Annotated in this window: 52 protein-coding genes (1 of these 52 running past the window's edge); 34 read left to right on the top strand and 18 right to left on the bottom strand. The window is 38.5% G+C overall.

Features of this window, described 5'->3' with window-relative positions; translation table 11 throughout:
- Nucleotides 1-463: the end of an InlB B-repeat-containing protein gene (locus tag ABH968_RS22710; protein WP_370047697.1), read on the top strand. 1841 nt of this gene lie to the left of the window's left edge; only the last 463 of its 2304 coding nucleotides appear in the window; the start codon falls outside the window, past its left edge; it ends in the stop codon at nucleotides 461-463.
- A 496-nt stretch (nucleotides 464-959) separates the two neighbouring features.
- On the opposite strand, the gene helD is transcribed toward ABH968_RS22710, so the two are convergent.
- Nucleotides 960-3197: an RNA polymerase recycling motor HelD gene (gene helD, locus ABH968_RS22705; protein WP_370047695.1), complete on the bottom strand. Its 2238-nt coding sequence runs from the start codon at nucleotides 3195-3197 to the stop codon at nucleotides 960-962.
- 171 nt (nucleotides 3198-3368) lie between these two features.
- On the opposite strand from helD, the gene ABH968_RS22700 reads away from it, so the two are divergent.
- Nucleotides 3369-4088 (top strand): glycerophosphodiester phosphodiesterase, encoded by a 720-nt coding sequence (locus ABH968_RS22700; RefSeq protein ID WP_370047693.1) that lies wholly within the window; start codon nucleotides 3369-3371, stop codon nucleotides 4086-4088.
- Here the strand turns inward: ABH968_RS22700 and ABH968_RS22695 are convergent.
- Both ABH968_RS22695 and ABH968_RS22690 read right to left on the bottom strand, forming a co-directional pair.
- Nucleotides 4078-4533, bottom strand: coding sequence for a four helix bundle protein (locus tag ABH968_RS22695; RefSeq protein ID WP_370047691.1), 456 nt, complete (start codon nucleotides 4531-4533; stop codon nucleotides 4078-4080). The genes ABH968_RS22700 and ABH968_RS22695 overlap by 11 nt on opposite strands.
- A 134-nt stretch (nucleotides 4534-4667) precedes the next feature.
- Complete coding sequence (locus ABH968_RS22690) at nucleotides 4668-5690, bottom strand: DUF2804 domain-containing protein (RefSeq protein WP_370047690.1); 1023 nt, start codon at nucleotides 5688-5690, stop codon at nucleotides 4668-4670.
- 183 nt (nucleotides 5691-5873) lie between these two features.
- On the opposite strand from ABH968_RS22690, the gene ABH968_RS22685 reads away from it, so the two are divergent.
- Both ABH968_RS22685 and ABH968_RS22680 read left to right on the top strand, forming a co-directional pair.
- Nucleotides 5874-6368 carry an amidase domain-containing protein gene (locus tag ABH968_RS22685; protein WP_370047688.1) on the top strand — a complete coding sequence of 165 codons (495 nt, stop codon included), beginning with the start codon at nucleotides 5874-5876 and terminating at the stop codon, nucleotides 6366-6368.
- A 323-nt stretch (nucleotides 6369-6691) separates the two neighbouring features.
- Nucleotides 6692-7264, top strand: coding sequence for a nitroreductase family protein (locus tag ABH968_RS22680; protein WP_370047687.1), 573 nt, complete (start codon nucleotides 6692-6694; stop codon nucleotides 7262-7264).
- A gap of 303 nt (nucleotides 7265-7567) precedes the next feature.
- On the opposite strand, the gene ABH968_RS22675 is transcribed toward ABH968_RS22680, so the two are convergent.
- The 3 genes from ABH968_RS22675 to ABH968_RS22665 form a co-directional block, all read right to left on the bottom strand.
- Nucleotides 7568-8950, bottom strand: a complete 1383-nt coding sequence (locus tag ABH968_RS22675; protein ID WP_370047685.1) for a dipeptidase — start codon at nucleotides 8948-8950, stop codon at nucleotides 7568-7570.
- Between the two features lie 272 nt (nucleotides 8951-9222).
- Nucleotides 9223-9849, bottom strand: a complete 627-nt coding sequence (locus tag ABH968_RS22670) for a nitroreductase family protein (RefSeq protein ID WP_370047683.1) — start codon at nucleotides 9847-9849, stop codon at nucleotides 9223-9225.
- A 28-nt stretch (nucleotides 9850-9877) separates the two neighbouring features.
- Nucleotides 9878-10282: an Ohr family peroxiredoxin gene (locus ABH968_RS22665; RefSeq protein ID WP_370047682.1), complete on the bottom strand. Its 405-nt coding sequence runs from the start codon at nucleotides 10280-10282 to the stop codon at nucleotides 9878-9880.
- Between the two features lie 152 nt (nucleotides 10283-10434).
- Here ABH968_RS22665 and ABH968_RS22660 point away from each other — a divergent pair, with 152 nt between their 5' ends.
- The 3 genes from ABH968_RS22660 to ABH968_RS22650 all read left to right on the top strand — a co-directional run bounded on the left by ABH968_RS22660 (nucleotide 10435) and on the right by ABH968_RS22650 (nucleotide 12664).
- The gene (locus ABH968_RS22660; RefSeq protein WP_370047680.1) at nucleotides 10435-10881 is read left to right on the top strand and encodes a MarR family winged helix-turn-helix transcriptional regulator; all 447 of its coding nucleotides are present in this window, start codon (nucleotides 10435-10437) and stop codon (nucleotides 10879-10881) included.
- 272 nt (nucleotides 10882-11153) lie between these two features.
- On the top strand, nucleotides 11154-12011 hold the full coding sequence (locus ABH968_RS22655) for a M23 family metallopeptidase (RefSeq protein ID WP_370047678.1): 858 nt from the start codon (nucleotides 11154-11156) through the stop codon (nucleotides 12009-12011).
- Nucleotides 12012-12118: 107 nt separating this feature from the next.
- On the top strand, nucleotides 12119-12664 hold the full coding sequence (locus tag ABH968_RS22650; RefSeq protein ID WP_370047676.1) for an NADPH-dependent FMN reductase: 546 nt from the start codon (nucleotides 12119-12121) through the stop codon (nucleotides 12662-12664).
- 396 nt (nucleotides 12665-13060) lie between these two features.
- Here ABH968_RS22650 and ABH968_RS22645 read toward each other — a convergent pair whose 3' ends face one another.
- The 6 genes from ABH968_RS22645 to ABH968_RS22620 all read right to left on the bottom strand — a co-directional run bounded on the left by ABH968_RS22645 (nucleotide 13061) and on the right by ABH968_RS22620 (nucleotide 17952).
- Complete coding sequence (locus ABH968_RS22645; RefSeq protein WP_370047674.1) at nucleotides 13061-13705, bottom strand: methyltransferase family protein; 645 nt, start codon at nucleotides 13703-13705, stop codon at nucleotides 13061-13063.
- Complete coding sequence (locus ABH968_RS22640) at nucleotides 13706-14521, bottom strand: MerR family transcriptional regulator (protein WP_370047672.1); 816 nt, start codon at nucleotides 14519-14521, stop codon at nucleotides 13706-13708.
- Between the two features lie 337 nt (nucleotides 14522-14858).
- Nucleotides 14859-15191 carry a helix-turn-helix domain-containing protein gene (locus tag ABH968_RS22635; protein WP_370047671.1) on the bottom strand — a complete coding sequence of 111 codons (333 nt, stop codon included), beginning with the start codon at nucleotides 15189-15191 and terminating at the stop codon, nucleotides 14859-14861.
- A gap of 150 nt (nucleotides 15192-15341) precedes the next feature.
- A complete protein-coding gene (locus ABH968_RS22630) occupies nucleotides 15342-16211 on the bottom strand; it encodes a DMT family transporter (RefSeq protein WP_370047669.1) in 870 nt (289 codons plus the stop codon).
- A gap of 226 nt (nucleotides 16212-16437) precedes the next feature.
- Entirely contained in the window at nucleotides 16438-17181 is a 744-nt protein-coding gene (locus tag ABH968_RS22625) for an SDR family NAD(P)-dependent oxidoreductase (RefSeq protein ID WP_370047667.1), read from the bottom strand.
- A 15-nt stretch (nucleotides 17182-17196) separates the two neighbouring features.
- Nucleotides 17197-17952: an SDR family NAD(P)-dependent oxidoreductase gene (locus ABH968_RS22620; RefSeq protein ID WP_370047666.1), complete on the bottom strand. Its 756-nt coding sequence runs from the start codon at nucleotides 17950-17952 to the stop codon at nucleotides 17197-17199.
- A 156-nt stretch (nucleotides 17953-18108) separates the two neighbouring features.
- Between ABH968_RS22620 and ABH968_RS22615 the strand changes: the two genes are divergently transcribed.
- Together ABH968_RS22615 and ABH968_RS22610 are read left to right on the top strand one after the other, a co-directional pair.
- Complete coding sequence (locus ABH968_RS22615) at nucleotides 18109-19230, top strand: LuxR C-terminal-related transcriptional regulator (protein WP_370047664.1); 1122 nt, start codon at nucleotides 18109-18111, stop codon at nucleotides 19228-19230.
- Nucleotides 19231-19509: 279 nt separating this feature from the next.
- Nucleotides 19510-20058 carry an RNA polymerase sigma factor gene (locus tag ABH968_RS22610; protein ID WP_370047662.1) on the top strand — a complete coding sequence of 183 codons (549 nt, stop codon included), beginning with the start codon at nucleotides 19510-19512 and terminating at the stop codon, nucleotides 20056-20058.
- Nucleotides 20059-20429: 371 nt separating this feature from the next.
- On the opposite strand, the gene ABH968_RS22605 is transcribed toward ABH968_RS22610, so the two are convergent.
- The 6 genes from ABH968_RS22605 to ABH968_RS22580 form a co-directional block, all read right to left on the bottom strand.
- On the bottom strand, nucleotides 20430-20783 hold the full coding sequence (locus tag ABH968_RS22605; RefSeq protein ID WP_370047660.1) for a hypothetical protein: 354 nt from the start codon (nucleotides 20781-20783) through the stop codon (nucleotides 20430-20432).
- A gap of 228 nt (nucleotides 20784-21011) precedes the next feature.
- The gene (locus tag ABH968_RS22600) at nucleotides 21012-21455 is read right to left on the bottom strand and encodes a MarR family winged helix-turn-helix transcriptional regulator (protein ID WP_370047658.1); all 444 of its coding nucleotides are present in this window, start codon (nucleotides 21453-21455) and stop codon (nucleotides 21012-21014) included.
- 23 nt (nucleotides 21456-21478) lie between these two features.
- Nucleotides 21479-21883, bottom strand: coding sequence for a transcriptional regulator Spx (gene spx / locus ABH968_RS22595; protein WP_370047656.1), 405 nt, complete (start codon nucleotides 21881-21883; stop codon nucleotides 21479-21481).
- Between the two features lie 733 nt (nucleotides 21884-22616).
- The gene (locus tag ABH968_RS22590; protein WP_370047654.1) at nucleotides 22617-24182 is read right to left on the bottom strand and encodes an ABC-F family ATP-binding cassette domain-containing protein; all 1566 of its coding nucleotides are present in this window, start codon (nucleotides 24180-24182) and stop codon (nucleotides 22617-22619) included.
- Nucleotides 24183-24239: 57 nt separating this feature from the next.
- Nucleotides 24240-24425, bottom strand: a complete 186-nt coding sequence (locus tag ABH968_RS22585; RefSeq protein WP_370047652.1) for an SE1832 family protein — start codon at nucleotides 24423-24425, stop codon at nucleotides 24240-24242.
- A 193-nt stretch (nucleotides 24426-24618) separates the two neighbouring features.
- A complete protein-coding gene (locus ABH968_RS22580; protein ID WP_370047651.1) occupies nucleotides 24619-25665 on the bottom strand; it encodes a PseG/SpsG family protein in 1047 nt (348 codons plus the stop codon).
- Between the two features lie 276 nt (nucleotides 25666-25941).
- Between ABH968_RS22580 and ABH968_RS22575 the strand changes: the two genes are divergently transcribed.
- From ABH968_RS22575 to ABH968_RS22455, 25 genes are all read left to right on the top strand, one after another.
- Nucleotides 25942-26787: an NAD(P)H-binding protein gene (locus tag ABH968_RS22575; RefSeq protein WP_370047649.1), complete on the top strand. Its 846-nt coding sequence runs from the start codon at nucleotides 25942-25944 to the stop codon at nucleotides 26785-26787.
- Nucleotides 26788-27469: 682 nt separating this feature from the next.
- Nucleotides 27470-28024: an NADPH-dependent FMN reductase gene (locus ABH968_RS22570; protein WP_370047647.1), complete on the top strand. Its 555-nt coding sequence runs from the start codon at nucleotides 27470-27472 to the stop codon at nucleotides 28022-28024.
- A 121-nt stretch (nucleotides 28025-28145) separates the two neighbouring features.
- Complete coding sequence (locus ABH968_RS22565) at nucleotides 28146-31928, top strand: DEAD/DEAH box helicase (RefSeq protein WP_370047646.1); 3783 nt, start codon at nucleotides 28146-28148, stop codon at nucleotides 31926-31928.
- Nucleotide 31929: 1 nt separating this feature from the next.
- Entirely contained in the window at nucleotides 31930-32688 is a 759-nt protein-coding gene (locus ABH968_RS22560; RefSeq protein WP_370047644.1) for a hypothetical protein, read from the top strand.
- 293 nt (nucleotides 32689-32981) lie between these two features.
- Complete coding sequence (locus ABH968_RS22555; RefSeq protein ID WP_370047642.1) at nucleotides 32982-34055, top strand: glycosyltransferase; 1074 nt, start codon at nucleotides 32982-32984, stop codon at nucleotides 34053-34055.
- 625 nt (nucleotides 34056-34680) lie between these two features.
- The gene (locus ABH968_RS22550) at nucleotides 34681-36873 is read left to right on the top strand and encodes a DNA topoisomerase III (protein WP_370047640.1); all 2193 of its coding nucleotides are present in this window, start codon (nucleotides 34681-34683) and stop codon (nucleotides 36871-36873) included.
- Between the two features lie 173 nt (nucleotides 36874-37046).
- A complete protein-coding gene (locus ABH968_RS22545; RefSeq protein WP_370047638.1) occupies nucleotides 37047-37913 on the top strand; it encodes a MurR/RpiR family transcriptional regulator in 867 nt (288 codons plus the stop codon).
- A 5-nt stretch (nucleotides 37914-37918) separates the two neighbouring features.
- Complete coding sequence (locus tag ABH968_RS22540) at nucleotides 37919-39034, top strand: M20 peptidase aminoacylase family protein (protein WP_370047636.1); 1116 nt, start codon at nucleotides 37919-37921, stop codon at nucleotides 39032-39034.
- Between the two features lie 53 nt (nucleotides 39035-39087).
- Nucleotides 39088-39927: a GNAT family N-acetyltransferase gene (locus tag ABH968_RS22535; RefSeq protein WP_370047634.1), complete on the top strand. Its 840-nt coding sequence runs from the start codon at nucleotides 39088-39090 to the stop codon at nucleotides 39925-39927.
- Nucleotides 39902-41008, top strand: coding sequence for an o-succinylbenzoate synthase (gene menC / locus ABH968_RS22530; RefSeq protein WP_370047633.1), 1107 nt, complete (start codon nucleotides 39902-39904; stop codon nucleotides 41006-41008). Before ABH968_RS22535 ends, menC begins: the two co-directional genes overlap by 26 nt.
- A gap of 76 nt (nucleotides 41009-41084) precedes the next feature.
- Nucleotides 41085-42137, top strand: coding sequence for a YkvI family membrane protein (locus ABH968_RS22525; RefSeq protein WP_370047631.1), 1053 nt, complete (start codon nucleotides 41085-41087; stop codon nucleotides 42135-42137).
- A 446-nt stretch (nucleotides 42138-42583) separates the two neighbouring features.
- A complete protein-coding gene (locus ABH968_RS22520; RefSeq protein WP_370047701.1) occupies nucleotides 42584-43213 on the top strand; it encodes a TetR/AcrR family transcriptional regulator in 630 nt (209 codons plus the stop codon).
- Between the two features lie 294 nt (nucleotides 43214-43507).
- The gene (locus ABH968_RS22515) at nucleotides 43508-44650 is read left to right on the top strand and encodes an acyl-CoA dehydrogenase (protein ID WP_370047629.1); all 1143 of its coding nucleotides are present in this window, start codon (nucleotides 43508-43510) and stop codon (nucleotides 44648-44650) included.
- A gap of 45 nt (nucleotides 44651-44695) precedes the next feature.
- Nucleotides 44696-46330, top strand: coding sequence for an AMP-binding protein (locus tag ABH968_RS22510; RefSeq protein WP_370047627.1), 1635 nt, complete (start codon nucleotides 44696-44698; stop codon nucleotides 46328-46330).
- Between the two features lie 16 nt (nucleotides 46331-46346).
- Nucleotides 46347-47705 (top strand): acetyl-CoA carboxylase biotin carboxylase subunit, encoded by a 1359-nt coding sequence (locus tag ABH968_RS22505; protein WP_370047625.1) that lies wholly within the window; start codon nucleotides 46347-46349, stop codon nucleotides 47703-47705.
- A 240-nt stretch (nucleotides 47706-47945) separates the two neighbouring features.
- A complete protein-coding gene (locus ABH968_RS22500; protein WP_370047699.1) occupies nucleotides 47946-48158 on the top strand; it encodes an acetyl-CoA carboxylase biotin carboxyl carrier protein subunit in 213 nt (70 codons plus the stop codon).
- 12 nt (nucleotides 48159-48170) lie between these two features.
- Nucleotides 48171-49088 (top strand): hydroxymethylglutaryl-CoA lyase, encoded by a 918-nt coding sequence (locus tag ABH968_RS22495; RefSeq protein ID WP_370047623.1) that lies wholly within the window; start codon nucleotides 48171-48173, stop codon nucleotides 49086-49088.
- Nucleotides 49085-49867, top strand: a complete 783-nt coding sequence (locus ABH968_RS22490) for an enoyl-CoA hydratase (RefSeq protein WP_370047622.1) — start codon at nucleotides 49085-49087, stop codon at nucleotides 49865-49867. The genes ABH968_RS22495 and ABH968_RS22490 overlap by 4 nt, the downstream gene beginning before the upstream one ends.
- Before the next feature lie 353 nt (nucleotides 49868-50220).
- Nucleotides 50221-51759: an acyl-CoA carboxylase subunit beta gene (locus tag ABH968_RS22485; RefSeq protein WP_370047620.1), complete on the top strand. Its 1539-nt coding sequence runs from the start codon at nucleotides 50221-50223 to the stop codon at nucleotides 51757-51759.
- Nucleotides 51760-52022: 263 nt separating this feature from the next.
- Nucleotides 52023-52586, top strand: a complete 564-nt coding sequence (locus ABH968_RS22480; protein WP_370047618.1) for a VanZ family protein — start codon at nucleotides 52023-52025, stop codon at nucleotides 52584-52586.
- 327 nt (nucleotides 52587-52913) lie between these two features.
- Nucleotides 52914-53645, top strand: a complete 732-nt coding sequence (locus ABH968_RS22475; protein ID WP_370047617.1) for a hypothetical protein — start codon at nucleotides 52914-52916, stop codon at nucleotides 53643-53645.
- 24 nt (nucleotides 53646-53669) lie between these two features.
- Nucleotides 53670-54164 carry a Cys-tRNA(Pro) deacylase gene (gene ybaK, locus ABH968_RS22470; protein ID WP_370047615.1) on the top strand — a complete coding sequence of 165 codons (495 nt, stop codon included), beginning with the start codon at nucleotides 53670-53672 and terminating at the stop codon, nucleotides 54162-54164.
- A 319-nt stretch (nucleotides 54165-54483) separates the two neighbouring features.
- Nucleotides 54484-55119, top strand: coding sequence for a YczE/YyaS/YitT family protein (locus tag ABH968_RS22465; RefSeq protein WP_370047614.1), 636 nt, complete (start codon nucleotides 54484-54486; stop codon nucleotides 55117-55119).
- 100 nt (nucleotides 55120-55219) lie between these two features.
- Nucleotides 55220-56296, top strand: coding sequence for a nucleotide kinase (locus tag ABH968_RS22460; RefSeq protein ID WP_370047612.1), 1077 nt, complete (start codon nucleotides 55220-55222; stop codon nucleotides 56294-56296).
- 59 nt (nucleotides 56297-56355) lie between these two features.
- A complete protein-coding gene (locus ABH968_RS22455) occupies nucleotides 56356-57555 on the top strand; it encodes a glycine C-acetyltransferase (protein ID WP_370047610.1) in 1200 nt (399 codons plus the stop codon).
- Nucleotides 57556-57671: the final 116 nt, after the last annotated feature.

Genomic DNA, 57671 nt, shown 5'->3' with positions numbered 1-57671 from the left:
TGCGAATCGATGCATTATTAAAGGCTATCCAGATGGCACTTTCCGACCAAATGATATGATTCAACGTCAACACGTGGTGCTTATGATTGACCGTGCATTACAATTAACACCAATTCGAGAAGCTAAATCATTTACGGATGTACCTAAAAGCCATCCGTATTATGAACAAATCACACGACTACAACGAGCAGGTATCGTGGATGGTTCAAACGGAGCATTTCGACCAAACGCTTATATAACACGTGCCCAAATGGCGAAAATGATGGTACTTGCATTTGGCTTAACGCCAGGAGGCAATAGCACGTTCAAAGATGTCGATCCATCACATTGGGCGAGTGGATATATTGCTGCTCTAGCGGATCATAACATTACGCTAGGCGATGAAAACGGCAATTTTAGACCGAATGAAAACTTAACACGCGCACAATTTACAGCGTTTATGTATCGAGCACTTGGTTTATAAAACGTGAAAAAGAGGGATGTATCGTATATTCGATACATCTCACTTTTGATTTTTTGATAAATGAAAAGAAAAATAGGTTCTACATTAATTATTAGCGAATAAACTGAGGAGTCGCAGGAACAATTGGGTCAGCTATTGGGAGTCTTTCTATCATAAATTTGTAACTATCTTCATATAGTATTAGTAAGCCTATGAAAGGAGTCGTTATCATGCGCATGCCGGCACTACCTAAAAAGAAGTCTCCTCCAAGGGAAGCACCAAGGTCATGGTGGAAAGTTGTGAAAGCGTACTTATCCAGAGGGAGGTTTTACCGTATACCGCCTCGGAATTGATAAATGAGCATTCAATGTTCGATGCAAAAAAGTCGCCTTAATAGCGACTTTTTTATCTTCTTTCAGCAGATGCTTTTTGTAACGTAAGTGGAACGTCAGTTACAAATGATTTTTGTAGCGAAAGCAAAGCGGCAGCTACAATTACACCAAGGTAAAATTGATTATTACATCTGTTCATTTTCTAATAGAAATGTATCTTTTGTTGGGCCGATTAAATAAAGCTCATGCATGGCTCGAGTGAGCGCCACATAAAGTAGCTTGCGATCAACCTTCGTATCGTAGAAAGGTGTATCGAAGGCAGCTACTATAACTGCATCAAATTCAAGACCCTTTGCTAAATGACTCGGAACAACGAGCAATAATTCCTGATTGATGGACTCATTTTCAGTTAGGAGCTGAGAAGCAATTTTTTTGTCTTTTAATGCTTGCTGCATTGTAATCGCCTCTGCAGTCGTTTTACAAATTAAAGCAACGGAATGATGTCCATTGGCTCGAATGGCTTCAAAAATTTCTTTTATTTGCATAGAATCAAATGATTGAGCCTGTATATAGGTAGGTACATTGCCATGACGAACTACTGGCTCTACTAATGGAAGCTGTTCATCCATTTGTGCTAAAATCTTGTTCGCAACTTCCATAATCTCAATTGTTGTTCGATAGCTTTTTTGAAGTGTTCTAAAGCTTGCTCTAGGAAATAGATTTTGGACAGGTTCCCAGGCAGTAAGAGAACGATAGCTGTGAATTCCTTGTGCTAAATCACCAACCATCGTAAACATATCTGTTTCAAGCCCTGTTTTTAAAGCAGCAAGCTGAAATAAACTATAGTCCTGTACTTCATCGATAAAAACAACTCTCATTTTCCATTCATCTGGAATGCCCTTTATACGAGCTTGTAAATAATAAAGTGCAGCTAAATCTTCAAGCACCCATTGTTCTTTAGCGTGTGCCTGTAAAAATTGCTGTTGCTCAATGTAATGCCATTCCGGTGCAAGCTCTGTTAAAAGCTCAGCATTAGTTAGAAGAGTACGATAGAGAGTCTTGATGTTATGTTTAGAAAAGCGGCGCATATAAACTGTTGCAGTTGATTTTGCCTCTTTTTCAATGGCAGGAATGCGTTCATCACGCTCATCAATAAACTTCGTGACAACACGACGTCGTTTGTCATCATCACGAAATCCATCAAGTGCTCTGCCAAGTGCTTCATCATATTTTTTATGAAGCGTATTTAAAATAGCCTGTTTCTTTTGACGCGCATGGCTTGCTAGCACTTTTTTAATATGTGCTAGTCGTTTTTCAATCGGCATATAAGAAAATTCATATAAAAATAGCTTCTTTAAATGGGAGGCGCGCATAATGCAATATTTTTCAATGAAAACATCCTCGAATTGGTTGGCGATTTCCTGCTCGATTTTTTTAACGTATCGTTCTATTACATCACGGTAATAAAGAGAGCCCTTCATTTCAGATATCCAAGAAGCTGCCTGTTGGGGTTCTCCTGCAACAAGCGATTCTAACTGCTCATTTGGGTTTTGTAGTTTCAGTTTTAGCTTAGTCGCAGCTAGAACGTAATCGGTAAAGGTTGTTTGACAAATTTTATCGACACCAAGCTCTGGTAAAACATCACCAATATAATCGATAAATAACTTATTCGGTGCTAAAATCATGAGCTGCTCAGGGTTAAAATGCTCGCCCATTGTGTAGAGGAAGTAAGATATTCGGTGTAGGGCAATGGTTGTTTTTCCACTACCAGCAGCACCCTGTACGATAATAGGCTGACGAAGATGTGCTCGTATAATTTCGTTTTGCTCCTTTTGAATGGTGGAGACGATTTCTGTCAAACGCACATCTGCTTTGCCAGCCAATGCTTCTTGCAGTAATTCATCATTGGTTGTTAAATCAATATCCCGTATATCAAGCAATTCACCATCTTTGATTTTATATTGTCGCTTGGCAAATAGGTGTCCCTTATGGATTTCTCCACGAACATCATATTCCATATCCCCAAGGCGGCCATCATAATAAACGTTCGCTACCGGTGAACGCCAATCGACGATAATAGGCTCATGAGTTTCTCGATGAAACAAAGAAGTTTTTCCGATATAAAGAAACTCTTCAGGATCTCCTGTCTTTTGAAAATGAATTCGGGCAAAGTATGGCTTTTTTTGAATGGCCTCTAAGCCTTCCTTTTGGTTTCGGGCCATTTCAAAGAAACGAGCATTTGCTAAGATATTAATATAGCCCAAACTTGAATCTAAATAATCAAGATCAGCCATCGACTTACGAATATTTTCCTGAGCAGATTGCAAACCTCTTTGTGATTCATTTAAAATTTGCTGCATGTAATTTTTAGTGGAAGCTAGCCGTTCCACTTCAGCCTGAAAATCTGGATGTTGTGCAGTCATTTTTAGCACCTCCTAAGTACTTGCATTTTCAAGTAGATTATCATACTACTATATATAATATTTACCATCAAGTGAAATTGTATTAGGCTTATTAAGGGAGAAGGAAAATCGAAATTTAATGGCCCGCCTGCTAACGAGTGGAGAGGTGGGCGAAACAGGAGGTTATCAGATTTGGATATTTTTGCCCATAGAGGCGTTTCGGTACATTACCCAGAAAATACTATGGCTGCTTTTGTGGCCGCATCAAAACTACCGATTACAGGGATTGAACTAGATGTTCATTTAACAGCGGATAGGGAGTTAGTCGTTATTCATGATGAAACGATCGATCGCACTTCTAACGGCTCTGGCTTCGTAAAGGATTATACGCTACAAGAGCTTCGTGCATATGATTTTGGTTCATGGCTTTCTTCTGAATTTGAGGGTGAAATCATTCCAACTCTAGGAGACATTTTAGAGTTGTTCGCAGGCACAAATCATCGCATTAATATTGAGCTCAAAACAGATATATTTCCATATGACGGGATAGAAGCGCTTGTTATTAGGGAAGTAGCTGCATATCAAATGACAGAGAGAGTAATTATTTCCTCCTTTAATCATGAATCTATTCAGATCGTCGCACAAAGGGCACCGTATATCGAAAAAGCGGCGCTGTTTGCGGAAATTTTAGTTGATTTTAATGGCTATACAGCTCAAATCCCGGCAGATGCTATACATGTCAGCTTATCTACAGCGTTTCGAAGATCGATACAAGAAGCTCTAAATGAAGGAGCGATTGTACGTGTGTATACAGTTAATGATGTCGCGCACGCAAAACAATTACAGCAGCTCGGTGTACAGGCAATATTTACAGATGACCCGGAAAAGATAGTGTCTGCATTTATAGGATAGAATGGCTGGAGCGGGGGATAGGGACAGAGTGGCGGAAAGAAGAGCCAAGGTGATGGAAAGAATCGTCGAAGCGACGGATAGAGAAGCCAAAATCGTAGATAGACCCGTCAAAGCGACGGAAAGAAGAGCCGAAGCGACAGATAGAAAGGCCAGAGCGACAGATAGAAAGGCCAAAGCGACGGAAAGAAGGGCAAAGGTGACGGATAGAAATCAAAGCGACGGAAAGAAGAGCCGAAGCGACAGATAGAAAGGCCAGAGCGACGGAAAGAAGAGCCAAGGAGACGGATAGAAAGGCAGAGCGACAGAAAGAATCGACAAAGCGATGGATAGAGAAGCCGAAGTCGTGGATAGAACCGTCAAAATCGTGGATATAACAGCCAAAATCGTGGATAGAACCGCCAAAGTGACGGATAGCCCCGCCAAAATCTTGGATAGCCCCTGCCAAAGCGGCAGATAGCTCCATCAAATCCACGGATACCCGTTATGCACGGACTTTTTCGGATTTAACGCGCTGAGGATGAGAGAATCAGTGCGTTAAATCCAAGTATGAGAAGAATATAGCAATATAATTTTCTGTTCCTACCACTTGACGCGATTTTCTTCGATGCTGCCTAGCATTTGCTTGATTACAAGTGTTTCGCCATTGTCTAGTAATACGGAGCCGTCGTAATAGCCAAACATTTGATGTACTTCAGATTTTATGAGACCAGCTTTTGTGACGGATACACGCTCGAAGAATGGGGAGAATGTTAATGAAACTTGGTTAGTAAATTTAGTTTTAATTTTCCAACGTTGCATTAAATCCTCTTGATTATAATTGAACAGTACATCCTCATGTATTTTTGTCATTTTTCCTTCAACGAAAACAGCATTTTCGGTCATTCCAGTTCCGTCTGTCCATTTACCACCTAAATTGAGTCCGATTCGTCTACCTCGAACTCGTTGTGAGGCCATGCCCCAATTCCATGTGGATGTGCGCGGCCAAACGCCACGACTGTATTCTAGTACAGAGAAGTTTTCCTCAGGAGAAAATGCGAAACGGCGATTACCAATTGTCACAAATCCAGAAGTAGGAAGTATATGATGCTTACCTGTAAATTGGAATGTTTTACGGTTCCAAGGGATGACTACATTCAATGATTCATCTGTAGGCGGATGCTGAATAACAAACTTTGCACGTAAAACATCTCCATCGAAGTCTGGGATTGAAACTGATAGATGTGTTTCATTTTGTACATATGTCATATCAATCATCATGTCGCTATTTTTGAAGGATACTGAATCTAGCACCTGTGTAGGCATTTTTAATTTTCCGCCTAATGGAATTGTAATTGTTTTTTCAAAGTAGCGCTGTGTTTCATATTCAAGGAAATAGACGAAGCAGACCGCTGCGTAGTCTAGATGGCTAATAGTAGCTGAGAAGATGATTTCATCGCCGTAGACACACCAATAATTCCATTTCTTTTTGCGCATGATATGGCCACTCAAATTGCTGTTTATGAGAGGTTTACGAGCAAATCCGATGGCAGCTGGATTTAAATTACCTTTTTTATCGCATAAAAGAGTAGGTTGTATAATTTCTTTCTCAGCATGCTGCTTCAATTTCAACATCCCTTCTGATTCATAAAGTAAAAATCTATAATTCCTTACCCTTATTGTAGCAAAAACAATCTTAAAATTGGCAAAGTTAGTACCAATTAAGACCACATTCGACATTTTTATGAATAAGGACCTAACTAATAGAAATACCTCTTTATACATATGTTGAACATAAGGAGGAGGAGTGTGGCAAAAATGTATAACAGACAGGCCGCTGTACAGTATGCGAACTTGTGGTGGAACAGACGTAATCCAGCATTTCCGAATTTTACTGTTGATTGTACGAACTATATATCTCAATGTTTACTTGCCGGAGGAGCACCAATGCGAGGTGCTCCAAACAGAGGGAAGGGTTGGTGGGTTCAACATGGAAATTGGAGCTTTAGCTGGTCTGTTGCACATTCCCTTAGATGGTATTTGGAAGGCTCTACAACTGGGTTGAAGGGTAGGCGTGTGCAATCTGCCGAGGAGCTAGATCTTGGAGATATCATTTTTTTAGATTTTCAAGGGGATGGAAGGATTGATCATTCCGTAATCGTGACAAGTATTCAAAATGGTATTCCATATGTTAACGCACACACTTCAGATAGTAATAATCGACCGTATTTTTATGAAGATTCAACGGCCTATACGCCAAGCATGACTTATTATTTCATTCATATAGAAGATAGTTTCGCTTAAGGTGATAGTAGTGTTAAAGCTCATCATTTTATGATAATGTGAAGGATAGAAGATATCAATTTCGCCTTGGCGTAATTGCGTCCGGATTTTGAATTGTGCCTGCACAATTCATTCCTTTCAAAATCCGTGACATCCGCCGGAGGCTTTATCTTCATTCAGTAGGTGTTTGGACACCCAAAAAAAGGAACTATATCTGAATTTATCTCACCACCTTCAGAGGAGGGAGTCTTCTGTAACTGTCGCTTCGCTTTCGTTACAAAAACATTTTGCTGAATGAAGATAAATCTTAATTATTGTATTGTTATAGAAGGAGATAAGAGTATATGAGTGAACAATTTTTGTCTGTTAGGGATGCGATCATTGAGCGTCGTTCTATTAAAAAATTTAATGGCCAGCCGGTAGATCGTGAGGATTTAATGGCCATTATTGACGATGCAGTATGGGCACCGAATCATGGGAATCGAGAGCCTTGGCGTTTAGTCGCTGCATGTGGTAAGGAGTTAGCTGCTCTTCATAATTTATTGCGTGATCTAGCGATACCGAAATGGCAGGAGCTTTCAAGTGAAGACTTAGCGAAGCAAATGACGAAATTCACTTTACCGGGTGGCTATGCTTTTGTCATCGTTCCAGAGGATGCTCGACAAAAAGAGCGCTTAGAAGATTTCGGAGCGGCAAGTATTTTTATTCAAAATATTCAATTGCTAGCTTGGGATAAAGGAATCGGCTCATGCTGGAAAACACCTGGCTTCCTAGATAATCCGAAATTCCGTGAAGCCTTAAAGGTTCAGCCGGGTGAGCGCGTAATCGCGATGCTACAAGTTGGCTATTTTGATGAAGTACCAAAAGGGAAAGAACGCAAAAAATCAGCAGATATCGTTTCGATTTTTGGAGAATAGCAAAAACAAGATCCCCTCGTTAAAATGACGAGGGGATCTGTTTAACTTCTTTCAGCAAAAGTCTCCCACCTCTATAGGAGCGGTGAGATGAATGCGGGCTTAATTTACTTTTCAGCGGGTGTACAAACATCCGCTGAAATAAGTTAATGCCTCCGGCGGATGTCACGGAAATCGGAAAGGAGTTCATAAAGGATGTTAGCCTAAAATCATCGCATCCATGCGATAACGGCTAACTGACCTGCATCTTGCAGGCCTAAGCACAAAGCCGATTCCGGACGCAATTATGCCGAGGCATAATTGATATTACTTTTGTAATTCAGCTACTTCAAATAAATAATCGCTTAAAACACGTAATCCTTTATCGAAGTTTTCTAAATGGAAGTGTTCATTTGGTGCATGGAAGTTTTCACTTGATAAGCCGAAGCCCATTAGCACTACTGGCAATTCTAAAATTTCATCAAAAGCAGCCACGATAGGGATTGATCCTCCTCCACGTGTGTAAGCAGTTGGCACGTTATATACTTTTTCGTATGAGCGACCAGCAGCTTGGATAAGTGGATGATCAAATGGTGTTAAGAATGGACGACCTTTATCGAATTCAGAGATTGTAACCTCAACGCCAGTTGGTTTATGTTTTTCAATATGTGCTTTTAATAGTGCCACAATTTCATCAGGCTCTTGATTTGGCACAAGACGGCATGTGATTTTTGCGCCAGCCTCAGCAGGAAGCACTGTTTTAATGCCTTCGCCAGAGAAGCCACCAAACACACCATTGACTTCTAATGTTGGGCGTGCCCAAGTACGTTCTAAATAGGAATAACCAGCTTCACCGAATAATTCCTTCACGCCAACTTCTTCCTTCACGGATTCTTCATCAAAACCAAGCGCACGATAAGCTTCGCGTTCCTCTTCAGATAATGGTAAAACTTTATCGTAGAAGCCCTCCACTTGAATTGTGCCATGCTCATCACGGAAGGATGCTAAAATGTCAGCTAATGCATGAATAGCGTTTTGGACACCGCCACCGTAAAGACCAGAGTGAAGGTCACCTTTTGCACCACGAACATCAATTTGAACCCCGGTTAAGCCACGTAATCCATAGCATACAGCAGGCTTACCAGGACCATATAAACCTGTATCAGAAATCAAAATTAAGTCTGCAGCTAGTTTCTCTTTATGTTCTTCAACATAGGCAGGAAGGTTAGGACTACCAATCTCTTCTTCACCTTCATAGATGAATTTCACGTTCACTGGTAAAGTGCCAGTTGTCGCAAATAATGCTTCAATCATTTTCAAGTGCATAAACACTTGTCCTTTATCGTCACTAGCACCGCGAGCAAACAATTTGTTGTCACGAATCGTAGGGTTGAATGGCTCTGTTTCCCATAAATTTAATGGGTCAACAGGCTGTACATCATAATGACCATAAAATAGAATAGTTGGTTTATCCTCTGCGTGTAACCAATCAGCATAAACAACAGGGTGACCTGCAGTTTGCGTAATAGAAATGTTCTCAAGATTTAGCTTTTTAAAAGCGTTCGCTAGCCACTCTGCGGCATTTTGTATATCTCCCTTATGCTCAGATAAAGAACTAATACTTGGAATACGTAAAAATTCATTTAATTCATGTAAGTGTGCTTCGCGATGTTCTGTGAAATACGCATCTAACTGCTGTACATTTGTCATCTAGCATCCCTCTTTTCAAATATTTCGATAATAGAAATAGTATAGCATAATGTGGTTGGGGAATCTTGTTATAGCAATAGTTTCAGACGTTTTTATTATTGATTAGCCCCACAGAATATCGAAACAGAGAGATGTACCTTTTCCAATCACAGACCATTTCTTGCTGGATGCTTGTCACATGCTTTCATCACTGTTCTTTTCTATTTATAAAAAAGCAATGTCCTCCAAATGCATTCAAGGACATTGCCAAAATCGATCGTACAACCGATGAATTATTTATTGAAGCGTACAAGGCGCTCAATCGGAAGACGTGAAGAGCCATAAGCTGGTCCAGCTGCCTCGCCAATCGCTAGTAATAAAATAGGCACTTCGTTCGATGGTAACTCCATATATTCAGCAAATTTTGATTTGTCGAAGCCACCCATTGCGACTGTATCATAGCCCATTTCCTTAGCTAACAGCATAATTTGCATTGAAATTAAACCTGCATCAAAGTGAACGATATTTAGTAGCGCCTCTTTTGGAAGCGCACCATACATTGCTAGTGAGTCCTGTGCAAGCTTACTTGCAATTTCTTCAGGCATATAGCCTAGCTCAACATTTTCTGCATAAATTTCCTCTGCATTTAGATACATTTTTGTATCTCCAATGACAGCGATAATGGCAGATGCTGTTTCGATTTGTTCTTGATTAAATGAAAAAATATTAATGTTTTTTTGGATTTCTTTATCATCGATGACGATAAAGCGCCATGGCTGCATATTACTTGAAGATGGGGATGAAGTTGCATTTTGTAACAGTTGCATAATCGTTTCACGAGAAATTGTTGCGTTAGCATTGTATTTACGAACCGATTTACGCTCGTGCATAATTTGTTTTACTGGTGTAGTTGTTGTCATATTATTTCCCTCTTTTACTATATATTAATTAAATCGCTTTAATTGTTACGTTGATATTGCCCATTGTCGCTTTTGAATATGGACAAACGGTATGTGTAAACTCTAATAATTGTTGTGCTTCTTCAATTGATAAGCCTTCAATATGTCCTTCAATGTCAACAGCAAGCACGTAGTCAAATGCAGCTTGCTCCATTAGTTTAACCGTCGCTTTAATTGTTGATGCCCCTTGAATTTTCTTTTGACGTTTAATTAAATCTAGTGCGCTGTTAAAGCAAGCGCTATAACCTGCTGCAAATAGTTGTTCTGGGTTTGTAACATCCTCTAATTTCGAGCCAGGTGGTGCAATATTTAATGATAACGATTGATCCTCTGAATACGATTTACCATTACGGCCACCGTCATTAATCATTGTTGTTGTATATAATTCTTTCATTAGATAAAACTCCTATTCTGTGGCGCCAATCAATTAGATTGTACACAATTTAATTTTACAAAATCGATTGTACACAATTTAATTGTGTTTGACAAGTGGAAACTTTATTTTTAATATTAAAAGTATCAAAAGTACTTAAAGAGGGGATTCCTATGCCGAATCATTTAGATAATCAACTTTGCTTTTTATTGTATGCGACTTCAAAGGAAATCATTCGACAATATACGATGCTATTAAAGCCATACGATTTAACTTATACAGGCTATATCGCCATACTAGCCCTAGAGGACGATGAGCAAATTACGGTGAAGGAATTGGGGCAACGTTTATTTTTAGATTCTGGTACATTAACACCAGTACTAAAAAAGTTAGAGGTAACAGGCTACGTCCGTCGTGAGCGTTCCAAGGAAGACGAGCGACAAATGAAAATCTATTTAACAAAAGCAGGAATTGAAGTACGCCAAAAGCTACCTGAAGTGTCACGTCAAGTAATGAAGCAAACGAACATTTCAGAGCAGCAGTATATGCAGCTAAAAAACGTCCTTCAAGATATTTTACAAAGCGACTTGCCAATGAAGGATGAAAAGCTAGGAAAATAAACTGATTTATGAGTCTCTCCCTGAACTAATGGATCAATGCACACAGGATTCAGCCACAAAATAATCAAATTGTATTATTTGGTATCGCCAACTATCAAGTTGGCGATTTTCTATAATAAAAACAGGTGTTATTGTGCATCCAAATGAGGGGATCGCCAAACTAGGAATATACTAGATATATATATATTGTAAAAAAATACTGAAACTTTTCATGATTAAACCTCGTATATATAATTAAATGTCTTATTTATACATTAATGGGGGTTGTTATTGTGGAGAAGTTCAGTAGTCCAGAAGAAGTCATAGATATTTGGTTAAGCGAAGGATACGAAAAAGTTTATAATGCTACATCAAAAGACTTTCAGAAGATGGTCACTTTAGAACAATTCATTGAGCTAAGCACATTTTTTAATAATGGTGTTCAAAATTATCAATTAGAAACAAAGACGATATTACAAAATTTAACACAATATGTATGGTTAGACGATAAACGCGAGAAAGCGGTTGTAGTTTCCTTTGATCAATTTAATCAAATACATGGTTTTTATTTAAAGCCTTTTACTGCTTATCCAAAAACGGACCAACAATATACAAAAAATAAATACATAATGCCAATTAGAGATGAGTGGTTTGTTTTTTGGGGTGGTACGAATGAATTTGTAAATTATCATTATGTATATGAAAATCAGCGATATGCCTACGATTTAGTAAAAGTTCAGGATGGACAATCTTATCAAAATAGCCAAATTCAAAATGAAGATTTTTATGCTTTTGATGAAGATCTTATAGCACCAGCAGATGGTAAAGTTGTAAAAGTTGTAGATGGAATAAAAGATAATGTGCCTGGGGAAATGGATGAACATAATCCAGCAGGAAACTATGTCGTGATTGAACATGCTAATAATGAATTTAGTATGATCGCACATTTTAAAATGAACTCGATTTTAGTAAAATCAGGCGACATCGTAACAGAAGGGCAACTTATTGGAAAATGCGGAAACTCTGGTAATTCATCAGAAGCTCATATTCATTTTCAGGTAATGGATTCCCCTGAGATTGTACATGGAAAGTCCATTCGTATTCTGTTTAAAGATGGTAAAGATCCACTACAAGGGGATACGATATCTTAAACATAGGTGGTGAGATGAATGCAGGATTAAGTTACTTTTCAATAAGATAATTCGAAGTTTTTGATTTTTATATATTCGCACAGGTATTCTATTCAAGAGGTGATAGAATGGTGAAGCAAAAAAAAATAATAGCTATATCAGGTAGCATTCGAGAAGGTTCTTCCAATACGAATATATTAAAGGCTTTAGCCGCTTTTATTCCTGAAGGTATTGATTATTCTATTTATAACGGAATAAAAGACCTTCCGCATTTCAACCCAGATATAGATGGAACGGAACCACCAGCTGTTGTGGAGGATTTTAGAAAAACGTTAGCTGAATCACATGCACTTATAATCTGTACGCCAGAATATGCAAAAAGTGTTCCAGGAGTTTTGAAAAATGCTTTAGAGTGGCTTGTCTCATCTGCTGAACTTTATAAAAAACCAGTAGCTGTTATAACAGCTTCTCCAGCAATTACTGGGGGAGACAAAGCGCATGAATCTTTACTACTTACGCTGGGAATGCTTGATACTAACATTGTTGAAGATGGATCATTGCTAGTCCCATCTGTCGGAACTAAATTTAACGATAATGCTACAGTGAAAGACGAGAGCACCAAGCAATCACTTATTGACCTTATTAATAGTTTAGTGTATGAGATTAATAAATAATATAAACAAAAGCGCGGAAATGCACTATAAAACTAGAAAACAATTCTCTTTATGATAATAATGTGGTGTAGCTCTACCACTGTTTCTAAAAATGAGCTATCTCGAAAATTAAATTTTTTGCCGCAGTATAGGCGAGCCTTACTCCTAGCATGGTAAGGCTTTTTTTGCGGAAAATAGAAAATGCTACTGAAGCTTAGTCGGAGCAAATGGATCGGTAGTGTGCAGCACATTTTAAAAGCCTGTAAACAATTGGTTAGAATAACGTGATACTCGTATACAAATAAATAGTAGACCAAATTTAGATAACTGTTTGAAATGATGATTGGTTAACGCGTTAAAAAAGATCACCCTAAAATAGGTGATCTTGAATACTCCGTTTTCAAAGTTTGTTACTATTTACCAAGTGAAAGGGATTAGTTTTTTAGTTTTCTGTTTATATAATGTAAATTGTTCTCCGTACTTGTTTTGTAAGTAATCATCAGATTTTGGAATATAGCCAAAAACAAATACTAAGAATAAACCTAGAGGGATAAGCAAACTATAAATATTGTTAGAGATTAGCGCTAAGCCTAGTACCCAAAGGCAATCTCCAAGATAATTAATATGAATCGCATATTTAAATAAACCGCCTGTATATAGTTTACCTTTGTTTTCAGGATTGTCCTTAAACGGTTTTCTAAGTAACTCTGAAACTGTGTTCAACATACTGCCCCCTAAAAACAATATCCAGCCTACAATAAGTACTGTTAAGTTTGGATCCTGATTACTAGTAATCATTAAAATGGGGAAACCTAAATAATAAATCCCGAAAGCTAGACTATTCATGATGGCTTCTTGCCATGCAATGCCCCTAGGCAACCATATAAACATCATAGCTGTTAATCGTAAAGCTGTAATAATTAAAGCAATAAAAAGCCCTAGTGAAATACTTGATTTGTCATATGTAATAAAAAGTAAATAATAGGCAATGATTAAATAGATAATCTCAGCAACTAAAATCAAGATTTTTTCTTTTATCGTTGACTTGTTAATACCATACATTTAAGACGCTCCTTCATTTTTTTTAATGGGGAAGTATACCTCTGTAATATGATCTTCCTCTGCTGTGCTATAGGGGTCCGTTTGATAAACTTCAAACGGAGCACCGTTCAGTTTATAGTTATTTTCAGCAATCCAAACATGCAGCTTTGTATGAATAGAAGGTAGTTCATTGTAAGAACCAATAAGCGTAGCCATTGCGCAAAGACCAGGATTAAACACTTTTGTTTTATTTGTGGCCATTGCAAGAGGAATGGCAATTTCCACATCATAATTTTCAGGTTCATATTCTGAGCTATGGAAAATAGCAAGTGGCTTGGCGATGGGTGATAAATTTTCAAACAAAATTTTACTAAACAACTCATTAAAGTGTAGTAGAAAATCAGCGGCATTTATTTGTTTTCGTTGAGATACTATATGATAGGTTAAGTGATCAACAAGTTTAATCTCAATCTGATCTAAATAACCCATAATATTTTCTTCTTCTTCTAATAGTTGAATATCATGCTTTAACTTTTTGGACAACGAAGAATAAAATGTAATCTGTTGTGTCAGATTTTCCTGTTTGGCTTTCATTTTAGAGTTAAGAAGTTCGGTATTCTCCCAATTAGCTAAAATAACCTTGATTTCTTCCAACGAAAATAAATAGCTTTTTAAGCGTGCAATCAATAAAGCTGTTTCTAATTGAGAAACATTATAATAGCGATAGTTGTTTTTAGCGTCTATGAATGCAGGTTTTAAAAGTCCAATTTCATCATAGTAGCGAAGAGTCTTCAATGTAAGATGTGATATTTTTGAAAACTCACCAATTGTAAGCATAACAATCACCTCCTGTTTTAAATATAATGCTTCCTGTAAGGGGAGGGTCAATCAATGTGGCTAAATTTTTTTATGGTCTATAAAATATTGGCTAAATTGGGGGAATAGATTGTGAGACTGTATAGGAAGAAATTTAATGAATTTGATTTAAATCTCAAGTTGGGTATACATTCCACAGGTGTTAATCAAACTGCAGTTTTTATACGGGGAAATAAATAATTTTTTATAATTTCTTGAAATATAAAAATTGTTTATTTTGCTTGATAAAAAGAAAAAAGTTGATCCAGAAAGTCTGTAAAAAGGACTTCTTGGATCAACTTCAAGGCTATGGCTATCCTTATACGCACATTTCATCATCTCCACTAATGACCTCTTCTTTTAATTGAGGATGATTTTTAAGAAATTCCATTAAGCGTGCTGCTGAACCATTAGGTGTATTTTGACCGTTTTCCCAAGATTCAACTGTTCGAACTGATACGCCCATTAAGCCAGCAAACAATTTTTGCGTTAATTGTAATTGAGTACGTAACTCTTTAATAGTTTGTGAATTATATTCTGGTAACTCTCTCACAATTATCTCACGCGATCTTGTTTTACCGGGCTTACCATCTATAAAATCTTGTGCTTGTTGAACACTTTTCATCATATCCTCAAAAAATTGGTTATTCATATGTGTTTACCCCCTTAAGAAAATGGATAGTTTTAGCCGTAGCGGCGCAGTAGTTTAAAAAATCCTTTATTTCTAATTAATTCTTAATCATTAAGTATATAAATTCCAATAAAAAGCTGAATGAGAAATATCATTCAGCTTTTAGTATGCTTATTCGCGAATCACCAATAGAACACCACTAAAGATTAATACAGTTCCAACCCAAAAGGCTACGCCGATTTGTTCGCCTAGTAATAGCCATCCTAGGAAGGTGCCGACGATTGGTTGAAAGAAGAAAAATAAACCACCACTTGCGGCATTGAGCATCTGTAATCCACGATTCCACAGTAAGAAGCCACACGCTGTAGAGATAACGCCTAAGTAGAGTAGGCCGCCCCAGATTGATGGTTCTACCATAGCATGGAAGTCTAGATTTTTTAATCGTGGAACGGCTAAGGGTGTTAAGACAATGATAGCGACAAGTGTTCCGTAGCTAGTGACAACGATTTGTGAATACTGCTCCGGTACCCGTTTAATAAGGACAGACATCAGTGACCAGGTTAGGGCAGCGATTAGTAGAGCAACCCCACCTAATTGATGTGAGGAATCGATATGTGCACTACCTACGATCATATAGACTCCAAATGTCGCTAGAATAATAGAAATAATTTTTTTGAAAGTGATTTTTTCTTTTAAAATGAACCTCGCAAAAACAACCATAAATGCCGGTGTGGTTGCTGTAATGATGGCTCCCATTTGAGCAGTAGACAGCATAGTACCTATCTCTTGGGCAACGATAGAAATCGTATTTCCAATTAGCCCAATCATAAAAATTAACAGCCAGTCCCGTTTATCAATTCGCCAGGATTGTTTTGTAATAATGCCAATGATGAACAAAGCGATTATTGCAATCATATAGCGCAGCCATACTAATTCTAAAGGTGGTACGGTATCGACAACTACCTTTACTACTACATACATGCCGCCCCAAATGCTAGCAGCAAGTGATAAATATAAGGAACCTAATAAGGTTTTTTTCATTTTTTCCCCTCCGTTATCTCTAGACAATTCCTGTCCTTAACGGAGATATGAAGATTCTCCGTTAAGGGAGAATAACTTCAGGTACATCATGTTCAAATAATGGTGAGAAGATCATAATACCCAGCCCCTTTTATAGTATTTCATTCATCATATAACATTTTTTTGAATTTGAGAGAAAAAAATGATCTGAGCTCGGTAAATTACCGAATTCAGACTATGTAATTGATTATTGAGCTGTATAGCCACCATCAACAAGAAGGGTAGTACCATTGACAAAGCTTGCATCATCGCTTGCTAAAAATAGCACAGCTTTTGCTATTTCCTCTGGTTTACCAAGTCTGCCTTGTGGATGAAGTGAAGCTAAATATTCTTTCTGTTGAGCATCTACTTCAGAGAGCAGGGGAGTGTCGATGTATCCCGGACATACGGCATTAACACGAATGCCTTCTTTTGCATAAGCAGTACATAAGTTTTGTGTTAATAGTTTTACGCCACCTTTTGCAGAGGAGTAGGCTGTTGGAGCTGGTAAGGAAACAAAACTATGAATGGAACCAGCATTAACGATGACACCGCCTGTACCTTGTTTAAGAAATTGTTCAATGGCATATTTATCAGAAAGAAATACACCTGATAAATTAATATCAATCGTTCTTTTCCATTTTTCGTAGGATAATTCATGTGCTGGAGCATCATCAGCTACGCCAGCATTTGCATACATAATATTTAGCTTCCCGTATTTATTGACCGTTTCATTAATCATGTTTTGGATTTCTTCTTCTTTTGTTACATCTGTTTTGATGAAAAGAGTATCATATCCATTACTATTCAATTCTTCTGAGATGCTTTGTCCACGATCCGAAAAATCAGCAATAACTACTTTTGCTCCTTCTTCAACAAATAGACGAACAGTTGCCTCACCAATGCCACTTGCGCCACCTGTTACGATTGCTACTTTATCTTTTAATTTCATTTTTTATCCCGCCTTTTATTTTGCTGTTGCTCCACCATCAATGACGAATTCGGCTCCTGTTGAGAAAGAAGACTCATCAGAGGCTAAAAACAATACCATCTTAGCCACTTCGTTGACAGAGCCTAAACGTCCTAATGGGAAGAGGTTTTTACCTAATTGCTCTTTAGAGTTACCTGTTGTTTCTGATGCATAGTCTGCCATTCCAGTATCGATGTAGCCTGGATGAATAGAGTTTACTCTTACACCAGCGGCGGCATATTCCATCGCAGCATCCTTTGTCATAATACGAACTGCGCCTTTACTAGCTCCATATAAAACATGCCCAGCAGCTCCAGTTAAACCTGCTATCGATGAAGCATTAATGACAGAGCCTTTATTTTGTTTTGCCATTAGTGGCATAATATGTTTCATTCCAAGGAATACGCCTGTCACATTAATGGACATTAAACGATTCCATTCGGCTAATTCAATTTCTACAAGAGGCTTAATAATATAAATACCAGCATTGTTGAATAGAACATCAACTTTGCCAAAAGTATGGATTGTTTCATCTGCAACCTTTTTCCAATCATCTTCGTTGCTGACATCGTGACGCACGAAAAGCGCATCTCCACCAATTGCTTGGATATCCTTTACTGTTGCACTTCCTGATTGCTCATTTATATCTGTAATAACTACTTTTGCTCCTTCTTTAGCAAATAAAAGTGCAGTCTCTTTACCGATTCCTGTACCTCCACCTGTGATAATGGCTACTTTGTTTTCTAGTCTCATAACAACCACGCACCCTTCATTTCTGGATTCAAAAGATCTAGTGATACTTCAATCATACTCGTTTCATTCTGAAATACTATCCTATAAGGTGCTGTATAATATTGAGTAAATATCGTCCATTTATAGGGTAATGGATTGTGAAGGAGCAGGATTTATATGACCCATTCAAATGAAGAAGTTACATTCCAAGAATTCGTCTTGTTCATTAAAATCTATAGCAAACAGCTAGAAGAAAATATAAATATCTATCTTAATCTAGAGCCTTCTATTTCTGAGTCGGATCGAAAAAGGACTACGATGTTATTGGATTCGTTTATTCTTCTGTTAACTCATATTGAAATTGAAGATATCAATGAAGAATATGGAGGTTATTTAGATACGTGGCTTCAATCACAATTATCCATTATAGATATGAGAAGCTTGAACCTGTTTCAATTAATACTTGAGAAGTCCTTGATTACCTTTATGATTCAACAGAAATATAGCCGTATGAACGCAATATTACTGTTTTTACTATCAATTTTTACTTATCTTGTCCAAAGTTATAACAAATATGAGGAAGAGCATAAGACAAAGTCCGAATCACATGAAAGTTTGGAACTGAAAAATCTCCTATTGTTAGATCAACTTAATAAGCTACTGATTCGTTGTTCTGGATATCAGGATTTAGCCTATATATTAAAAAAATGTGAAGAGTATTTTCAATATAAAAGATGTGTCTTTTATGCATATGTCCCATGGTCAAATCAATTCTACGGTGTCATTGGAGCGGAACTTTCAAAAGTACAGAGCATGAAGGGACAGCTCACTGAACAACATTTAGTTTTTGGCTCAAAGAAACCAATTTATTTAAAAGACCCTAAAAATTTTGTGAAAGAAGAGCATATAAAATTATTTAACTTGTCCTCTGTTATCTTTATACCGATTATTCATGAAGATCAATTATTTGGGTGGCTTACATTTGATCAGCTAGGTGAAGAATTTGATTGCACTAAAGATGAATTACAATTACTTGAACAAGTTGGGAAACGCTTGGGGTTATTTTTATCAAGAAAAGGTGAAAAAGTGGAGAACTCCTCTGAGCTTCACTTAACAGAACGGGAATCTATGATTTTGGGCTTACTAGCAGAAGGCTATGACAATAAAAAAATAGGTAGCTTACTGTTTTTAAGTGAGCACACAGTAAGAGATTATGTCAGCAGTCTAATGACAAAGCTAAAAGCGAAGAATCGCACACAGGTTGTCGCTTCCGCCTTTCGATTAGGGCTGTTGAATTGAGTATTTAACAAAAAACGTGGGAAAAATCCGAATTCTTTTGTTTTAGGAAATTTAAGGAAATGCTATTGGATATACAATAAAAAAGAAAGGAAAGGGCGTATTATAAAGCTTTTCTTCGAATAAAAAATATAGTAATAAAACATTATTTACGAATATTACAAGTGAAAGCATGTAAGCTTACATGATTGTAATGTAATTGAAAGCCAATACGATAGAGTGTAATACATTATTTTGCGAGAATGTGTATAGAAGCAAGAACAAGAAGCGGAGGAATACACAATGAATGAAAAATTAGAAGGCGTATATGAGGAATACAATCGTTACATATACCACCTATGTTTAAAACTTACTCGCAATAATGTAGAAGCTGAAGATTTAATGCAAGAAGTATGGGTAAAAGTTGTGCGCTATGAGGAAAGCGTTGCCGAGGTGGAGCATATTAAAGCTTGGCTAACAACAATTACAATGAATACATTTAGAGATCGCTATCGTAAAAAAACACGACGTAGTAAATACATGATGAACCAACCTGAAACATTAGACGTACCGATTTTAGATTTGGTTCCCAACAATGACATTTCAACAGAAGAAAAAATTGAAAAAGATATAGTTACTAAATTAGTACAGGATAAAATGGGTCAATTAGATACAATCTATCGTAAAACATTATGGTATTTCTACATAGACCAATTTTCACTTGCAGAAATCTCTACAATTATGAAAGTTTCAATTGGTACTGTGAAATCTCGTTTATTCCGTGCAAAAGCTCGTTTAAAAGAAATGCTAATGGCCGATGTATCCATAGTAGAGTCAGTGCTACCAGCATAATGAAATGCATTGGTCGCACTAGCATAATTACTTAGACGGAAGTATTCGCTCGACCAATCCCAAAAAAGATGCATTGCAAAATTACTTTGCGATGCATCTTTTTTTGATGGATTTTTATAGCAAGGAGGATGAACATCGTTGATGGTAAAAGTTGGTAGAACGTGGACATCGCTGATAAAAGGGGTGGAATCGCTGATAAAACCTCGAACATCGCTGATAGAAGAGTAAGAATCGCTGATAAAAGGTTCAGAATCGCTGATAAAACCTCGAACATCGCTGGTAGAAGAGCAAGAATCGCCGGTAAACCGAGTCAAACCCTTAATATTGTGTAAAATTCTATACAAAGTTTTTCAACCCTGACTTTAGTTTTGCTAAATTTCCCAGCTTATATTGGGATTCGCCGCTAAAACTGTGAATTGCGCCGCAAACCAAGTAAAGAACGCCGCTAAACCATAGAATTGCGCCGCAAACCAAGTAAAGAACGCCGCTAAACCATAGAATTGCGCCGCAAACCAAGTAAAGAACGCCGCTAAACCATAGAATTGCGCCGCAAACCAAGTAAAGAACGCCGCTAAACCATAGAGTTGCGCCGCAAACCAAGTAAAGAACGCCGCTAAACCATAGAGTTGCGCCGCAAACCAAGTAAAGAACGCCGCTAAACCATAGAGTTGCGTCGCTAACCAAGCGAAGAACGCCGCTAAACCATAGAGTTGCACCGCTAACAAGCAAGAAACCCCGCTAAACCTCAAAATCCCACCGCTAGGCACAAGACTTTAGTCAAGACACTTTGCCTGTTCTATCCATCACTCCGACGGTTATTACCGTCAAAACCGGTGGACATCGCTGATAGAAGCGATTGGGGAGGGGCAGTCATCCGAAAAATCGCGCCAAAAGAAAAACACCGTAAAAAGTTAGATACATGTCTAACTTTTTAAGGTGTGAAAATGAAGCTTTTACTCATGTCGAGTAGGTTCGACGTTGAGTAATTTTGCAAAAATATTACGTAATGTTTGTACTTCATCAGCTGACAGCATACCAAACATATTTTGTATAAGTTCGCTAACTTGCTGACGGGAATCTTCTAAAATACCTTCGCCATCAGCTGTAATTTTCAATTGGGATGCTCGTCGATCTGTTGCATGCTGTGTTTTTTCAATAAAGCCAGCATTAATGAGCTTACTTGTTAAAACAGTGACACCACCTGTCGTCACTTTTAACCGATCAGCAATGGCAGAAGGGCGTTTTGGTCCCTCCTGCGATAAGTAGTCTAAAATTAAAATATGGGATTTTGAAAAGCCGAGTACATTATGATTATTCCACTCGTTTGCCCACTTACGCTCAATGGAAGATACTACTTCAAACAACGAGGTAATGGCTCTTTCTTTTTCTTGATCCATATAAGGTCAACTCCAAAACTGTTTTAACTTTCTTGTGCCAATCTTGTCATCGCGTTTAACTCATAGGCACGTACTCTGCGTGGAATAAAACGACGAATGTCCATCTCATTGTACCCAACTTGAATACGTTTTTCATCAATTAAGATAGGGCTTCGTAACATTCTTGGGTGAGCTTGGATGATAGCAAACAACTCTTGAATAGAGAGCTGATCAATATCAATATTTAGATTTTTAAAATCATTTGAGTTAGTTGCTATAATTTCATCTGTTCCATCTTCTGTCATGCTTAAAATCTCTTTAAATTCAGCAAGTGTTAGTGGATGTGAAGTAATACGTTTTTCTTTATATGTGATGTTGTGATCTTTTAACCATTTTAATGCTTTTCTGGATGAAGAACAGCTCGCTTGTGAATAAATTGTAACTGTCATTCTTCATTCCCCGCTTTCTTTTTTAGGATTATATTTGATATATATCTTATTAGTAAGTTAAATAGGTTATACATATATCTTACTAGTAAGCTATATATAAATCAATATTTATTTGAAAAAAATTTAAATAGAAATAACATTTTTTTAACTACACTAAAATATACGCACAAAAGAGCGAAAAGTTTCGCAAATTAAGCTTACAATGATGTAAGTTTTGTTAAATCTTAATAATAGATGCTCATAGAATAAAGAGAGCGTTCTAATATAGAGAGAAATAGTCTGATTTAACTTCTTTCAATCACAAAGCCGATTCCGGACGCGATTATGCCGAGGCATAATTGATAGATAATAGATATATTGTTTATCCACTGATTATTTTTATGATTGAATGTAGGCTTTTATGCATAAATAATTAAATTTTTGTTTTCAAAAAAAGTCGGTTCGGAAAGCTTGGGGAGTGGGGGGGACCGCACATACTGCTCTGGTAAGCGAAAGAACTGCTCAGGTAGGTCGGAAAAGTGCTCGGGTAGGCCAGAGAAGTGATCGGGTAAGAGGAAGAAGTGCTCAGGTAGGCCGGAAAAGTGATCGGGTACCCCGAAGAACTGCTTAAAGAAATCGCTCGAGTATAGTTCCTGACAAAGGTTACCCAGGCTCGATTTTCAATCACTAAAAAAGAGGGCAGCCCCGAGTGATCCATGAATCACACCGGTAACTGCCCTCATTGGTAATTTTCCTAGCTTTGTTGTCCTGAAGTAAACCAGTCTTGGACATCCCAAACCTTTGTCGCTAAACCTTCATAGAAATCAGGTTCATGGCTTACTAATACGATTGTGCCTTTAAATTCTTTCATGGCACGCTTTAGTTCATCTTTTGCATCAACATCCAAGTGGTTTGTCGGTTCGTCAAATAAAAGCCAGTTTGCTTCATCCATCATGAGCTTACATAAACGTACCTTTGCTTGCTCACCACCAGATAAAGAATTAAGTGGGCGAGTAATATGATCCGTTTTTAGTCCTGCGCGTGCTAATGCTGCACGTACTTGTGCTTGCTCCATAGAAGGGAAGGCATTCCACACATCATCAATAGGTGTAATTTTTTCAGCTTTTACTTCTTGTTCGAAGTAAGATGGGTAAAGATAGTCACCACGAATCACTTTTCCATCTAGCGGATTTATTTTGCCTAACATCGTTTTTAATAATGTTGATTTACCGACACCATTCATACCGACTAGAGCAATTTTTTCCCCACGTTCAATAGCGAATGTAAGTGGAGGAAGTAATGGCTTGTCCTTGTCGTATCCAATGACTAAGTTTTCAGCCTCTACTACATAACGACCAGAAGAACGTGCCTCTTTAAAGCCGAATTCAGGCTTTAAAGCTGTTTCAGGACGGTCGATACGCTCTAAGCGGTCAAGCTGCTTGGAGCGAGATTTTGCACGACCAGTAGTTGAGTAGCGAGCTTTATTTTTCGCAATAAAATCTTCTTGTTTTTTAATGAATTCCTGTTGTTTTTCATAGGCATCGATATGCTGACGTTTATTGATTTCGGCAAGCTCTAAAAACTTTTCATATGTCGCAGTATAGCGAGTTAATTTTGAAAATTCTAGTTGGAAGATAACATCCACCGTTTCATTCATAAATTCTGTATCATGCGAAATTAATAAGAAAGCGTGTGGATAGTTCTTTAAATAGTTTTTCAACCATGTAATATGCTCTTCATCAAGATAGTTCGTCGGCTCATCTAGTAATAATACTTTTGGTTTTTCAAGTAATAGCTTAGCTAGTAAAACCTTTGTACGTTGGCCACCAGAAAGAGCAGCGACATCACGTTCCAAGCCGATTGCATCAAGACCAAGACCTCGTGCAACCTCATCAATTTTCATATCAAGAGAATAGAAATCACCTGCATCCAGAGCATCTTGCACCTCAGCCATTTGCTCTAGTAAATCTTCCAATTCTTCAGGTGTAGCTTCAGCCATTTTTCCTGTAATTTCATTAAGCTCTTCTTCTTTTTTATATAAAGGAAGAAAGGCGTCGCGTAATGCATCACGCATAGTTCGGCCTGCTGTCAATACAGTATGCTGATCTAAATAGCCGTAATGCGTTCCTGGAAGCCATTCAACTTTCCCAGTATCGTGGATTGCTTGACCCGTAATGATGCCCATTAATGTTGACTTACCAACACCGTTTGCACCTACTAGACCAATATGATCACCTTCAACTAGACGAAAAGAGACATCTTTAAAAAGCGTGCGGTCACCGAATGAATGACCTAAATTTTCAACTGTTAATATTGCCATATATGTTCCTCCGAGATAGCGGCTAAGCTTTTTTATGACCGCTAGTTAATTTCATTTTTAAAGTTCTGCTAATTGTTTATTTAATTCCGCTAGCGTTGCTTCCATATTTGCAAGGCGTTGCTCTGCTTTTGCTACTTGATCATTATGACCTGTAGATTCAAGCTTCTCAATGTCGCCTTGTAAATTCATATAATCCATTTTTAGTTCTTTAATTTGATATTCAATATCACTTTTTGATGACATGATGATTGCTCCTTTATGTGTAGTATTTGTATAACGAATGCGTGTAAAAGCGATGGAGGTTTTTTTATCCCCCACCGCTTATTAGTTACTATCAATCGGGTACTTATGATGCTTGAATCCACTTCTTGTAATGAAAGATAAACGAAAGTGAAAAATTCTACTATATTGTATCATATCCACCTTCAAAGAATCACTAAGTAGAAGCGATATTGTGTCGATCGTAAGCGAAATCTAAAAGTAATGACTGTAGTGCTTCATTATTACTTGCAAGATTGAGCTGTCGTTGTTTTTTAACAGCCCGTTCACTTCGAGCCTCATGTAATAAAAATTCCATAACAGCGTTTTGAATCTGTGATTGCTTCATTTTGCGACCAAGTCCAAGATGAATAAAGCCATTTTGTTCGCGAGGGAAAGCATGTAATAGCTCAGCCTCAGTTTGTGCAAGTGTAATACAAGGCACACCATAAGAGGCGATTTTATAAGGTGTATAGTTAGCATTACAAATAATAATATCTGCTTTTGGTAATAGTTTTAGGAGTGCGGTTTTATCACGAAGAATGGCTGTGTTACGACGACTAAGCACCATCATTTGCAAATCATCTGTTGCATGCCGATAGCTTTCATCAATCATCACTGTAATTTGTAGTGGGATTTGTAGCTGCGTTAAGTGTCGAAGAGTACGGTAGGTTAAGTTATGCTCGTCCCCATCCTCAAAAGCAACAACAATATGAGGTGGGTTTTCAGGTATTTTACTGTCTGGTCTATCATCAAAATTCTGATAAGCTTCTGGTAATACAAAGTTGAAGCTGCCACCAATATAATGAGATGGTAAATAATCTTTAACCTCTTGATAGAGTGCTAGCAATACACAGTCACAGGCTTGACCACCCTCACCAAAATCATCAAAATGAATGATTGTATTGCAGAACGGTCGTAAATTTTGTACTTGCCAGCTTTCAGAGTTACGGCCATCTCTTACAATTAAATCAGGCTGAATACCTTTCATTTGCTTTGGTAGCTCATCGAAATGTTCAAATAAGATTGGCGAGAGATTTTCATTCATTAAAATTTGAATCCCATCATTTGAAGGGGTCTTTACAAATATGAAAACTTTTTCATTTGTAAGTAGCTTTGTCAGCGTTGCAACCCGTTCAAAAGGATACAGCCCTTTATCGATACAGCTTTCAATAATGAAAACTATCGTCTTTTTTAGTTCCATTGCTTGAGTTTCGTTTTGCAAATGTATCCCATCCTTTCATCCGTCTATTTAGACTATGGTGAATAATGGGCAAGTATGTGTAAAAAAATAGGATTATTAAATCAATTTCGCCTTGGCATAATTGATAAAAACCTAAAATTAAATGAGTAAGAGCGCCTTCTTTGGCCGATAAATAAAGTAGAGTTTGTGGAAAGATACATAGGATTGTTTCAGTTTTTTAACAAAAATAGAAGCTAGATGATTTTGTTCCGGCAGTGCGGCTTCTGGAGCAAACGAGCTTTGAAGGGGGTTCAACCAATGGAAATGCGCGCAGCGATTGTTGTAGGGGCTACTGGATTAACTGGTACCTCTCTTGTAGAACAATTATGTGAAAATGATGAATATGTTTCGGTTACGGTTATTGCACGAAGAGCGCCAGCATTTACGCATCCAAAGCTAGAAGTAAAAATTCGTAATTTTGATACTTTAGAGGAAAAAGATATCGAATTTGCACATGAGCTTTATTGTTGTTTAGGTACAACGATTAAAAAAGCAGGATCTCGTGAGGAATTTGAGAAAGTTGATTTTGAATATCCGCTAACGATTGCCTCGTTAGCAAAAAATCGAGGAATCCCACATATGTTAGTTATTACAGCAATGGGGGCAAATGAAAAATCTCCAATTTACTATAATCGAGTAAAAGGAAAGCTTGAACATGATCTTATAGAGCTAGGTTTACAGAGACTTTCAATTATTCGCCCATCTTTATTGGCTGGGGAGAGAGAGGAATTTCGCTTAGGTGAAAAGGCGGGAGAGAAAGTTTTAAAATTCGCAAAGCCACTATTAGTTGGGCCATTAAAGCGTTCAAGAGCTATAGAAGCATCTCAGGTTGCGAAAGCAATGATAGTTATTGCACTGTACGGCGATAAACAGCCGGTTACAATTTATCAATCTCAGGATTTGGCTAAGTTAGATTTTCCTGAAACGCATGATGAGGATATTTCAAGGGAGCAATTATTTAATTGGGATAAGGGCAAATTATCGGGTTCTAGCGATGAAGGAAATAAAGTAAACCGTGAAGTCGTGATTAATCGAGATAAATATAAAATAGAGGAAACCGTTGTAGATAAAGAAGTAAAATTCCAACGTCGTGAGGATAAATAAAGGTCCATCACTGCTATATTAAAATGTATTCAATGCAGACAAGTTGATTGGAGTGGAGGCTGGGCGACTCCTTGGGGATCAGCGATAGGGGAACGAAGGCTAAAACCATCACATCCTGTGATATCGCCTTCGTGACCAACATCGTGTTGGCCCGAGACCCTGGAGCGAGCAAACAGGGGAACGAAGGCTAAAAGCATCACGTCCTGTGATAACGCCTTCGTGACCAACATTGTGTTGGCCCAAGCGGCTCATCGGACGCCCCCAGGAAAGCGCCCAGCCGGAACGGAAATCTACCACACGTTATGAGTCGAATAATATTTTAACTTCTTTCAGCAGAAGTCTCCCGTCTCTATAGGTGATGAGATGAATGAGGTTTAAGTCACTTTTCAAAGGGTGTCCAAACATCGGCTGAAAGAAGTTAAAGCCTCCGGCGGATGTCACGGAATCGGAAAGGAGTTCTTTGTGCAAGCACAAAGTCGATTCCGGACGCAATTATGCCGAGGCATAATTGATAAACAAGTAATCCACATGCCAAAGTTTTTTTTCTAAAGCAATATTTCTTGAGTAGACTACGTTCCGCCTAAAGACTGAATTTACGTTTTTAACCACTACATTTCTTTTCGTGCCTCTTTTCATTTGTTACAATATTATTGTAGAAGATGAATGTGGAGGCAAAATGATAATGAAAATTTTACTCGTTGATGGCACAATGTTTGGGCGTAAAACAGGTGCTATTTTAGAGCAAGTGGAGCACTATATTAAAGAATTAGATGCTAGTTTCAAATTAGAAATTATGCATTTTAGTCAATATAAGCATCAAATTGTAGACGGTTCACCGTTAAATGATGACATGAAGGAAATGATTCAAAAGTTCGAGGAAGCGGATGCATATATTATCGCAACACCGATTTTCCAAGCATCGATTCCGGGCGTTTTAAAAAATGCATTTGACTTCTTGCATCCGAAAACAATGCGCTATAAGCCAGTATCGATCGTGGCAAATGGTGGTACGTATCAGCACCATTTAGTAGTAGAAAATCAGTTAAAACCAATTTTAGACTACTTCCGTGCACTTGTAACGCCGAACTATGTTTACACACACACATCTCATTTTGATGCAGATAATAAGATTGTCGACGAAGATGTTCATAATCGTTTACGTGAATTGGCGCGTGTTTTTGTGCAATATTGTGAAATGAGCAAAACATTGCCGAAAGAACCGATTGATCAACATTAAAATAATATCTTTATCCCTTGTGCAGTGGAAGGAAATCACTGTGCAGGGGATTTTTCTGTTCAAGAATCCTTTTACGATGTGATAAAATAGAATTTTAGTGAAACGGAAGGGAGGGCAGCTCATGCAGGACATCGCTGTACTAGAAAAACAACGCTGTAGTCTAATATTGACTAATAAAGCGAAGGAAGCGGTAGAGGAATGCTCAGCAAATGAGCATGCCTTTTTTGCCTTACAGAAAACATTCACCGTCTATATCGAAAAGCGCAAAGCTAAAACAATTGGTGAAACGTTTTTATCGATTTATTTTAATGCAGAGCAAAATGAAAAGTTAACGGACGTCCTTGCTGAGAAAACAGCCATTATGGATTGTGTGCTTAAGGTTGAAGGGTTGCTAGCTACAAATCTTCGTTTTGTACATATGCGAGGCCCCATCAATACCAATCGACGCTTACCAGCGGCATTACAATTTGTCACAAGACCTAATAATGGAGCAGGGATTCCGCTTGATCTTCATAAAAAAATAAGAGGGCTACCAATAGCCGAGGAGCGCACAGAATATGTGAAAAAGCGTATCTCGAGCTGGGAAGGCTTTTTAAAAATTCAAGAACGTGATGCGACCATTGATGACATTCATACAGAATTTAAGCAAAGCTATTTTAATGAAGATTTTACTAGGCTCACAATTGTCTGCCCGTATATAAAATCGAAGGAATGGAAGAAACTTGAAGGGTTAAGTGTGAACATTCAAGGAGTTCGCGGTGAAATTGGACAAGTATTAAAGGCTCATGCAGGGAAGCAGACAATAGAAATTGACTTAAAGCCTTTTGTGCAGGATTTAGCACGTAAAGATCAACTTAACCTTCGTTCAAAGCAAGCGAGCTTTAGTAATTTTGCGACATTGAGTCAAATTAGACGATTACGCAATGGTTTTACAAAGCTTGAAAAAGGCGAGGCAGTTAACCCTAATTTAGAGACAATACTATTTGAAAAACGTCCAACTGTCCGAACATCAAAGCTTCGAGAGGATATTGTTTTTCACAATAATTTAAACGAATATCAAAGACGGGCTGTTTTAGGAGCATTGTCTGTTGAAGATTTGTATGTGATTCAAGGACCTCCTGGCACAGGGAAGACAACTGTTATTTCTGAAATTTGTCAGCAAAATGTCAAGGCTGGCTTAAAAACACTCGTGGCTTCTCAATCAAATCTAGCCGTGGATAATGCTTTAGGACGACTACTTTCTAATCAAGAAATTCGAATTTTGCGCTATGGTAGAACGGAAAGTATTGAAGAAGAGGGTAAAAAATTTATTGAGGAAAATGTTGCGCTTCATTGGCGTGAGCAAACTCTCGTAGCGATCGAAGAGGAGATCATAGCCTTTACAGAACGTGAACAGGAACTAAAATCAAGTATTAGCAAGGCTGAAGAAGAGCTAGAAAAACTTGAGGCATGGCTTGAGGAGCTAACAAAGGAAATAGCTGCGAAAGAACAGGCTGCAATTGACGAGCCCATTTTACAGCAGGAAATACAAGCCTTAAAGAAAGAATTAAAGGCTGCAAAAGTTGAGCAGCAGGAGAACGAGGCACATAAAGAGCATTACGAAAAACAGCTGGCGCAAATCGAGCCTGCTGTAAAGTCGCTTGAGCAGACCCTTGCTGAAAGCCCATCTATAGAGCAGCTAAAGCTTACTATAGAAGAAACTACTCAAAAAATTGAGCAATTGGAAGCGGCTGCTCAATTTAAGGAGCTGCAAGAGCAAAAGCAACATCTGGCACTGCAGTTCAAAGATATCCAATCGAAATATGAAGAGGAAAATAATCGCCTTCGATTAATGAAGGAAGCCGAAAAATATGTCAGTAATTTAACGTCCTATGAGCGTATTGAACGATTTTTACAACACTATCAAATTCGCCCATCTTATGTGCTGTCACAGCAAATTAGTCGTTTGCAGCATTTAGAGGATGCCAAAGATTTAGATGCATGGGCAACCATCAATACACGACTACAAAAAGCTATCGCAAAGCTTGAGGCGTTGGTATCTGATGAAGAAAAAGAACATGCCCTTGCTAAAAGAAGATTGCAGCCAGTTCAATCGTTTTCATTGCAAAATCTAACAGGTGTTTTTGCACAACTCAATACAGCCTTTCAAGATGATCAAACACCACCAGCCGGGCAAATTGAAAGTTTCTTGCTCGGGTTATATATGCGTCGTGATTTTGTCTGGCAAAAAGGTATAGCTCTTAAACAACAACAAGAGCATAAAGATCAGGAATTTGAGTCGTTACGTAAAGGTATTGGAGGCTTATTACATCAAGAATGCGCGATTACAAGCTTTGACGTTCAAAGCATACAGCGACAATTACAACCATATTTACAGCATACAGAACGACTGCAGCAGCTAGCTGAGACATTCCAAATTGATGCTGAGCCGGAAGAGTCTGTAGAGCATTTAAAAATGCTTGTATCGCAATCAAAATCTTCTCTTCAAATAGCACGTCAACAGCTGGAGGCAGTGGAGCAGGCTAATACACAGCTCCTACCAAAGAGAGCGGCACTTCAAACAGCGCAGACTAGCTTACAAGAGATTGAACAACAGCTCACACAATTAGAAGAAAATATAAAAGAAATTAATATAGCTGGATTACAGAAGGAGAAGCAGCTAACAGCATGCACAAAGCTTTTACAATCAACACCAGAGCGTACTTCCGAGGAAGTAGTGGAAACAATTGCATCCTCCAAAACAGCAATTGTGGAATTACAGCGCAAGGAAAAGCAGCTACCTCTTCGAAAAAAATTACAAGAGCAATGGCGTGACAAGCTACAAAATGCTACTGAATATGATTTAGATGAAATTCGTAAATTATATGTGCGTCATGCGAATGTTATCGGTACGACATGTGTTGCTTCAGCAAGTAAGGAATTTATGGAAAACTACCCGACATTTGATGTTGTCATTATTGATGAAGTATCAAAGGCAACACCACCAGAGTTATTATTACCGATGCTTAAGGGTAAGAAAGTTATTTTAGTAGGCGATCATCATCAGCTACCTCCACTACTTGGAGATGATACGTTGGAGGAAACGTTAAAAGCGATGCTCGATGAAAATCCAGACTTCGATGGTGCGCAGGAATTAAAAAATTTGCTGCGTGAATCACTGTTTGAACGTTTATTTAATAACTTACCGCAAACACATAAGCAAATGCTGGCATTGCAGTACCGAATGCATGAAAAAATTATGCACAGTATTACACCATTTTACGCGAAAGAGGAAAATGGCCTGCAATGTGGTTTACCAGATTCAGATGCGGCACGAGACCATTGCTTGGAAGGACAATTTGTTAACCGTGATGATCATTTGCTATGGGTTGATATTCCGACCGAAAAACCTTATTTAGAGGAGCAGGTAAAGGGCGGAACGAGTCGTTACAATGAGGGTGAATTACAAACAATTCGACGTATTTTAATAGATTTGAATAAGTCTGTTATTGAAGCTAAAGAAGCGGGACGCATACCTCAAGATGCACAAAAAAGCGTTGGGGTTATTAGCTTTTACGGGGAGCAAGTAAAGAAAATTAATCGCCTTCTGCAACAGGAATTACAGCTACCACATCTTCAATTTAGAACCGGGACAGTCGATAAGTTCCAAGGTATGGAGATGGACGTCATATTAGTTAGTATGGTACGTAATACGCCTAAAGGGGGAGACGTTGGCTTCGCAAGAGATTATCGCCGCTTAAACGTTGCTTTATCTCGTGCCCGAGAGCTATTACTACTTGTCGGAAGTGCTGAGATGTTTGCCAAACGTGCGAAGCAACAAGATACACGAGAGATGTACAGCAATCTGTTAGAGACAGTGAAATCCTATAACGGCTTGCGTAATCACGAAGGACAGGTGATGTAGATTGTCAAAATTACAGCAGCGCTTAATGCGTGAACTTCAGCAAAATCGGAACATTAAAATCGTCAAAACCGATGAATGGTGCATCCCCATTCGAACTGTAGAAGTGACCTATGAGCCAGTTCGTCGTTCCACTATGGATGTCTTGATGACAATGCTGTTAATGAGCATACAGGAAGCGGATTTTGCAAATGCACAAGAATTAAGTGAACTATTACTAGTCGATCCGTTATTTATTGAGGATTTAGTATCATTAATGTCTCGAGTAAGTCTTATTGAGCAAACGGAAGGCTTCTATAGATTAACCTCTAAAGGGCAGCAGCAACTGGAACGTGGCATCTTTGAAGAGGAGCTAGATGTAGAAATGGCCAACCTTTACTATAGCCCATGCCATCTTGCATTTCTTGCTGTCGACGAGGACAATATGGAAGAATATGATGATCTACCAGAGTTATATCGTTATGTAGATGAAGAGGCTGAGAAGCAGGAGCATTTCGAAGAAGCACTGTTAATAGAAGCGCTACAACAAGAGGATGAAGAAAAAGCTGGAGCTGGAGCCTCACAAAAAATAATTTCAAAAATTGTTCAAACCGACGCTAAACAAATCAATGATATCCCGTGCCTTGAATTTGTCCTACACAATAAAGAACAAGATATTTTGTTCGTTCGTGTATGGAATGCGCTGTTAAATCAATGGGATTCACACCTAGAACAACAGCTCACAGAAAAAGAACAACTAAGGTGGCGTGAACAATACTTATAAGACAAAAAACGAACGTGTGCAGCGTTCGTTTTTTTGTTTTTTATAGCGTTGAAAAAATGGTCAAGGAAAACTTTGTGATGTTGTCCAAAAGATACACGCTATATGAAGTGGTTGATTGGAGTCTTTTGAGGTGTATGTCGATAAAACGGAAAAGTTGGGCGATAAATATAAAAAGTTAGGTGACAAATTAAAAAAGTTGAGCGATAAATTCAAAAAGTAAAGCGATAAAATGGTAAAAAGCCTCGATAAATTTTTAAGCTTGCATATATTATTACAAAAAAAGGAGGGGACCGATGTTTACGATTAGTTTATGTATGATTGTCAAAAATGAAGAATGTATTATTGAAAGATGCCTAGATTCCGTTCAACATTTAGTGGATGAAATCAATATTATAGATACAGGTTCAACTGATCGTACAAAAGATATCGTCCGAAACTATACCTCTCGAATTTTCGACTTTACCTGGTGTGATGACTTTGCCAAAGCTCGTAACTTTTCCTTTCAGCAAGCTACGAAAGATTTTATTTTATGGCTCGATGCAGATGATGTGATCACAACAGAACATCAGCGAAAGTTTCTACAGCTTAAACAGTCACTTTATCATCCAAATGTCGATGCTGTTTCCATGGATTATTATGTAACGTTGGATGCTGATGGCTGTGTAGAATCAAGTGAAAAAAGGTTTCGTCTCGTAAAACGTGCACGTAATTTTCAGTGGCGGGGTGCCGTCCATGAGTATTTAGATGTAACAGGCCAGCTTTATCATAGCGATATAGTGGTTACACATTTGCCAAGAAAAAGTGATATTCATCGCAATATTCATATTTATGAGCGTTTAATGAAAGAAGGGCACCCATTTTCAGCTAGAGAAACTTTTCATTACGCAAATGAGCTAAAAAATCATCAGCGATTTTTAGAAGCTATCAATCACTATAATATTTTCCTAGATTCCACAAAAGGCACTGCTGATGAAAATATCGAAGCTTGCTTAAATTTAGCGGATTGCTACCAACAGCTACACGATTCAAAACAAGCAACACAAGCTATTTTACAATCATTATTATATGATCGACCAAGATCAGAAACATGCTGTCGAATTGGTCATTTTTTTATGGAGCAATTGAAAAATAAAGAGGCCATTTATTGGTATTCACAAGCATTACAGCATCCTTTAGAACAAACAATGGGTATTCAAAAGCATGCTTATTCTACATGGCTTCCTCATTTACAGTTAAGTTTGTTATACAATCGCTTACGTCTCTATGAAAATGCATATCAGCATAATGAGGCAGCACGTAAATTTAAGCCAAACGATCAACGCATACTAGACAACCGAAAATACTTGTTAAGTCAGTTAAAGAAATAAGGCCGTCATGGAAAGGGAACATCAATAAAATTTATATATATACCGTAACCAATTAACACTGATACAAAAACAACAATTGTCATACAAATCACATTCCGAGGTCTGAAAGTTCGAGCATCCATTCATTCATCCCCTTTCGATTTTGTGAACATTCTGTTAACTCAACATATGTTTTGAGAGTTTGAGTATGCAGTTCATCTTCGATATTTTTATTTGAAGCATAGAAAAAGAGCAAATTCACAATTAACGTGAATTTGCTCTTTAAATTAATCGTCTAGCCGATCAATATTTCTGTCTAGCCGATCAGTTCTGTGGGTTAGCCGATCAATATTTCTGTCTAGCCGATCAGTTCTGTGGGTTAGCCGATCAATATTCCTGTCTAGCCGATCAGTTCTGTGGGGAACCTGATCAATTTTCCTGTCTACCCGATCAGTTCTCAGTCGTACCTGATCAATTTTCCTGTCTACCCGATCAATTCTCTGATGTACCCGATCATTTTTCAACACTACCTAATCATTTCTCCAGCAATGACTATTATGAAGACTAAGTAGATGCCTCTAAACAATTTCTGCCCCGAACTTATGGTATATTAGACATTACATAGTTAGTAAAGGAGTACGAATATATGGTTAAAAGTGTAGTTATTGCTGAAAAACCTTCAGTTGCACGTGATATAGCAAATGTCTTGAAATGTAATAAAAAGGGGAATGGGTTTTTAGAAGGTGACAAATATATAGTTACTTGGGCATTAGGTCATTTAGTGACATTGGCCGATCCAGAAGCCTACGATAATAAATATAAAACATGGAATTTAGAAGACCTTCCGATGTTGCCAGAACGAATGAAGCTAGTAGTGATGAAGCAGACGGGTAAGCAATTTAATGCAGTCAAATCACAGTTAACGCGTAATGATGTCAATGAAATCATTGTAGCTACGGATGCTGGGCGTGAAGGTGAATTAGTTGCTCGATGGATTATTGAAAAAGTAAATGTGAAAAAGCCAATTAAACGTTTATGGATTTCATCTGTTACAGATAAAGCAATCAAAGAAGGATTTGCTAATTTAAAACCGGGTAAAAACTACGAAAATTTATATGCTGCTGCTGTTGCTCGTTCTGAAGCGGATTGGTATATCGGATTAAACGCGACACGAGCATTAACGACAAGATTTAATGCACAGCTGAACTGTGGCCGCGTTCAAACCCCAACTGTTGCGATGATTGCTGCACGCGAAGATGAAATTAAAAACTTCAAAGCACAAACGTACTACGGTATTGAAGCACAAACAGATTCGTTAAAGCTTACATGGCAAGACGCAAATGGTAATTCACGTAGCTTTAATAAAGAAAAAGTCGACGTTATTGTCAAAGCATTAGGCAATCAAGATGCAAAGATTGCCTCAATTGATCGCAAGCCTAAAAAATCATTTGCCCCTGGTCTTTATGATTTAACAGAATTACAGCGAGATGCCAATAAATTATTTGGCTATTCGGCAAAAGAAACATTAAATATTATGCAAAAGCTATATGAATCTCATAAAGTGCTGACATACCCTCGAACGGATTCACGTTATTTATCATCTGATATTGTCGGCACATTACCTGAGCGTCTAAAAGCATGTGGCATCGGCGAATATCGTACATTAACGAATAAAATTTTAACAAAGCCGATTAAAGCGAGTAAATCATTTGTAGATGACAGTAAAGTGTCCGATCACCATGCGATCATTCCAACCGAGGGCTATGTAAACTTATCTGCATTTAATGATAAAGAGCGTAAAATTTATGATTTAGTAGTAAAACGATTTTTAGCTGTATTATTCCCAGCACAAGAATATGAGCAATTAACAGTACAAGCTCAAATCGGCAATGAGAAATTTATTGCTAAAGGGAAAACTGTAACTATTGCAGGTTGGAAAGAAGTATATCAAAATCGTTTTGATGATGAGGAATCCACGGATGATGTAAAAGAGCAACTGCTTCCTCGTTTAGAACAAGGACAAGTGTTAAAAACAAAACTAATTGCCCAAACATCTGGTCAAACAAAACCACCAGCACGTTTTACAGAGGCGACATTACTATCTGCTATGGAAAATCCGACGAAGTATATGGAAACGAACGACAAGAAGCTTGTAGATACGTTGAAATCAACAGGCGGGTTAGGGACAGTTGCAACACGAGCAGATATTATCGAAAAGCTATTTAATTCATTCTTAATCGAAAAACGTGGCGGCAAAGAAATTTACATTACATCTAAAGGTCGTCAATTGCTTGACTTAGTGCCTGAAGAATTACGTTCTCCTGCGACAACAGCCGAGTGGGAGCAAAAGCTTGAGCTAATTTCAAAAGGTAAGTTGAAAAAAGACGTGTTCATCAATGAAATGAAAAAGCACACGAAAGAAATAGTCGCTGAAATTAAAGCAAGTGATAAAAAATATAAGCATGACAATATCTCAACAAAGTCCTGTCCTGATTGCGGCAAGCCAATGCTTGAAGTCAACGGTAAAAAAGGCAAAATGCTTGTCTGCCAAGACCGTGATTGTGGACATCGTAAAAACGTATCACGTGTCACAAACGCACGATGCCCGCAATGTAAGAAAAAGCTAGAACTACGTGGTGAAGGTGATGGCCAAATCTTTGTATGTAAATGTGGATATCGTGAGAAACTATCTGCTTTTGAAGCTCGCCGTAAAAAAGAAGGCGGTGGCAAAGTAGATAAGCGTAGTGTACAAAAGTACATGAAGCAGCAAGAAAAAGAGGATGAACCGATTAATAATGCGTTTGCGGATTTGTTAAAAGGGATGAAGTTTGACGAATAGTTATAAATAAAAAAGCGGGAGTGTTAAATAAATTAACATTCCCGCTTTTTTATTCTTTATAAACAGAAATTTCAGAAAATATATTGAATTACAAAAATAATTGTGTTACTGTATGTAACATGAAAATGAAGTTTAAACTTCAAAAAATAAAATTAGAAGGACGTACTTCTATAATGGATAATCAAACAATTCAACAAGTCATTCAACATAAATACCAGGAGCTTTCGAAGAGTCAGCAAAAGGTAGCGATCTTTATCCTCAAAAATTTGCAGACTGTCGGTGTTCATTCAGCTGCATATGTGGGGGAGAAGGCAGGGGTAAGTGAAACGACAGTTATCCGCTTTTGCTACGCTATAGGATTATCGGGTTATGCTGAGTTGCAGCGGGAGATTACGATGCAGCTATTCAATGAGGGCAATGCCAGTAGCTTGCACAATTATTTGCAATCAAAGCAGGCACTTTTTGAAACACCACGTTTTTATGAAAAAACGATGGAAAAGGATGCATCGAGTATTTTAAATGTTGCTAAGAACATTAACGAGGCAGATTTTAATCGTGCTGCCGTCCTGCTGCATACGAAGAAAAAAATCTATATTGTTGGGAATGGGTCCTCTCATTTAGCGGCACAATGGTTGTATTTTACGTTAAATATGTTACGTCCTAACGTAGTGCTTTTAGATTTTGAAACTAGTGAAATCATTAGAACTTTACAAGAAATTGATGAGGATAGTGTGGTCATTATTTTATCGTTCCATCGTTATTTTAAAGAACCGATTCAGTTGGCAGCTGAAATTCAAGAAAAACATTGTGAGATTATTGGTATTACGGATTCTAAAATTGCGCCTATCACGCAATATGCGACGATAACTTTTGTGAATGAACAACAGGAAATGTCTACGATTGATGCAATGCCTGCACTGATCTCATTTTTAAATACACTAATTGCAGGTATGACTGCACAAGATCACGACTATTATGAAAATCAACGCGTAAAATATGATGATTTCCAAAATAGCTTTTTAGCAAATCGATGGAGTTGAATAAAATGAACCAAGCTTTACAAAACTTACAGCCGAGATTGGCTGATATTTTTACACATCTTCATGAGCATCCGGAAATTAGCTGGCAGGAAAAGAAGACAACGCAATACATCGCCAATCTATTGAAGGAGGCACAGATGGAGCCTCAGTTGTTCGAGGATATGACGGGACTGTATGTAGATATCGGGGAAGGGATACCGAGAGTCGGATTTCGTACGGATATTGATGCATTATGGCAGGAAGTAGATGGTGAATTTAAGGCCAATCATTCTTGTGGTCATGATGGTCACATGACGATGGCTATTGGGACGGCACTAGTGTTAAAGGATATGGAGCATTTACTCCCCGGCGCTGTACGTATTCTTTTCCAGCCTGCTGAAGAGAAGGCACAGGGAGCTCGCGCATTCGTGGAGAAGGGGCTAATTGATCATCTAGAATACTTATTTGGTGTCCATGTTCGTCCGTTAAAAGAATTACAGGACGGAACGTATGCCCCAGCATTGTACCATGGTGCAGCAAAGCTTTTTACTGGGACCATTATTGGAGAAGAGGCACATGGCGCACGACCTGAACTTGGCATTAATGCTATTGAGGTAGGGGCAGCGATTGTCGAAGGCTTACAAAAAATTTGGACGGACCCCACTGTCTCAGCGTCAGTTAAAATGACGCAATTTAATGCAGGAGGTACTGCTACAAATATTATTCCTGGGAGAGCAACATTTAGTATTGATGCACGAGCACAAACAAATGAAGTAATGCAAGCTATCACAGATGGTATTGAACGTGTAAAGGCATCGGTAGAAGCGATGTATGGTGCGAAAATTTCCTTACACGTTGATGCACATATTGTTGCAGCGTTAGTGAATGATGAGGCATTACAACATATGAATTCAGCTATTGTTGACACAGTCGGTGAAAAAGCATGCGCTTCACCAGTCATCACTCCTGGAGGAGAAGATTTTCATTTTTATACGTATGAGCGTCCGAATCTGAAAGCAACAATGCTTGGCTTAGGTTGTGGTGTAACACCAGGATTACATCATCCGAAAATGACCTTTAATCGAGAGCGGCTTATTACAGGTGTGAACATTATTACGAGAGCTATTTTAAGAGCTTTATAGACCCTAAGTTAGGGCCGTTAATATGGGATAAAGAATAGAAAGGGGTGATAGTAATGATTGACGTAAGGGAAATAAAGACAATCGAACAGCTGGAGCAAGTTCAGCACTTGGAATATAACGTTTGGGCCATGCCTTCTATTCCCATTCATCAAACTTTAACAGCTGTGAAAAATGGTGGTATCGTTGTTGGTGCCTATGATGGTGATCAATTAGTTGGCTTTAGCTATGGCTTTTCGGGGTTTCGAGAGGGCAAAAGCTATTTATGTTCCCATATGTTAGGGATAGATGAAAATTACCGCTCCAAAGGAATAGGTGAACAATTAAAATATGCCCAGCAAGCTATTGCTATTGAGCGGGGCTATGATTTAATGGTGTGGACCTTTGATCCGCTGGAAACACGAAATGGTTTTCTCAATCTTTCCAAGTTAAATGGTATTTGTTCTACGTATATAGAAAATTGCTACGGTGAAATGCAGGATGGCTTAAATAAAGGGTTACCTTCAGATCGTTTTGAGGTGTGCTGGTATATAACTTCTGATTATGTAAGTAAAAGTGTTTCAATAGATACAACGGATGCCATACCAGTGGCAAGTTGTGTACTAAATGAACAAGGATTCCCACACTTAGATATAACTGAAAATTTAAAATATAACAAAGATTTATATACACTACCTGTGCCAAAGGATTTTCAAGCATTGAAGCTGCAAGACCCGACATTAGCATTGGAATGGCGTTTCAAAACGCGACATATTTTACAACGATTATTTGCACAAGGTTATGCTGCAGTTCAATTGCAGCAGCAAGAAAATTACAACGAGTATGTTCTCGTAAAATTAGAAACTTTAGGTCTGAAAGGGGAAAATCAATATGAAAATTACGGAAATTACTATTAGACATTTAAAAATGAAATTAAAAGAACCATTTACAACTAGCTTTGGCACATTTGATGATAAAGATTTTTTAGTTTTAGAGGCCAAGGATGAAGCAGGAACAATCGGTTGGGGAGAATCTGTAGCGTTCTATTCTCCTTGGTACAACGAGGAAACATTGCAAACGAACTGGCATATGCTAGAGGATTTTTTAATTCCTCTTATTTTAAATAAAGAGCTTCAGCATCCGGATGAGGTCAATGAGCTATTTAAACCAATTCGCAAAAATAATATGGCGAAATCCACGATTGAAGGTGCTGTGTGGGATATTTATGCCCAACAGACGAATCAATCCCTTGCAGCTGCACTCGGTGGCAAAAAGGACAACATTGAAGTAGGGATCAGTATCGGTATTCAAAAATCAATCGAGGACTTAGTAGCGTTAGTAGATGGTTTTGTTAAAGAAGGCTATAAACGAATGAAAATCAAAATTAAGCCAGGTTGGGATGTAGAAGTCATGCGTACATTACGTGAAGCGTTCCCTGATGTGGCATTTATGGCGGATGCGAACTCAGCTTATCGTCTGTCAGATGCTGAAACGCTCAAGCAGCTAGATGCTTTTAATTTAACGATGATCGAGCAACCATTGGCGTCAGATGACATCATTGATCACGCAGCATTACAAAAATTAATCGATACGCCAATTTGCTTGGATGAAAGTATCCATTCATTAGAGGATGCACGTAAAGCTGTTGAGTTAGGCAGTACTAAAATTATTAATATAAAAATTGGACGTGTTGGTGGCTTAACAGAAGCAAAGAATATACATGATTATTGTGAGGCAAATAACATCCCGGTCTGGTGTGGCGGTATGCTGGAGTCTGGTATTGGTCGTGCACATAACGTGGCATTAACTACATTATCGAATTTTATTTTACCTGGAGATACTGCAGGCTCAAGCCGTTATTGGGAAAAAGATATTATCGACCCAGAAGTTGTGGTAAAGGACGGCTATATTGAAGTTCCCCAAAAAGCGGGTATCGGCTATAAAGTAAATAGAGAGACGATCGATTTATTCACAGTAGCACAGAAAACATATAAATAACGTGACTTGAGTAGTACAAGAAGTATATTTCGTTAGGAAGCCTATGAATATAATTGATTAGATAAGCGGGTGTTCTATGAAAAAAAGTTGGCAAATAGGTGGCGCATTTGTAGGATTAATCGTTGGTGCTGGCTTTGCATCAGGACAGGAAATTATGCAATATTTTACGAGCTTTGGTCTTTACGGTATAGCAGGGGGAATTGTCGCAACAATCGCATTTGCCTTTCTAGGGATGAGTCTAGCGCAATTAGGAGCGGATTCACAAACGACATCCCATAAAGAGGTTATATATCAAATTGGTGGACGTTATGTTGGGGTACTATTAGATATTGTCATTACATTCTTCTTATTTGGTGTTGCGGTTGTTATGTTTGCTGGATCGGGGTCAACATTTGAGCAAATGTTTAGTATAAATCCGATGATTGGCAGTATTTTTATGGTAATCATTACGATTTTAACATTGCTATTAAATGTAAAAAATATTATTAATATAATAGCTTTAGTGACACCATATTTAATGGGGATCGTTTTTATTATTTTAATTTACTCCATTTTCACAATGGACTTAACCATTGCAGAACAGAATGTGTTAGCGAAAGAGCAAACATCTGCGGCTTCAAATTGGATACTTGGGGCACTGCTTTATGTATCTTATAACATAGCTGCTGGTACTGCGATGTTAATTGTTATGGGGGGAACAGTAAAAGAGCGCAAGATTGCTGGTTTAGGCGGTCTTCTTGGGGGTTTAATGCTCGGTGTCTTAATCATACTAATTAATATCGCTATGTTCGTTAAAATGGACGTAGTTGGTGGGGCAGCAATGCCGACATTAGAGCTAGCAAAACAAATTCATCCTGTAGTGGGTATCTTAATGTCCATTGCTTTATTAGGCATGATGTACAATACAGCTGTAGGGATGCTTTATGCGTTTGCAGTACGTTTTATAGCGCCTGATCATAAATATTTTAAAATAGGTATCGTGGTGATTGGTTTAATAGGCTTTGTCGCGAGTTTAGTAGGGTTCACGACATTAGTTGGCAAGGTTTATTCAACAATGGGGTATTTAGGCTTTGCATTAATTATTGCAATCATCATCTCGTGGCTACGTAAAATACCAAAATCTTTATAAATTGTTTTTGAGATTCTCTAGTGTTATTGTACAGCGCTAGGGGATTTTTTTACGGTTTTAGTAATGAAAATAAGGTGGAAAACATACAATAATTGTATGTTTGTTTATGCGTATTTATTTCTAAAATTCTACTTTATGTGAAATAAATTCTCGTAACTTTAAACAAAATCTACTTTGGTGCTAGACACTAATTTTTGGGAATGCTATATTAATGGTGTCATAGTTTTTTTATAATTAAGAAAAATCAGGTTTCGTCATCGAGCGATGGGATGGCATTTTGCTAAAACGTATGTCATATGCGTAAGTTGATTTCCGTTCCGAATGAACGCCCAAGGAAAGCGCCCAGCCGGAACGGAAATCAACCCATGCTATGGCGATGACCCAAAACTTTTTCTAATTATAAGGAGTGATGGAGTAAAGAGTTATAAGAAGGATGATAGATGCCTATGGTAAAGAAAACGTTAAAACAACGCATTGTTGACGCTTCTGTAGTGCTATTTCAGGAAGATGGCTATCACAATGTCACTGTTGATCGCATTGTTGAATATATTGGTGCATCAAAGGGTGGATTTTATCATAATTTTAAATCGAAAGATGAATTGTTGTATGAAATTCACGATGTATTTATTTCATATGTTATTAAACAGTCACAGGAGGCATATGACAAATACGATACACCGATTACACGTTTATGTGCAATGCTACAAACACTGACCCAAGTATTTGATATGTACCAAGCACATATTACTGTTTTTTATGAGGAAAGTCGTTCATTACCAGAGGAATATAGTGAAATTATTCATAAAAAACGAGATCAATATCGGGATATTTTACAAAAAGTCATAGCGGAAGGCCAGCAAACAAAGGATTTTCGTACAGAACTACCTTGCACTATTGTAACGATGGCTATTGTTGGGATGATTAACTGGACATACAAATGGTTTAAGCAATCAGGTCCATTAACAATGGAGGAAATTACAGAAGTATTTACGGATATGGTATTGCGTGCGATTGTCACTGAACAAGCAATGGAAGAAGCAGTTCAATTTATGATCAAGGAGAAGCCAGCAGAATAAACTGGTTTTATCTTCATTCAGCAGAAGACTTCCACCTCTAAAGGTGGAGAGATGAATGATGATGTAGTTCCTTTTTCAGTAGGTATCCAAACACCCACTGAACGAAGATAAAGCTTCCGGCGGATGTCACGGATTTTCAAAGGAATGAATTGTGCAGGCACAATTCAAAATCCGGACGCAATTACGCCAAGGCGAAATTGATTAACATTTAAAACAAACCGACTAGTCGGTATTTGTGCAATTGACATCTGAACGAAATCTGCTATGGCACATTAAACATTAGGGGGACTGGGGATGAACTTTGAACTAACGAAAGAGCAAGTGATGATTCGAGACATGGTGCGTGATTTTGCTGAAAATGAAATTAAACCGTATGCTCGTGAGGTTGACGAGACATCGACGATGAGAATAGAGAGCTTTAAAAAGATGGCAGAGCTAGGCTTATTAGGGATCCCGTTTCCTGAAGAGTATGGCGGTTCAGGCGGAGATACGGTTTCCTATGCACTTGCTGTTGAAGAAATCGGTCGTGCATGTGGCGGTACAGGATTAAGCTATGCAGCTGCAGTTAGCTTAGGTGCTTCGCCTATTTACAATTTTGGCACAGAGGAGCAAAAGCAGGAATGGCTTGTTCCGTTAGCGAAGGGGGAAACATTAGGTTCGTTTGGTCTAACAGAGCCCAATGCAGGTTCAGATGCTGGTGGGACACTTACAACAGCTGTCATTGATGGTGATGATTACATCATTAATGGTGAAAAATGCTGGATCACAAACGCTGGCTTTGCACGCCAAATTATTGTGACAGCAGTGACAGGTAAACGTGAAGATGGTAAAAAAATTATCTCATCTATCATTGTACCAACCAACACTCCTGGCGTAACGATCAACTGCAATTACGACAAAATGGGTGTACGTGGCTCCAATACATGTGAGATTATTTTGCAAAATGTTCGTGTACCAAGGGCTAATCTTTTAGGGGATGAAAAACGTGGATTTAGCCAATTTTTAAACACGTTAGACGGTGGGCGTATTTCCATTGCTGCATTATCTGTAGGAATTGCACAGGCAGCTTATGAGAAAGCGTTAAAATACGCAAAAGAACGTGAACAATTTGGTGCACCAATATCGAAACTACAGGCAATACAATTTAAATTAGCTGATATGGCAATGGAGATAGAGCTTGCACGTACGTTAGTACATAAGGCGGCATGGCTTAAAGATCAAAAGAAACCGTTCGGGAAGGAAGCGGCAATGGCAAAATTATTTGCTTCTGAAATGGGCTTCCGCACTTGTAATCAAGCCATTCAAATTCACGGCGGTTCAGGATATATGAAAGAATACGACGTAGAGCGTCATCTGCGTGACATTAAGTTAATGGAAATCGGTGAAGGAACGTCTGAAATTCAACGTCTCGTTATTTCTCGTCTAATTGGCTGTTAATTTGGCTGTTAATTATCTTAAATGGCATAAATAAGGAGGGTTTTCATGGCAGAACTTGTGTATCAAACTATTGGTCAATTGCTAGATGAACAATCTGAAAAGTATCCACAGCGGGAAGCATTAGTGTATGCAGACAGGGATTTACGTATGACCTACGAGGAGCTCAATCGGCAAAGTCGTTTAGTAGCTAGAGGGTTGATGGCTCTTGGCATAGAGAAGGGCGAGCATATTGCAGTATGGACGACCAATGTCCCGGAATGGGTACAGCTGCAATTTGGTACAGGTAAAATGGGTGCCCCTATCGTAACTGTCAACACTAATTATCGTTCAAGCGAGTTGGAATATTTATTGAAGCAATCCGATGCAAAAACGATTATTTTAATTGAAAATTATCGAGACCATTCTTTTCTGAATACACTGCAAGAGTTATGTCCAGAGCTTGAACATTGTGAACCAGGTAATTTGCAATCAAAGCGACTACCTTTATTGAAAAATGTTATTTTAATTGGCGAGACAAAATACCCTGGAGTGCTAAACTGGTCTGATGTTTTATCTGCTGCAGAGCAAATAACAGAGGAGCAATTAGATCAAAGACAGCAAGCACTTCATTATGATGATGTTATTAATATTCAATATACTTCGGGAACAACAGGTTTTCCAAAAGGTGTTATGTTAACGCATTATAACTTAGTCAATAATGCGATTAATATTGCAGAATGTATGCGTTTAACTTCTGAAGATCGCTTGTGCATCCCTGTGCCATTCTTCCATTGCTTTGGCTGTGTAATTGGAACATTAGCGATTACTACTAGTGGCGGGACGATGGTGCCAGTTCAGGAATTTTCACCTACTGAGGTGCTAAAAACGGTTGAAAAAGAAAGATGTACCGCGCTACATGGCGTACCAACGATGTTTATTAGTGAACTGAATTTACCGAATTTTGAGTCTTTTGATCTATCAACGTTGCGTACTGGAGTAATGGCTGGTTCTAACTGTCCTATTGAGGTGATGAAGGCCGTTATCGACAAAATGGGGATGAAGGATGTTACTATCTGTTACGGACAAACAGAAGCCTCACCTGTTATTACACAAACGAGAGCAGATGACCCGCTATTGTTAAAGGTAGAAACGGTTGGCCGTGCATTGCCGAATCTGGAAGTTAAAATCGTCGTTCCCGGTACAGACGAAGAAGCTGCGCCGAATGAGCAAGGGGAGCTATGTACGCGAGGCTACCAAGTCATGAAAGGTTACTATAAAAACCCAGAAGAAACGCTTCTTGCAATAGATGAGGATGACTGGCTGCATACTGGGGATTTGGCAACGATGGATGAGGCGGGCTATGTACGTGTAACAGGTCGTTTAAAAGATATGATTATTCGTGGTGGTGAAAATGTATCTCCTCGAGAAATTGAAGAGTTCCTTTACACACACCCAAAAATTGCAGATGTACAAGTTGCAGGTGTTCCTGATCCTGTTTATGGAGAGGAAGCGGCAGCTTGGATCATTTTGCGAGAAGGAGAGCAGGCAACAGAGGAAGAGATTCGGGATTATTGTCGGGATAAAATCTCCAGACATAAAATTCCACGACATATTTTCTTTATCGACGACTATCCGATGACTGCATCAGGAAAAGTTCAAAAGTATAGATTGCGAGAGAGTTTTGGTGCAACAGTGAAGTAAAAAGGGGGCCAGTGTTATGTTCAAGAAGGTTTTAATTGCAAATCGTGGAGAGATAGCAAGGCGTGTTATAAGAACATGCAAACGACTAAATGTTCAAACAGTTGCGGTATATTCCGAGGCTGACGCTGAAAGTTTACATGTTAAGGAAGCGGATGAGGCGTTCTGTATCGGAAAACCACCTGTTGCACAAAGCTATTTAAATATTGATCGTATTCTTGAAGTGGCGAAGGAAAGCGGTGCTGACGCTGTTCATCCCGGCTATGGCTTATTATCAGAAAACGCTGAGTTTGCTAAACGTTGTACAGAGGCCGGTTTAGTGTTTATTGGGCCGAGCGCGGATGTTATTGCTTCGATGGGTAGTAAATTAGAAGCTCGGAAAACAATGAAAGCAGCAGGTGTACCGATAGTTGAAGGCGTAGAGGCACCGGTGAAAGATGTAACAGAAGCTATTGAAATTGCTTCCCGTCTAGGCTATCCCATTATGTTAAAAGCCTCTGCTGGTGGTGGAGGTATCGGGATGCAGCTCGTTGACAATGCAGAGGAATTAGCAAAAGCCTTTGAAGGGAATCAAAAGCGGGCACAGTCATTCTTTGGTGATGGCACGATGTATATGGAACGATTTATTGCTAATCCTCATCACGTCGAAGTACAAATTATTGCAGATCATGATGGCAATGTCGTACCGCTATTTGAACGTGAGTGCTCGATTCAACGTAGAAATCAAAAAGTAGTTGAGGAAGCGCCATCTCCTTTCATTTCTGAAGAAACAAGAAAAAGTATGCTAGATGCGTCAGTCAAGGCAGTTCAGCATATTGGCTATGTGAATGCTGGAACGATTGAGTATTTAGTAGATGCAGAGCAAAACTTTTATTTCTTAGAGATGAATACTCGTCTACAGGTGGAGCATCCAGTGACTGAGGAAATTACAAAGCTGGATCTTGTAGAGGAGCAATTAAAGATTGCGGCTAAACAACCATTAGCATTTACTCGCGATAGCATAAAAAGAAAAGGGCATGCGATTGAAGTACGTATCTACGCCGAAAATCCTTCGACCTTTTTCCCTTCTCCAGGCACAATTACGGCTTTTGAATTACCTACAGGTGAAGGTATTCGCCATGAATGTGGCGTAGAGGCTGGCACTGCGGTAACACCTTTTTACGATCCAATGATTAGCAAATTAGTAGTGTGGGGAGAAACACGAGCAATTGCATGTGAAAGACTTACTGAGGCACTTAAAGCGTACAAAGTAGAAGGCATTCAAACAAATATTCCGATGCTGCTGAAAACAGTCACACATGAACAATTTTTAAAGGGCCTTACAACAACTAAATTTGTAGATGAATATTATTTACCTCAATTAGCAGAGACGAAATAAAGCCTCCAGACGTATTGTTTAATTGTAGCGAAAGCGAAGCGACAGCAACAAATGTTTATCTGTGCGAAAGCGAAGCGACAGCAACAAATGTTTATCTGTGCGAAAGCGAAGCGACAGCAACAACATCAATTCACTATGGAGAAATTAATAAAAAGCATTCGCACTTTACCATTAGTGCGAATGCGTTATATGAAATTACATACGGATATCCGTACATTCATACATTTGGAGGGATTTACAATGGCAACAGTTAAAGCGAGCATGGCAGGAACAGTATGGAAAATCGTTGTAGCAGAGGGCGAGAAAGTGACAGTAGGACAAGATGTGGCAATTTTAGAGTCGATGAAAATGGAGATTCCTATTGCAGCAGAAGAAGATGGCGTAGTAACAAAAATCATTGTGAACGAAGGGGATTTCATTAACGTTGATGATGATATTTTAGAAATCGAATAAGGAGGCTTCTTTATGCAGCTACCAGAGCATGTAACGTTAAAGGAAGTAGGTCCTCGTGACGGTTTGCAAAATGAGAAAATGCATCTTGCAACTGCCGATAAAGTACAGCTAGTGAATTTACTTAGCCAAACTGGATTGAATTATATCGAGGTAACGTCTTTTGTGCATCCGAAGTGGATTCCACAGCTGGCAGATGCAGTGGAGGTACTTCAAGCCATTAAACGCCAAAAAGATATAACGTATGCGGCACTCGTACCGAACATGCGTGGCTTAGAACGTGCATTGCAGGCTGAAGTAGATGAAGTGAGCGTTTTTATGTCGGCAAGTGAAAGCCACAATCAAAGCAATATAAATAAAGCGATTAATGAAACATTTCCGATATTAGAGGAAGTAGTTGTAGGAGCAAAGGCAGCGCATAAAAATGTCCGAGGCTATATCTCAACGGCGATTGGGTGTCCATATGAAGGCTACATACAACCAGAAAAGGTTTTGCGAGTAACAGAAAAATTATTAGAAATGGGTGTCGATGAAATTTCACTTGGTGACACGATTGGTGTTGGTGTACCGACACAGGTGGAAAGTCTTTTAGAAGAATTGTTAAAAAGATACCCTGTGGAAAATTTTGCGATGCATTTTCATGATACACGTGGCACGGCACTAGCGAATATTGTTAAATCTTTAGAAATGGGAATTACCAAGTTTGATAGCGCACTTGGTGGGCTTGGAGGCTGTCCATATGCCAAAGGAGCATCAGGTAATGTAGCCACGGAGGATTTATTGTATTTATTAGATGGAATGGGTATTAAAACGGGTGTAGAACTGAATAAAGTGCTAGAGGCAGCGTTATTTATTGAACAGAAACTAGGGAAAGCAGTTGCCTCTAAACAAATGGCGATTGCCCGTAATGAAAGGAGTGCAAGTCAATTATGACGCAACTCGTTCGTTTTGAATTATTAGATGGTTGCATTGGGCTTATTACACTTTCCAGACCTGAAGCTGCGAATGCAATGTCTGTACAATTACTCCAAGAACTGAGCACGACACTCGACAACATAAATGGTGATCCGGCAGTGCGAGTCGTCTTACTAACAGGAGCAGGGGAAAAAGCTTTTTGCGCAGGAGCAGATTTAAAAGAGCGTAAAGGGATGCCAGACCGACAAGTAAAGCAGATTGTGCAATTAATCGGGGCAACAGTAGCGAAAGTAGAAGCACTCGCTCAACCAGTTATCGCCGTATTAAATGGTGTTGCTTTTGGTGGCGGGCTCGAACTAGCGTTAGCCTGTGATTTACGTCTTGCAGCTACACATGCAAAGATAGGCCTTACAGAAACATCTCTCGGCATCATCCCAGGGGCAGGAGGCACACAACGACTTCCGCGACTAATTGGCATTGGAAAAGCGAAGGAATTAATTTATACAGCACGTCGATTAAATGCAGAGGAAGCAAGAAGCTACGGTATTGTAGAGTATGTTCATGAGGGACATGAAGTATTTGAAAAGGCTCAGCAGCTTGCGCTCGAAATGGCAAAAAATGCTCCGCTTTCTTTAGTACAGGCGAAAATCGCAATGAATCAAGGTGTTGAAGTAGATTTAGCTACTGGTTTAAAAATCGAATCACTTGCATATAATGCTCTGATTCCTACAGAAGATCGATTAGAGGGCTTACTAGCTTTCCAGGAAAAGCGAACACCGCAATACTTAGGGAAATAGAAGCTCTGATGAAGGATTTTGAATGGTTTTAAAGTAGGATTCTACAAACAATAAAATCCAAGCACATCATCAAAATTTAGGGCTATATTTTTTAAAAGTATGCCATATGTATAAGTTGATTGGAGTGGAGGTTGGGCGACTCCTTGGGGATCAGCGCCACAGATGAGACCCTGGAGCGAGCAACGCGAGTGAAGCGGCTCATCGGACGCCCCCAGGAAAGCGCCCAACCGGAACGGAAATCAACCCCACGCTATGGTGATGAACCGATTATTGCAATGTAAGGAAGAAGTTATACGAAGTGCTATCGCAATTATGCTAAGGCGTAACCGAATGGGCAAAAGGAGGAATTAAATATGAGCAATGTACCGACAGAAAATACAACTAAAACAATGAAGGAACAAATTTTAGCAGGTGGTCTACCAAAATATCACGATAAAAATGCACAACAAGGAAAGCTATTTGTACGTGAACGACTCGAATTATTATTAGATGATGGGCTGCAATCAGAGGATGGTTTGTACGCAAACTGCTTAGCTGGGGACTTACCGGCAGATGGCGTTGTAACAGGAATCGGTAAAATCCATGGCCGTACTGTTTGTGTATTAGCAAACGATTCGACGATTAAAGCTGGCTCTTGGGGTAAACGTACAGTAGAAAAAATGATTCGTATTCAAGAAACAGCAGAAAAGCTAAATTGTCCATTACTGTATCTAGTCGATTCAGCAGGGGCGCGTATTACAGATCAATTAGAAATGTTCCCTGGTCGAAGAGGAGCAGGACGTATTTTTTATAATCAGGTAAAGCTTTCTGGTAAAATTCCTCAAATATGCTTACTGTTTGGACCTTCGGCAGCAGGAGGTGCATATATCCCTGCATTCTGCGATATTGTAGTCATGGTAGAGGGTAATGCATCGATGTATTTAGGATCCCCACGTATGGCGGAGATGGTGATAGGTGAGAAGGTAGATTTGGAAACAATGGGTGGGGCGAAAATGCATTGTTCTGTTTCCGGTTGCGGAGATGTGCTTGCTAAAACGGAGCAAGAAGCAATTACCTATGCTCGCAAATATTTAAGCTATTTCCCGAATAACTATGCAGAGCGCAGTAAGGTAGAGGCTCCAAAGCCACCAGCTTCATTTGAGAAATCGATTGAGGAACTAATACCAAAAAATCAAAACGTACCTTTTGATATGTATAAGTTAATTGAACGTATTATTGATGAAGATTCGTTTTGTGAAGTAAAAAAATTATTCGCTTCAGAATTAATTACAGGACTCGGACGCATTAATGGGCAATCCGTTGGAATTATTGCCAATCAACCGCGCGTAAAAGGGGGCGTTTTGTTCCACGATTCAGCTGATAAAGCAGCAAAGTTCATTTCACTTTGTGATGCGTTTAATATTCCGCTTCTTTTCCTTGCAGATGTACCAGGCTTTATGATTGGTACGCAAGTTGAAAAAGCAGGGATTATACGCCATGGTGCGAAAATGATTTTTGCCATGAGCGAGGCGACCGTTCCAAAATTAACAGTCATTGTTCGTAAGGCATATGGTGCAGGGCTGTATGCGATGGCAGGACCTGCTTTTGAGCCAGACTGCTGTATTGCGCTATCCAACGCGCAAATTGCTGTAATGGGCCCAGAAGCTGCGGTCAACGCAGTATACGCAAATAAAATTGCTGAACTCCCAAAAGAGGAACAGGCAAGCTTTATTGCAGAGAAACGCAAGGAATATCAAGAGGAAATCGATGTCTATCGTCTAGCTTCAGAGCTGATCATTGACGATGTTATTGAGCCAAATGATTTAAGAAAAGCACTTGAATCACGTTTAGAGCTCTATATGTCAAAATATTTATTATTCTCAGAACGTAAGCATGGAGTAAATCCTGTATAAAGTCTGAAATAATGCTGTCTCAGTTTAATTGAGGCAGCTTTTTTTTGTTCATCATAGAAAGTCGATGATGATATCTTGCTAAAATTTGTTTATTCATCTCTTTTCTAATTGAACCTGGACAAACGTATAGTATAGGGGGATAGAGTACTCCTAATGTGCGAGTATGCTTTAAAACGCTTTACCCATCTTATTATTACCACTTGCATGGGGAAGAGGGGCATATTAAAATTATGAGAGGATACAGGGAAGTAGGTGGTATAGGCATGACAAAAAATAATATACAGGGTAGTGCCAAGCTACCATTACCTTATCGTTCATTGATAGATACATATTATTTACCAATCAAAATAACAGGTTGGATATTTTTTTGTATTTATTCCATTATAGCTTTTTATAAACTGGTCATTGATCGTCTAGTGAATGTAGTCATTATTTTATTCAATGGTGAATATTCTTTTGATGAATTAGGGTTGTTTGATTATAGTAACTGGCGATTAACTACAAATTTTGTTCCCTTTGATACAATTCTTCGCTATATAAATTACTCTCAGTATTTTAATTTTGATATCATTATCATTAATTTACTCGGCAATTTATTAATATTTACTCCAATGGGCTTTTTACTTCCATTATTATCGAAAAAGTTTCGTAAAGCTCGGACAGTTATTTGTATAGGCTTTTTCTCTAGCTTAGCGGTAGAAACTATCCAATTTATTTTTACAGTTGGGTCAGCAGATGTGGATGATTTAATTTTAAATACACTTGGAGCATGGCTCGGTTACTTAGCCTATAAAAGTATACTTATTAAACCTAAAAAAGATAGATAGAAACAGTCCTTGCTGAAGGGCTGTTTTTTTAGTAGTGAATTAACATCATTTATAAAGTGATAACGGTAATATTTTTTATTGAAATTAAATATTGCAGTAATAAATGAATGAGAAAAACGGATTTAACTAAAGGTCTTTATACCTATTTAATCAAAAATGGAATATTCCTTTAGGAGCTTAGTATTAATTTGCTCTTGAATTTGATAAAGAAAATTCCGATAATTAGTGTAAAGAAACTGTTCAAACGGAATAGGTAAAGTTAATAGAAGATATTATCATATCTGTTATTTAACTTGCATATTAAATTAGAAAGCCGAGGTGAATTATATGAAACTATCCAATTTAATAGAACAAGAAAGAATTTCATCACACTATAATCGTAAAAAGATTTTACAACGAAAACAAGCAGGTGATGCATATCGAAAAAACTCACTGTATTTTCAGCCAAAGAAAAATCCGTTATTGCTTGAACTAGAAAATTTACTATTAGGGCATACAGATCAAGATCTCTATGAGCAACAAAAAGAGGAATCTAAAGAAGTCACGCCTCAACAGCAAGCGATCATTCAAGATTTGCAACAAACGAAAAAGAATGTGCTCGCTCATGAGCAAGTGCAAAAGCCTGAAGCTCTTGCATATTCACAACTAAAGCATGTAGATGAGGAAGCACCTATAGCAGATGAGGAGACGTTACAAATTCTAGAGCAGGTGCGGAATACAGCGCTAGCACCCACGCAACCATCACCACAGGATTTACGTGTAGCGGCAAGTGCAAATGCAATTCCACACATGCAAGCGCAACTAAATGGTCAAGAGGTAGAAAAAGGTGACAGTGATCCCGCTTTTGTGCGTGAAGTAATTGAAGTTAAAGTTCCAGAACGTTTTTCGAAGGAATTGAAATTAAATCCATTTGCGGATACAATTTTCGGTAAGAGTTATGCGGAGGCATTTAAGGCGCGAACATTTAAATACGCTTCTGAAAAATATGCCACTCATATTCAAATGGCGAAAGACGGCTATCGACCAGGAAATGACCCTATGTTCTCCATGATAGCCTAATGCTGCAGATGGGAGTTTTTTAATATGGCTAAGGCAAAACATGTGAAAACGAATGCTATAAGATTATTGGAGCAACAAAAAATACAGTTCGAAGTAATTGAATATGAGACTGGCGACGGCCAAGTTGACGGAATTTCGGTTGCTGAAAAAATTGGTCATCCAGTTTCTCGTGTTTTCAAAACATTAGTAGCAAAGGCAAGTGCACAAAAGCTTTTTGTATTTGTTATTCCTGTAGCAGATGAGCTTGATTTAAAAGCTGCTGCAAAGGTTGTAGGCGAGAAGAAAATCGACATGCTCCCTGTCAAGGAGTTACTCGACTATACAGGCTATGTACGAGGCGGATGCTCTCCAGTCGGCATGAAGAAGCTTTATCCAACTGTCATCGACGCGTCGGCTAGGGAGCAAGGAAGTATTATTGTAAGTGCTGGAAAAATCGGCATGCAAATCCACGTACAGCTAGATGATTTAGTCGCTGCGACAAAGGCAAAGCTCGCACCAATTACCACTACCCAAGAATGATGAATTGGGTAGTTTTTTTATTTAAGTTGTCAGGAAGTAAGAGTAGAAATGCTCAGGTAAGGTGAAGAACTGCTCGGGTAGGATAAAGAACTGCTCAGCTAAGCGGAAGAACTGATAGTACAATCGCTCAGGTGTTCAACTACATGAAAATTCCGCTTAGAGAAGTTGTTACTAGCTCTATTAACGCTATATACACATTGCATAAGATACTTTGTAGAATCTTTTCTTCAACGGAGACAGCCAAAATTCATACTTCAAGATTTTTGTGGAAAATAGGGTACAGTTAGAGCAATATCATACATAGAGAGAAGGATATGAAATGAGGAAAATTACGGGGTGGCGTTGGACGTTTTTTATTGGTGGCTTAATGGTGATGTCGCTTGGAATTACAATGTCCATTAAAGGGAAAATCGTAGGAACGAGCCCTTGGGATGTGTTGCATGTGGGTTTATTTCAGAATTTTGGTTTGTCAATTGGTACTTGGTCTATTTTAACAGGGCTTTTAATTGTTGTTTCAACTTCAATTATTTTACGAGAATGGCCAAAAATCGGGACATGGCTCAATATGCTACTTATCGGATCATTTATAGATGTTTTTAATTGGCTATTGCCGTCAACAAATATTTATGTCTTACAGATAACTTATTTTGTGGTGGGTTTATTTGTTTTAAGCTTTGGCTGTGGCATGTATATTGCACCGAATATGGGAGCGGGGCCACGGGATACAATAATGATGATTCTTGTTGAAAAATTTGGCGGGACGATTAAAACAGCACGAATGGGTATCGAGGTGCTTGTAACAATTTTTGGCTGGTTACTCGGAGGTCCTGTTGGCGTTGGTACTGTGGTCATTGCTTTAACATCAGGCTATATCGTGCAATATTCGTTACCTTATTGTCGTAAGGTATTAATGAAGTGTATTGGTAATATAGAGGGCATGAAGCCATTCTATTAAATAAGAAGCTACTTTTATTTGTAAAAAATAAAAGTAGCTCTTCATTTTTTAAAAGGTCCCTTCATATAATGCAAGGCATAAGATAAAGGGGGATCGAAAATTGAACGGAAATGTGACCTATTATTATGGACACGCACTGACTGGGCAAGGAGTTAAACATTTATATAAAGAAATGATGGAAGAGGCTGAATTAGTTTATATTTTGCAGGGTGCACCTACGTTTAAAGGATCAGAGCTTCTTAAAGAGCTTGGGTATTTTTATGTGAAGCAAGGCTTTGCGGTGGAATGGTTTAAGCATGCTTTGCTGGAGGATATTGTTGAGGCGGTGTATGTTCAAGGATGTAATCGACTATTTGTATGGTCATCGGGGTGGGGGATTGAACCGATTTTCCTTGGCACAAAGCATCGGGTGATGTCATTTTATGATTGCTTAGAAGAAATCCAGCTTGAAAGGGTTGGCGAACAGCTCGCTGATGCAATGACGGAACGAGAGTCATGGCGTGAGAAGTGTATTTCGAAGCTGAATAGTGCTATAAAGATCCATGATGATTGGGAAGTAGTCACACAGAGCTGTATGAACTGGCAGGCATTAAATGACCAGGTTGAAAATCTAAAAACAGATGTTTTCCAATCGATCGTCTTAAATAAAACAGGAATACGCACGCATCGTTTACTCGGAACATTAACACCGAGAGGGGCCGAAAATACAGTAGATAGCATAACGAAAAATGTAACTCGAAGATTGATGATCAAAGGGAAGCCAGGTACAGGTAAATCTTCTTTAATGAAAGGTTTAGCAGACGAAGCAAATACGAGAGGCCTCGATGCACAAATTATTTGGTGCGGCTTAGATTCAAACTCTGTTGATATGGTTATTATCCCGGAATTGAATTTCTGTATCTTTGATAGTACAGAGCCTCATATCTTTGACCCACAGGACGGAAGACTAGGGGATGAAATTTTCGATATAGGGAAACATTGCGCAATTTCACAGGAAGCAGGAGTTCAAATTGAAGATATTCGGGCAAAGTATAAAGAGGCGATGCAGGATGCAATGGGTTATTCGAAGCGTTATGCGGAAGCGGAATATACAGTCCGTCGATTAATAGATAATTGTCTATCATCATCTCTTTGGCGAGAAAAAACTGCCCCACTATTCGAAAGATTAACAAAGTAATTTTTCTAATAGCATGCTTGTGCTACACTAGGAGCTAGAAACAGTTTTCCTAGGAAAGGATGATACGCTTGTCAAAAGTATTGAATGCATTTTTAGATGAAAACCTACAAAACTTACATGAACAAGGCTTATACAATGAAATTGATCCAGTAGAGGGAGCAAACGGACCCATTATTCAGGTACGTGGCAAAAATCTAATTAATCTATCCTCAAACAACTATCTTGGCTTAGCAACGAATGAAGAATTAAAGCGTATTGCCAAAGAAACAATTGAGACATACGGTGTGGGGGCTGGAGCAGTCCGTACTATTAATGGCACACTTGATTTACACGTAAAATTAGAGGAAAAGCTTGCTGAATTTAAAGGAACAGAAGCAGCTATCTCTTACCAATCAGGTTTTAACTGTAATATGGCAGCTATTTCAGCTGTTATGGATAAAAATGATGCGATTCTTTCAGACCAATTAAACCATGCATCGATTATTGATGGCTGTCGTTTATCACGTGCAAAAATCATTGCCTTTAAACACTCAGATATGAACGATTTACGTGCGAAGGCAAAGGAAGCAAAAGAATCAGGCTTATACAATAAAGTCATGGTCATTACTGATGGTGTATTCTCAATGGACGGTGATATTGCAAAATTACCAGAAATCGTTGAGATTGCGAAAGAGTTTGATTTAATAACATATGTCGATGATGCGCACGGATCGGGTGTAACCGGTAAAGGAAAGGGCACTGTGAAGCATTTCGGTTTAGAAAAAGAAATTGACTTCCAAATTGGTACACTTTCTAAAGCAATTGGTGTTGTTGGTGGATATGTAGCAGGTAAGAAAAATTTAATTGACTGGCTGAAAGTGCGTTCTCGTCCATTTTTATTCTCAACAGCATTACCACCAGGTGATGTTGCTGCAATTACAGCGGCCGTGCAAATGCTGATTGACTCAACAGAGCTTCACGATAAGCTGTGGGAAAATGGCGATTATCTAAAAGCAGGTCTTGCTAAGTTGGGCTTTAATATCGGCGAATCGGAAACGCCAATTACACCATGTATTATTGGTGATGAAAAGCTTACACAGGAATTTTCACGTCGCCTATTTGAAGAGGGCGTCTACGCTAAATCAATCGTTTTCCCAACGGTTCCAAAAGGCACAGGACGTGTTCGTAACATGCCTACAGCGGCGCATACAAAAGAAATGCTAGACGACGCTCTAGCAATCTATGAAAAGGTCGGTCGTGAACTAGGCGTTATTCAATAAAAAATTGGGCTACCTCAATAGTAAAATGTACCCTATAAGATAGACACTTTCAAAAAGGTCATCTTATAGGGTATTTTTGTTTATAATGAAGAAAAAACGAGCGGTGGTTAATAGTA

Origin of the sequence: Lysinibacillus sp. RC79 (assembly GCF_041262405.1) — a bacterium.
In the GTDB taxonomy this organism is placed as follows: domain Bacteria; phylum Bacillota; class Bacilli; order Bacillales_A; family Planococcaceae; genus Lysinibacillus.
Note: the sequence above shows the minus strand (reverse complement) of the source record. Positions and strands in the feature narration are given on the sequence as shown.

Excerpts from the sequence above, each read along its gene's own strand:
- spx (WP_370047656.1), bottom strand. The coding sequence starts at position 21,883 with ATGACAGTTACAATTTATTCACAAGCGAGCTGTTCTTCATCCAGAAAA.
- ABH968_RS22565 (WP_370047646.1), top strand. The coding sequence starts at position 28,146 with ATGCAGGACATCGCTGTACTAGAAAAACAACGCTGTAGTCTAATATTG.
- ABH968_RS22670 (WP_370047683.1), bottom strand. The coding sequence starts at position 9,849 with ATGACAACAACTACACCAGTAAAACAAATTATGCACGAGCGTAAATCG.
- ABH968_RS22495 (WP_370047623.1), top strand. The coding sequence starts at position 48,171 with ATGCAGCTACCAGAGCATGTAACGTTAAAGGAAGTAGGTCCTCGTGAC.
- ABH968_RS22455 (WP_370047610.1), top strand. The coding sequence starts at position 56,356 with ATGATACGCTTGTCAAAAGTATTGAATGCATTTTTAGATGAAAACCTA.
- ABH968_RS22545 (WP_370047638.1), top strand. The coding sequence starts at position 37,047 with ATGGATAATCAAACAATTCAACAAGTCATTCAACATAAATACCAGGAG.
- ABH968_RS22610 (WP_370047662.1), top strand. The coding sequence starts at position 19,510 with ATGAATGAAAAATTAGAAGGCGTATATGAGGAATACAATCGTTACATA.
- ABH968_RS22475 (WP_370047617.1), top strand. The coding sequence starts at position 52,914 with ATGAAACTATCCAATTTAATAGAACAAGAAAGAATTTCATCACACTAT.
- ABH968_RS22550 (WP_370047640.1), top strand. The coding sequence starts at position 34,681 with ATGGTTAAAAGTGTAGTTATTGCTGAAAAACCTTCAGTTGCACGTGAT.
- ABH968_RS22485 (WP_370047620.1), top strand. The coding sequence starts at position 50,221 with ATGAGCAATGTACCGACAGAAAATACAACTAAAACAATGAAGGAACAA.
- menC (WP_370047633.1), top strand. The coding sequence starts at position 39,902 with ATGAAAATTACGGAAATTACTATTAGACATTTAAAAATGAAATTAAAA.
- ABH968_RS22660 (WP_370047680.1), top strand. The coding sequence starts at position 10,435 with ATGCCGAATCATTTAGATAATCAACTTTGCTTTTTATTGTATGCGACT.
- ABH968_RS22600 (WP_370047658.1), bottom strand. The coding sequence starts at position 21,455 with ATGGATCAAGAAAAAGAAAGAGCCATTACCTCGTTGTTTGAAGTAGTA.
- ABH968_RS22520 (WP_370047701.1), top strand. The coding sequence starts at position 42,584 with ATGGTAAAGAAAACGTTAAAACAACGCATTGTTGACGCTTCTGTAGTG.
- ABH968_RS22500 (WP_370047699.1), top strand. The coding sequence starts at position 47,946 with ATGGCAACAGTTAAAGCGAGCATGGCAGGAACAGTATGGAAAATCGTT.
- ABH968_RS22635 (WP_370047671.1), bottom strand. The coding sequence starts at position 15,191 with ATGAATAACCAATTTTTTGAGGATATGATGAAAAGTGTTCAACAAGCA.
- ABH968_RS22540 (WP_370047636.1), top strand. The coding sequence starts at position 37,919 with ATGAACCAAGCTTTACAAAACTTACAGCCGAGATTGGCTGATATTTTT.
- ABH968_RS22650 (WP_370047676.1), top strand. The coding sequence starts at position 12,119 with ATGGTGAAGCAAAAAAAAATAATAGCTATATCAGGTAGCATTCGAGAA.
- ABH968_RS22645 (WP_370047674.1), bottom strand. The coding sequence starts at position 13,705 with ATGTATGGTATTAACAAGTCAACGATAAAAGAAAAAATCTTGATTTTA.
- ABH968_RS22625 (WP_370047667.1), bottom strand. The coding sequence starts at position 17,181 with ATGAAATTAAAAGATAAAGTAGCAATCGTAACAGGTGGCGCAAGTGGC.
- ABH968_RS22680 (WP_370047687.1), top strand. The coding sequence starts at position 6,692 with ATGAGTGAACAATTTTTGTCTGTTAGGGATGCGATCATTGAGCGTCGT.
- ABH968_RS22490 (WP_370047622.1), top strand. The coding sequence starts at position 49,085 with ATGACGCAACTCGTTCGTTTTGAATTATTAGATGGTTGCATTGGGCTT.
- ABH968_RS22525 (WP_370047631.1), top strand. The coding sequence starts at position 41,085 with ATGAAAAAAAGTTGGCAAATAGGTGGCGCATTTGTAGGATTAATCGTT.
- ybaK (WP_370047615.1), top strand. The coding sequence starts at position 53,670 with ATGGCTAAGGCAAAACATGTGAAAACGAATGCTATAAGATTATTGGAG.
- ABH968_RS22515 (WP_370047629.1), top strand. The coding sequence starts at position 43,508 with ATGAACTTTGAACTAACGAAAGAGCAAGTGATGATTCGAGACATGGTG.
- ABH968_RS22640 (WP_370047672.1), bottom strand. The coding sequence starts at position 14,521 with ATGCTTACAATTGGTGAGTTTTCAAAAATATCACATCTTACATTGAAG.
- ABH968_RS22665 (WP_370047682.1), bottom strand. The coding sequence starts at position 10,282 with ATGAAAGAATTATATACAACAACAATGATTAATGACGGTGGCCGTAAT.
- ABH968_RS22630 (WP_370047669.1), bottom strand. The coding sequence starts at position 16,211 with ATGAAAAAAACCTTATTAGGTTCCTTATATTTATCACTTGCTGCTAGC.
- ABH968_RS22535 (WP_370047634.1), top strand. The coding sequence starts at position 39,088 with ATGATTGACGTAAGGGAAATAAAGACAATCGAACAGCTGGAGCAAGTT.
- ABH968_RS22575 (WP_370047649.1), top strand. The coding sequence starts at position 25,942 with ATGGAAATGCGCGCAGCGATTGTTGTAGGGGCTACTGGATTAACTGGT.
- ABH968_RS22465 (WP_370047614.1), top strand. The coding sequence starts at position 54,484 with ATGAGGAAAATTACGGGGTGGCGTTGGACGTTTTTTATTGGTGGCTTA.
- helD (WP_370047695.1), bottom strand. The coding sequence starts at position 3,197 with ATGACTGCACAACATCCAGATTTTCAGGCTGAAGTGGAACGGCTAGCT.
- ABH968_RS22590 (WP_370047654.1), bottom strand. The coding sequence starts at position 24,182 with ATGGCAATATTAACAGTTGAAAATTTAGGTCATTCATTCGGTGACCGC.
- ABH968_RS22615 (WP_370047664.1), top strand. The coding sequence starts at position 18,109 with ATGACCCATTCAAATGAAGAAGTTACATTCCAAGAATTCGTCTTGTTC.
- ABH968_RS22555 (WP_370047642.1), top strand. The coding sequence starts at position 32,982 with ATGTTTACGATTAGTTTATGTATGATTGTCAAAAATGAAGAATGTATT.
- ABH968_RS22480 (WP_370047618.1), top strand. The coding sequence starts at position 52,023 with ATGACAAAAAATAATATACAGGGTAGTGCCAAGCTACCATTACCTTAT.
- ABH968_RS22570 (WP_370047647.1), top strand. The coding sequence starts at position 27,470 with ATGAAAATTTTACTCGTTGATGGCACAATGTTTGGGCGTAAAACAGGT.
- ABH968_RS22675 (WP_370047685.1), bottom strand. The coding sequence starts at position 8,950 with ATGACAAATGTACAGCAGTTAGATGCGTATTTCACAGAACATCGCGAA.
- ABH968_RS22510 (WP_370047627.1), top strand. The coding sequence starts at position 44,696 with ATGGCAGAACTTGTGTATCAAACTATTGGTCAATTGCTAGATGAACAA.
- ABH968_RS22505 (WP_370047625.1), top strand. The coding sequence starts at position 46,347 with ATGTTCAAGAAGGTTTTAATTGCAAATCGTGGAGAGATAGCAAGGCGT.
- ABH968_RS22585 (WP_370047652.1), bottom strand. The coding sequence starts at position 24,425 with ATGTCATCAAAAAGTGATATTGAATATCAAATTAAAGAACTAAAAATG.
- ABH968_RS22620 (WP_370047666.1), bottom strand. The coding sequence starts at position 17,952 with ATGAGACTAGAAAACAAAGTAGCCATTATCACAGGTGGAGGTACAGGA.